The 57,671-nt window shown below is 42.6% G+C and carries 51 protein-coding genes (2 of these 51 running past the window's edge); 21 read left to right on the top strand and 30 right to left on the bottom strand.

What is annotated here, in order from left to right; translation table 11 throughout:
• From QWZ08_RS12945 to QWZ08_RS12925, 5 genes are all read left to right on the top strand, one after another.
• Positions 1 to 410: the end of a glycosyl hydrolase gene (locus QWZ08_RS12945; protein WP_290337844.1), read on the top strand. 2,524 nt of this gene lie to the left of the window's left edge; 410 of the gene's 2,934 nt are visible here — the last part of the coding sequence; its start codon lies beyond the left edge, outside the window; it ends in the stop codon at positions 408 to 410.
• A gap of 6 nt (positions 411 to 416) precedes the next feature.
• Entirely contained in the window at positions 417 to 1,259 is an 843-nt protein-coding gene (locus QWZ08_RS12940) for a sugar phosphate isomerase/epimerase family protein (RefSeq protein ID WP_290337843.1), read from the top strand.
• Positions 1,260 to 1,440: 181 nt separating this feature from the next.
• Positions 1,441 to 3,906: an alpha-L-rhamnosidase C-terminal domain-containing protein gene (locus QWZ08_RS12935; RefSeq protein WP_290337842.1), complete on the top strand. Its 2,466-nt coding sequence runs from the start codon at positions 1,441 to 1,443 to the stop codon at positions 3,904 to 3,906.
• Between the two features lie 66 nt (positions 3,907 to 3,972).
• Positions 3,973 to 7,035, top strand: a complete 3,063-nt coding sequence (locus QWZ08_RS12930; RefSeq protein ID WP_290337841.1) for a glycosyl hydrolase — start codon at positions 3,973 to 3,975, stop codon at positions 7,033 to 7,035.
• Between the two features lie 224 nt (positions 7,036 to 7,259).
• Positions 7,260 to 10,577 (top strand): glycosyl hydrolase, encoded by a 3,318-nt coding sequence (locus QWZ08_RS12925; RefSeq protein ID WP_290337840.1) that lies wholly within the window; start codon positions 7,260 to 7,262, stop codon positions 10,575 to 10,577.
• Between the two features lie 277 nt (positions 10,578 to 10,854).
• Here QWZ08_RS12925 and QWZ08_RS12920 read toward each other — a convergent pair whose 3' ends face one another.
• The 4 genes from QWZ08_RS12920 to QWZ08_RS12905 all read right to left on the bottom strand — a co-directional run bounded on the left by QWZ08_RS12920 (position 10,855) and on the right by QWZ08_RS12905 (position 16,942).
• A complete protein-coding gene (locus QWZ08_RS12920; protein WP_290337839.1) occupies positions 10,855 to 11,988 on the bottom strand; it encodes an efflux RND transporter periplasmic adaptor subunit in 1,134 nt (377 codons plus the stop codon).
• 10 nt (positions 11,989 to 11,998) lie between these two features.
• Positions 11,999 to 13,216 carry a TolC family protein gene (locus QWZ08_RS12915; RefSeq protein ID WP_290337838.1) on the bottom strand — a complete coding sequence of 406 codons (1,218 nt, stop codon included), beginning with the start codon at positions 13,214 to 13,216 and terminating at the stop codon, positions 11,999 to 12,001.
• A 98-nt stretch (positions 13,217 to 13,314) separates the two neighbouring features.
• Positions 13,315 to 16,455 (bottom strand): efflux RND transporter permease subunit, encoded by a 3,141-nt coding sequence (locus tag QWZ08_RS12910; protein WP_290337837.1) that lies wholly within the window; start codon positions 16,453 to 16,455, stop codon positions 13,315 to 13,317.
• A gap of 100 nt (positions 16,456 to 16,555) precedes the next feature.
• On the bottom strand, positions 16,556 to 16,942 hold the full coding sequence (locus QWZ08_RS12905) for a hypothetical protein (protein ID WP_290337836.1): 387 nt from the start codon (positions 16,940 to 16,942) through the stop codon (positions 16,556 to 16,558).
• Positions 16,943 to 17,127: 185 nt separating this feature from the next.
• Here QWZ08_RS12905 and hypF point away from each other — a divergent pair, with 185 nt between their 5' ends.
• From hypF to QWZ08_RS12880, 5 genes are all read left to right on the top strand, one after another.
• Positions 17,128 to 19,431: a carbamoyltransferase HypF gene (gene hypF, locus QWZ08_RS12900; protein WP_290337835.1), complete on the top strand. Its 2,304-nt coding sequence runs from the start codon at positions 17,128 to 17,130 to the stop codon at positions 19,429 to 19,431.
• Between the two features lie 48 nt (positions 19,432 to 19,479).
• On the top strand, positions 19,480 to 19,749 hold the full coding sequence (locus QWZ08_RS12895) for a HypC/HybG/HupF family hydrogenase formation chaperone (protein WP_290337834.1): 270 nt from the start codon (positions 19,480 to 19,482) through the stop codon (positions 19,747 to 19,749).
• Positions 19,750 to 19,840: 91 nt separating this feature from the next.
• Positions 19,841 to 20,941, top strand: a complete 1,101-nt coding sequence (hypD, locus tag QWZ08_RS12890; protein ID WP_290337833.1) for a hydrogenase formation protein HypD — start codon at positions 19,841 to 19,843, stop codon at positions 20,939 to 20,941.
• Between the two features lie 98 nt (positions 20,942 to 21,039).
• Positions 21,040 to 22,077, top strand: coding sequence for a hydrogenase expression/formation protein HypE (gene hypE / locus QWZ08_RS12885; protein WP_290337832.1), 1,038 nt, complete (start codon positions 21,040 to 21,042; stop codon positions 22,075 to 22,077).
• A gap of 238 nt (positions 22,078 to 22,315) precedes the next feature.
• Positions 22,316 to 23,701, top strand: coding sequence for a sugar porter family MFS transporter (locus tag QWZ08_RS12880; protein WP_290337831.1), 1,386 nt, complete (start codon positions 22,316 to 22,318; stop codon positions 23,699 to 23,701).
• Positions 23,702 to 23,858: 157 nt separating this feature from the next.
• On the opposite strand, the gene QWZ08_RS12875 is transcribed toward QWZ08_RS12880, so the two are convergent.
• Both QWZ08_RS12875 and QWZ08_RS12870 read right to left on the bottom strand, forming a co-directional pair.
• The gene (locus tag QWZ08_RS12875; protein WP_290337830.1) at positions 23,859 to 24,488 is read right to left on the bottom strand and encodes a Crp/Fnr family transcriptional regulator; all 630 of its coding nucleotides are present in this window, start codon (positions 24,486 to 24,488) and stop codon (positions 23,859 to 23,861) included.
• 41 nt (positions 24,489 to 24,529) lie between these two features.
• Complete coding sequence (locus tag QWZ08_RS12870) at positions 24,530 to 24,946, bottom strand: DsrE family protein (RefSeq protein WP_290337829.1); 417 nt, start codon at positions 24,944 to 24,946, stop codon at positions 24,530 to 24,532.
• A 274-nt stretch (positions 24,947 to 25,220) separates the two neighbouring features.
• On the opposite strand from QWZ08_RS12870, the gene QWZ08_RS12865 reads away from it, so the two are divergent.
• The 5 genes from QWZ08_RS12865 to QWZ08_RS12845 are packed head-to-tail and all read left to right on the top strand — an operon-like array spanning position 25,221 to position 31,416.
• Positions 25,221 to 26,555, top strand: coding sequence for a TolC family protein (locus QWZ08_RS12865; RefSeq protein WP_290337828.1), 1,335 nt, complete (start codon positions 25,221 to 25,223; stop codon positions 26,553 to 26,555).
• 23 nt (positions 26,556 to 26,578) lie between these two features.
• Positions 26,579 to 27,679 (top strand): efflux RND transporter periplasmic adaptor subunit, encoded by a 1,101-nt coding sequence (locus tag QWZ08_RS12860; RefSeq protein WP_290337827.1) that lies wholly within the window; start codon positions 26,579 to 26,581, stop codon positions 27,677 to 27,679.
• A gap of 5 nt (positions 27,680 to 27,684) precedes the next feature.
• On the top strand, positions 27,685 to 30,888 hold the full coding sequence (locus tag QWZ08_RS12855; RefSeq protein WP_290337826.1) for an efflux RND transporter permease subunit: 3,204 nt from the start codon (positions 27,685 to 27,687) through the stop codon (positions 30,886 to 30,888).
• Between the two features lie 11 nt (positions 30,889 to 30,899).
• Entirely contained in the window at positions 30,900 to 31,208 is a 309-nt protein-coding gene (locus QWZ08_RS12850; protein ID WP_290337825.1) for a hypothetical protein, read from the top strand.
• Positions 31,209 to 31,218: 10 nt separating this feature from the next.
• Positions 31,219 to 31,416 carry a YgaP family membrane protein gene (locus tag QWZ08_RS12845; RefSeq protein ID WP_290337824.1) on the top strand — a complete coding sequence of 66 codons (198 nt, stop codon included), beginning with the start codon at positions 31,219 to 31,221 and terminating at the stop codon, positions 31,414 to 31,416.
• 515 nt (positions 31,417 to 31,931) lie between these two features.
• Here the strand turns inward: QWZ08_RS12845 and QWZ08_RS12840 are convergent.
• The 6 genes from QWZ08_RS12840 to sqr all read right to left on the bottom strand — a co-directional run bounded on the left by QWZ08_RS12840 (position 31,932) and on the right by sqr (position 35,007).
• Positions 31,932 to 32,240 (bottom strand): rhodanese-like domain-containing protein, encoded by a 309-nt coding sequence (locus tag QWZ08_RS12840; RefSeq protein ID WP_290337823.1) that lies wholly within the window; start codon positions 32,238 to 32,240, stop codon positions 31,932 to 31,934.
• 68 nt (positions 32,241 to 32,308) lie between these two features.
• Positions 32,309 to 32,518, bottom strand: a complete 210-nt coding sequence (locus QWZ08_RS12835) for a DUF6132 family protein (protein ID WP_290337822.1) — start codon at positions 32,516 to 32,518, stop codon at positions 32,309 to 32,311.
• Positions 32,502 to 32,738, bottom strand: a complete 237-nt coding sequence (locus QWZ08_RS12830) for a hypothetical protein (protein ID WP_290337821.1) — start codon at positions 32,736 to 32,738, stop codon at positions 32,502 to 32,504. The genes QWZ08_RS12835 and QWZ08_RS12830 overlap by 17 nt, the downstream gene beginning before the upstream one ends.
• Positions 32,739 to 32,938: 200 nt before the next feature.
• On the bottom strand, positions 32,939 to 33,421 hold the full coding sequence (locus tag QWZ08_RS12825) for a DsrE/DsrF/DrsH-like family protein (RefSeq protein ID WP_290337820.1): 483 nt from the start codon (positions 33,419 to 33,421) through the stop codon (positions 32,939 to 32,941).
• A 24-nt stretch (positions 33,422 to 33,445) separates the two neighbouring features.
• Complete coding sequence (locus QWZ08_RS12820; RefSeq protein ID WP_290337819.1) at positions 33,446 to 33,754, bottom strand: TusE/DsrC/DsvC family sulfur relay protein; 309 nt, start codon at positions 33,752 to 33,754, stop codon at positions 33,446 to 33,448.
• Between the two features lie 11 nt (positions 33,755 to 33,765).
• Positions 33,766 to 35,007 (bottom strand): type III sulfide quinone reductase, selenoprotein subtype, encoded by a 1,242-nt coding sequence (sqr, locus tag QWZ08_RS12815; RefSeq protein WP_290337818.1) that lies wholly within the window; start codon positions 35,005 to 35,007, stop codon positions 33,766 to 33,768.
• Positions 35,008 to 36,070: 1,063 nt separating this feature from the next.
• Between sqr and QWZ08_RS12810 the strand changes: the two genes are divergently transcribed.
• A complete protein-coding gene (locus tag QWZ08_RS12810) occupies positions 36,071 to 37,753 on the top strand; it encodes an FAD-dependent oxidoreductase (RefSeq protein ID WP_290337817.1) in 1,683 nt (560 codons plus the stop codon).
• 11 nt (positions 37,754 to 37,764) lie between these two features.
• On the opposite strand, the gene QWZ08_RS12805 is transcribed toward QWZ08_RS12810, so the two are convergent.
• The 6 genes from QWZ08_RS12805 to QWZ08_RS12780 all read right to left on the bottom strand — a co-directional run bounded on the left by QWZ08_RS12805 (position 37,765) and on the right by QWZ08_RS12780 (position 42,798).
• Positions 37,765 to 38,358, bottom strand: a complete 594-nt coding sequence (locus tag QWZ08_RS12805; protein WP_290337816.1) for a class I SAM-dependent methyltransferase — start codon at positions 38,356 to 38,358, stop codon at positions 37,765 to 37,767.
• 45 nt (positions 38,359 to 38,403) lie between these two features.
• Positions 38,404 to 38,844, bottom strand: coding sequence for a rhodanese-like domain-containing protein (locus tag QWZ08_RS12800; RefSeq protein ID WP_290337815.1), 441 nt, complete (start codon positions 38,842 to 38,844; stop codon positions 38,404 to 38,406).
• A 187-nt stretch (positions 38,845 to 39,031) separates the two neighbouring features.
• Complete coding sequence (locus QWZ08_RS12795) at positions 39,032 to 39,466, bottom strand: DUF983 domain-containing protein (RefSeq protein ID WP_290337814.1); 435 nt, start codon at positions 39,464 to 39,466, stop codon at positions 39,032 to 39,034.
• A 163-nt stretch (positions 39,467 to 39,629) separates the two neighbouring features.
• The gene (locus tag QWZ08_RS12790) at positions 39,630 to 41,048 is read right to left on the bottom strand and encodes an MBL fold metallo-hydrolase (RefSeq protein WP_290337813.1); all 1,419 of its coding nucleotides are present in this window, start codon (positions 41,046 to 41,048) and stop codon (positions 39,630 to 39,632) included.
• A 121-nt stretch (positions 41,049 to 41,169) separates the two neighbouring features.
• Entirely contained in the window at positions 41,170 to 41,985 is an 816-nt protein-coding gene (locus QWZ08_RS12785; RefSeq protein WP_290337812.1) for a sulfite exporter TauE/SafE family protein, read from the bottom strand.
• Between the two features lie 189 nt (positions 41,986 to 42,174).
• The gene (locus QWZ08_RS12780; RefSeq protein ID WP_290337811.1) at positions 42,175 to 42,798 is read right to left on the bottom strand and encodes a DUF4294 domain-containing protein; all 624 of its coding nucleotides are present in this window, start codon (positions 42,796 to 42,798) and stop codon (positions 42,175 to 42,177) included.
• Between the two features lie 324 nt (positions 42,799 to 43,122).
• On the opposite strand from QWZ08_RS12780, the gene QWZ08_RS12775 reads away from it, so the two are divergent.
• Complete coding sequence (locus tag QWZ08_RS12775) at positions 43,123 to 43,932, top strand: alpha/beta fold hydrolase (RefSeq protein ID WP_290337810.1); 810 nt, start codon at positions 43,123 to 43,125, stop codon at positions 43,930 to 43,932.
• A gap of 33 nt (positions 43,933 to 43,965) precedes the next feature.
• Here the strand turns inward: QWZ08_RS12775 and QWZ08_RS28205 are convergent, their stop codons facing one another.
• Complete coding sequence (locus tag QWZ08_RS28205; RefSeq protein WP_353960487.1) at positions 43,966 to 44,031, bottom strand: hypothetical protein; 66 nt, start codon at positions 44,029 to 44,031, stop codon at positions 43,966 to 43,968.
• A 776-nt stretch (positions 44,032 to 44,807) separates the two neighbouring features.
• Here QWZ08_RS28205 and QWZ08_RS12770 point away from each other — a divergent pair.
• A complete protein-coding gene (locus QWZ08_RS12770) occupies positions 44,808 to 46,973 on the top strand; it encodes a T9SS type A sorting domain-containing protein (RefSeq protein WP_290337809.1) in 2,166 nt (721 codons plus the stop codon).
• 64 nt (positions 46,974 to 47,037) lie between these two features.
• On the opposite strand, the gene QWZ08_RS12765 is transcribed toward QWZ08_RS12770, so the two are convergent.
• The 4 genes from QWZ08_RS12765 to QWZ08_RS12750 all read right to left on the bottom strand — a co-directional run bounded on the left by QWZ08_RS12765 (position 47,038) and on the right by QWZ08_RS12750 (position 49,522).
• Positions 47,038 to 47,505 carry a YbhB/YbcL family Raf kinase inhibitor-like protein gene (locus QWZ08_RS12765; RefSeq protein ID WP_290337808.1) on the bottom strand — a complete coding sequence of 156 codons (468 nt, stop codon included), beginning with the start codon at positions 47,503 to 47,505 and terminating at the stop codon, positions 47,038 to 47,040.
• 290 nt (positions 47,506 to 47,795) lie between these two features.
• Complete coding sequence (locus QWZ08_RS12760) at positions 47,796 to 48,398, bottom strand: alpha-ketoglutarate-dependent dioxygenase AlkB family protein (RefSeq protein WP_290337807.1); 603 nt, start codon at positions 48,396 to 48,398, stop codon at positions 47,796 to 47,798.
• Complete coding sequence (locus tag QWZ08_RS12755; RefSeq protein ID WP_290337806.1) at positions 48,385 to 48,630, bottom strand: Ada metal-binding domain-containing protein; 246 nt, start codon at positions 48,628 to 48,630, stop codon at positions 48,385 to 48,387. The genes QWZ08_RS12760 and QWZ08_RS12755 overlap by 14 nt, the downstream gene beginning before the upstream one ends.
• A gap of 43 nt (positions 48,631 to 48,673) precedes the next feature.
• Positions 48,674 to 49,522 (bottom strand): methylated-DNA--[protein]-cysteine S-methyltransferase, encoded by an 849-nt coding sequence (locus tag QWZ08_RS12750; RefSeq protein ID WP_290337805.1) that lies wholly within the window; start codon positions 49,520 to 49,522, stop codon positions 48,674 to 48,676.
• A gap of 251 nt (positions 49,523 to 49,773) precedes the next feature.
• Between QWZ08_RS12750 and QWZ08_RS12745 the strand changes: the two genes are divergently transcribed.
• From QWZ08_RS12745 to QWZ08_RS12735, 3 genes are all read left to right on the top strand, one after another.
• The gene (locus QWZ08_RS12745; protein WP_290337804.1) at positions 49,774 to 50,799 is read left to right on the top strand and encodes a glycosylasparaginase; all 1,026 of its coding nucleotides are present in this window, start codon (positions 49,774 to 49,776) and stop codon (positions 50,797 to 50,799) included.
• Between the two features lie 27 nt (positions 50,800 to 50,826).
• Positions 50,827 to 51,552 (top strand): copper homeostasis protein CutC, encoded by a 726-nt coding sequence (locus QWZ08_RS12740; protein ID WP_290337803.1) that lies wholly within the window; start codon positions 50,827 to 50,829, stop codon positions 51,550 to 51,552.
• Positions 51,553 to 51,833: 281 nt separating this feature from the next.
• On the top strand, positions 51,834 to 52,400 hold the full coding sequence (locus QWZ08_RS12735; protein WP_290337802.1) for a fasciclin domain-containing protein: 567 nt from the start codon (positions 51,834 to 51,836) through the stop codon (positions 52,398 to 52,400).
• A gap of 156 nt (positions 52,401 to 52,556) precedes the next feature.
• Here the strand turns inward: QWZ08_RS12735 and QWZ08_RS12730 are convergent, their stop codons facing one another.
• The 7 genes from QWZ08_RS12730 to nosZ form a co-directional block, all read right to left on the bottom strand.
• Positions 52,557 to 52,955: a group III truncated hemoglobin gene (locus tag QWZ08_RS12730; protein WP_290337801.1), complete on the bottom strand. Its 399-nt coding sequence runs from the start codon at positions 52,953 to 52,955 to the stop codon at positions 52,557 to 52,559.
• 1 nt (position 52,956) lies between these two features.
• Positions 52,957 to 53,403: a hemerythrin domain-containing protein gene (locus QWZ08_RS12725; protein WP_290337800.1), complete on the bottom strand. Its 447-nt coding sequence runs from the start codon at positions 53,401 to 53,403 to the stop codon at positions 52,957 to 52,959.
• A 2-nt stretch (positions 53,404 to 53,405) separates the two neighbouring features.
• Positions 53,406 to 54,173, bottom strand: coding sequence for an ABC transporter permease subunit (locus QWZ08_RS12720; protein WP_290337799.1), 768 nt, complete (start codon positions 54,171 to 54,173; stop codon positions 53,406 to 53,408).
• A gap of 5 nt (positions 54,174 to 54,178) precedes the next feature.
• Complete coding sequence (locus QWZ08_RS12715; protein ID WP_290337798.1) at positions 54,179 to 54,880, bottom strand: ABC transporter ATP-binding protein; 702 nt, start codon at positions 54,878 to 54,880, stop codon at positions 54,179 to 54,181.
• Between the two features lie 207 nt (positions 54,881 to 55,087).
• Entirely contained in the window at positions 55,088 to 56,317 is a 1,230-nt protein-coding gene (gene nosD, locus QWZ08_RS12710; RefSeq protein ID WP_290337797.1) for a nitrous oxide reductase family maturation protein NosD, read from the bottom strand.
• A complete protein-coding gene (locus tag QWZ08_RS12705) occupies positions 56,317 to 57,336 on the bottom strand; it encodes a nitrous oxide reductase accessory protein NosL (RefSeq protein ID WP_290337796.1) in 1,020 nt (339 codons plus the stop codon). Before QWZ08_RS12705 ends, nosD begins: the two co-directional genes overlap by 1 nt.
• A gap of 86 nt (positions 57,337 to 57,422) precedes the next feature.
• A protein-coding gene (gene nosZ, locus QWZ08_RS12700) for a Sec-dependent nitrous-oxide reductase (protein ID WP_290337795.1) crosses the window boundary here: on the bottom strand, positions 57,423 to 57,671 show its end. Its footprint extends 1,752 nt past the window's final position; the window shows 249 of its 2,001 coding nt (coding positions 1,753-2,001); its start codon lies off the right edge, out of view; it ends in the stop codon at positions 57,423 to 57,425.

Below are 57,671 nucleotides of genomic sequence, written 5' to 3'. Positions count from 1 at the left end.
GCATCAAATATTATTCAGGCAAAGCTGTCTATCGCAAATCATTCGACTTAAGCAGGGAAACAAATGAAATTTTGAAAGCAGGAAATAAAAGCAGCAGGCTGTTGCTCGATTTAGGCAACGTTAAAAATGTAGCGGCTGTTCGTTTGAACGGAAGAAATCTGGGGATACTGTGGTGTGCACCCTGGAAGGTTGATATTACTGATTATGTAAAGCAAAGCAGCAATCGACTTGAAGTGGATGTAATTAATCTTTGGGCAAACCGGGTTATCGGAGATTTAAGACTGCCCAAAGAAAAGCGTTTTACCAAAACACATGAAAGGTTTCGGTTTGATATGATTCAACAAAACACGCCTCTACTGGATGCAGGGTTGCTGGGACCGGTAAATTTTTTGATAAGCTCTTTAGACTAAAAATGTATGCACTTAAAAATACTTTGTCCGCAATGGGGGCATGAACATTTACCGGCAGAAGATTTTCTCGCAAAAGTAAAAGCAGCGGGTTACGATGGCGTTGATACCTGGATGCCCGAAGATGAACAAGAACGCAAACAGTTTATCCGCTTGCTGCAACAGTACGGTTTAGAAATCGTAAGCCACCAACACCAGGCAAAAGGAAATAACATCGATGAGTATTGCCGGTCTTACGAATACTATCTGAACATGTCGATGGAATGTGAGCCGATATTGATCAACTCACATTCCGGTAGAGATTATTTTACATTGGAGGAGCAACTCCGGGTAGTAGATGTGGCAGAAAATTTTTCAGTAAAAAATAATATCAGGATAGCCCATGAAACCCACCGCGGTCGCATCGGTTATAGCCCGGGCAATGCAAGTGAATTATTTAAGCTTAAACCAAATATGAAGATAACGGCTGATCTTTCACATTGGGTTTGTGTTACAGAAAGTTATTTGGAAAACTTCCGGGAAGCATTGACAGCAGCCATTGTAAAAGCGGAGCATATTCATGCGAGGGTGGGGTTCACGGAAGGTCCGCAGGTACCCGATCCCCGGCAACAATTCTGGCAGGAGCCGCTGCAATTCTTTTTAAAAATATGGGAGCAGATATGGGTGCATCAAAAATCAATCGGTACAAAAATATTTACGATGACACCCGAGTTTGGGCCGCCACCTTACATGTGGACGGACACAGCAACCAATGAACCGGTCGCCAGCCAATGGGACATCAATGTATTTATGAAAGATTTGCTGAGGGAGAAATTTGGTGAAGATGGTATAAAGGAAACAGCGAAAGATTAAAGGAATCAATTGCCACGCCCTTCAGGGCGTCGACAAAATGAGTTATTTCTTAGTTGGGCTTTAGCCCGGTATTATCATGCGAAGGTGAATAGCATTAAATAGTCTGATTAGTAAAAAGATTGGCTAATTATTTATAATTCACAGATGAAAAAATGCAATGCTTACAGAAAATAGAAACCGCATGATGCGAATAGGTACAGTTTTACTTTGTTATTTATTTTTTTATAGTAAGGCCGATGCCCAGCTAAAAGAACCTTATAAGCCGCTGCATGGTGGAAGCTACTCCGGTACGGCTGTACAGGCTTCGCCAGATCCGTTGATCCGCTACCAATGGAAAAACCCAAGGGCAGCAGATTCATTGCAGGTATATTTTCTACCGCCCAAAAAAATATCGGGCGTTCCTGTTCAGTCTTTTGTTCAAAATAAAAATTTAATTACTGTAAACGGAAAGGGCGATCTGTTATTTGATTTTGGAACGGAAAGCGCAGGCTGGATTGAGTTTGAATCGGATGATCTTGCAGATAGTGTAGAGATGAGCATCAGCGAATACAATGAACCAGCCATTGTAAATGCTGGCGCACAAAACCCGGTAAAAACAAAGCGGCCTGTGAAGTATGGCAACCGTTACAGGCTTCAATTAAACGAAGAATTGTATGAAGGTGTTCGCTTTGCATGGATACATGTGAAGCAATTTTCAAAGCCTTGGCATATTAAAAACGTACAGTTGGTTTGCCAGGTTAAACCGGTCAATTATAAAGGTAGTTTTTATACCAATGATACCATGCTGAACCGCATTTGGTACACTGGTGCCTACGTGGTGAAACTGAATATGCTGCAGGATTATTTTGGTGCGATACTGATGGAAAGAAGCGACCGGCATTCCTGGACTGGGGATGCCTATCCTGCGCAAGCTACTGCCCTGGCTGCTTTCGGCAACTATGATGTGGTTAAAAAAAATATCGCGTTTACTTCCGGCCAGGATAATGGCATTGCAGCCTACTCTGTGTATTGGGTATTGAGTTTGATAGATTATTACAATTATACAGGCGACACAAAATTTTTAAAAGCCTATACAGCCAATGCAGACAGAAGATTGGAAAGAGCTTTTCGTGAATACGATACCTTGCCAAATCTCGGCTTTATGGGTTGGGATGAAAGACTCGGTGCAGGTTTTGAAAATACACAGATCAGGGAAGCACAAAATACATATCGCATGCTTTGCATCAACGGCTGGCGCCAGTTTGCCAAAGCCATGTCATCCGTCAATGAAAATAATCTTGCAAAAAAATACCAGCAATACGCAGCAGAAAAAATAAAGCAGCTGTTGGCAGATAAAAAGATAGCGGATCAATTTGGTATCCATGCTGTTTCCGAAGCAATCAATGCGGGGCTTATCAATGAGTCTATTATTCATCTTTTGTCAGCCTCTTTATTTGCCGACCGGTTGAACCGGCTTTCTTATTCACCCTTTAACCAATTTTTTATTATACAGGCGATGGCATTGGCTGGTCAAAATGCTGATGCGCTTACTACCATAAAAGATTGCTGGGGCGGGCAAATTGCTTATGGAGGCACCAGCTTTTTTGAAGTGTACAGACCTTCGTGGAATGGCATATTAAATGCGAACGATGCGCCGCCCAATAACCAGTGCGGTTACACAAGCCTGGCGCATCCATGGGGTGCAGGCGTTACCAAATGGCTCACAGAAAATGTGCTCGGTATACAACCGGTAAAGCCCGGTTTTAAAAGGTTTACCATCATCCCTTTTTTAAAAGACAGTTTAACGCAGGTGAAAGGCACAATGCCAACACCTTTCGGAAATATTGCTGCCAGTTTCAACATCCAATCCGGCGACTGCGAAATAACAATACCACCGGGAACTATTGCGGAGAGAGTGGGTTTGCCAAAAGGCGGCAGGCCGATTGATAAAATCACCCTTAGTAAAAAACTGCCAGGCAATTCCGTAGGATATCGGATAGAAACCATTAGTAATACTGATGAAGACAGCAATTATATTTATCTGAAAAATGTACAAGCGGGTAATTACAAAATTGCAATTACTTACAAGATCTTAAATGCGTCGCGTGTTTTGCCGCTTGAACCATTCAACTATATAATCCAATCATTTGCGCAGGACAGCACAACAGGCGGTAACTGGACAAGGAAGTTTGGAAAAGACGGGTATGTATTATTTGGCTATCCTGATTCAGCCGGTTCAAAAAAAATACCATCGTATATTGATAGTGTAACGCTTAAAAAAAATGCCATCGTAATTTGGGATTCAATTTCTCCTGATGAAGCGGTGCTTGAAAATCCGAATTCGAAAAAGCAATTGGCTGCAGCCATTATTACAAGAGATCCTGAAGCAACCAATCAAACGATGACGATTGATGTTGCGGTGAAAGGCAATCATCCCTACAAGTTAACCATGTATTTTTTAGATTGGGATAAGAAAGACAGGCGGAGCGCTATTGAAATTTTTGATGCTGAAACACTCAATATTATCTCACCAGTTCAATTGATCAATCATTACGAAAAGGGAAAGTATATCAGCTTTGCTTTTGACAGATCAGTAAGAATAAGGGTGAACCATGTGAGGGGACAAAATGCGGCTGTGAGCGGAATTTTTTTTGATAGTGCTGATTAAAAATAATTATTTAGGAAAGGAGCAATATCTGTTAAATCAAGACTGTAATCACTTCAAAATATTAAGATGACAATACATAACAAACATGGTTTTTTCTTTCGGCTGCTAAACTTTGTAATCATTGTGTTGCTGTATAGTTGCAGCAAGCATTTCAGCAGTTTACAAAAATCATCAGTTGCAACAAGCGATCCAATAAAAGCCGGTTTTCTGAACCCTCCTGAATCTGCAAGGCCGGGCGTGTACTGGTATTTTATGGATGGAAACCGTACCAAAGAATCCATGACCAAAGATCTTGAATCGATGAAAAAAGCAGGCATTGGAAACCTGGTTTTTTTAGAAGTAAATGTGGGTGTGCCGAGAGGCAAGGTTGATTTTTTAAGTGAGGAATGGCAGGAACTTTTTAAGCATGCCGTTCGGGAAGCTGAAAGATTGGGAATAGAAATTACGCTGAGTGTTGGTCCGGGGTGGACTGGCAGCGGTGGTCCGTGGGTACCTGCTGCACAATCTATGCAGCACCTCGTTAGCAGCACGCTATTGATCTCTGACACCAGCAAACAGCCAATTAAATTGCCCTTGCCCCTGCCAAAGAAACCTTATTTTGGTGAGGGCGGTTTTACGCCTGAGTTAAAAAAACAGTGGGATGATTTTTATAAAGACGTAGCCGTGCTCGCCTTTCCGACACCGGCTGTAAATAAAAAAATTACAGATGGAGAAGAGAAGGCATTGTATTACCGGGCACCTTATTCTTCTGCACCGGGTACAAAAGAATTTTTGCCTTCCCTGGCAAATTACGAAGCAGTACCAAAGGAGGCTGTAATCGCACCCAGCACTATTATTGATCTTACCAGTAAATTATTACCAGACGGAACGCTTGACTGGAAAGCGCCGCAGGGCAAATGGACCATCATGCGTTTTGGAAGCCGCAACAACGGGGCTGTTACAAGGCCGGCACCTATACCCGGGCTGGGTTTTGAAGCCGATAAATTTGATACCATTGCACTGGAGGCACATCTTAACCAATACATCGGAAAGCTGCTGAAAAAAATTGGTCAGCTGGATACTTTATCAGCAGGCGGTTTGAAGAAGATACACATGGACAGTTGGGAGATGGGCGCTCAAAACTGGACAGCACAATTCAGGCAGCAGTTCATTAAAAGAAGGGGCTACGATCCCTTGCCTTTTTACCCGGTGTATGATGGTAACATAGTAGAGAGCATAGAGATAAGTGAACGCTTTCTATGGGACCTGCGGCAAACTTCGCAGGAACTGGTACTGGAAAATCATGCGCAATATTTAAAGACCTACGCACACCGCAATGGCTGGAAATTATCCATCGAACCTTATGATATGAATCCTGCTGCAGACCTTGAACTCGGCGCTGTTGCTGATATTCCTATGTGCGAATTCTGGAGCAAGGACCTCGGCTTTAATTCTTCTTTTAGTTGCGCAGAAGCTACTTCCATTGCGCATGTAAATGGCATACCGCTGGTGCCTGCGGAAGCCTTTACGGCAGATGACCGGGAAGGTTGGAAGCAATACCCGGGCTCGATGAAAGAGCAGGGTGACTGGGCTTTTGCAGCTGGCATCAACCGGTTTGTGTATCATACATTTCAAAGCCAAACCTTGCCGGACAATTTAAAACCCGGCATGACGATGGGGCCGTATGGCGTTCACTGGAACAGGAGTCAAACCTGGTGGCCGATGGTAGGCGGCTATCACAACTATATTTCCCGTTGCCAGTTTGTGCTTCAGCAAGGCCGGTCCGTTGCAGATATTTTATACCTCACACCTGAAGGCGCACCGCATGTGTTTCGTCCGCCCCACTCGGCACTTATTGGTGAAGAGCCAATCCGTGATCGCCGGGGCTTTAATTTTGACGGATGTTCTCCGGGTCAATTATTGACTGCAAGTGTAAAGGATAACCAGGTAGTTTTTCCGGGAGGCGCTGCTTATAAAATACTCGTGTTGCCGGCTGTACAAACCATGACGCCAGCTTTACTTGAAAAAATAAAAACATTGGTTTATGAAGGTGCAATAGTGGTTGGTTCACCACCAATGAAATCACCGGGTTTATCAGGTTATCCTGCATGTGATGAACAGGTAAAGCAACTGGCGCAAACCATCTGGGGTACAACACTAGTTCCGGATAATCAATCCATCCATACTTACGGAAAAGGCAAAGTGGTATGGGGAAAGGCTGTAGCAGCTCAACTCGAAGGATTCTATCCCAATTATGATTTTACCGCAGCTTTATTAAAAGACATGCAGGTGGTCAATGATTTTGAATCAGCTGCCTCATTGCGTTATACGCACCGTATTACTGCTGACCAGGATATTTATTTTGTATCCAATAAAGCCAGCCAGTTAGTTAATACAACTTGTCTTTTCAGATCACAAAAAGGCAAACCAGAGTTGTGGGATCCATTGACTGGCGAAATAAAAATATTGCCTGAGTTTTCGAAGGCTAATGGTCAAACAAGTATACCATTGCATTTTGATGCCTTTCAAAGTTTTTTCATTGTTTTTAAAAATGATACCACTCAATTAGTAGTTCCTGAAAAAGCCAATTTTCCTTCCGCTAAAAACATCGCCACTTTAAATGCAGCATGGACAGTCTCTTTTGATCCTGTTTGGGGAGGCCCAAAAAAAATCACATTCGATTCACTCATCGACTGGACCAAACATCCGGAACAGGGAATTAAATATTATTCTGGCATTGCTACCTACAAGCAAACATTTGATGTGGATGGTGTTGTTAAAACAAAAAACAACCGACTTTACCTGGACCTTGGAGAAGTAAAAAATATTGCCCGGGTAAAGTTGAATGGCAAAGATCTTGGCGTGGTTTGGACCGCTCCCTGGAAGGTAGAGATTACGTCAGCAGTAAAAGAAAAAAATAATCATTTGGAAATTGAAGTCGCTAACTTATGGCCCAACAGGCTGATAGGCGATGAGCAGTTTCCGGATGACGGCATAAAGGATGAGCAATGGCCTGATTGGTTATTGAAAGGCCAGCCAAGAACGAGTGGAAGATTTACATTTACCACTTTTAAACATTATGAAAAAGGGGCACCGTTATTTAAATCGGGATTGATTGGGCCGGTTACGATTCAGCAGACTGAGTTCTAAGAATAAGAAGTCTCAACCTACCCCGACGGCGGCTTTCAGCCCCGTCGGCGGTTAGATAATGCGCTTGCTTATGGAAGTTTTATTCAACCGCCGTCAGGGTTTATAACCGCTGACGGTGTTGCTTGAAAAGTAAAATGATAGACGCATATTGATTTTACGATTGCAGAAAGCTAACATACTTTTAAAAATGATTTAAATATTTCTAAATAATAAGATAACAATTTATGTTCAACACCTCGTTTTTTTTCCTGAATTATACAAAAAAGGTATTACTCGGCGCAAGCATTGTGCTTTCTTCTGCATACACTTTTGCACAGCAGAAACCTGTTACAAACAACAATGCATTTGCCGGGTATGCCAATATGGAGAAAATATTTCTTCATCCAAAAGACGCCGTGCAAACGGGGGTCTATTGGTACTGGATGTCGGGCAATATTTCTAAAGAAGGTGTTGTAAAAGATTTGGAGGCAATGAAAAAAGTGGGCATTAACCGGGCATTTATAGGAAATATAGAGCAGCCAGACGTGGCACAGGGAAAGGTGAAATTTTTATCACCCGAATGGTGGGATGTTATGCATACTGCATTGAAGACCGCCACCAAATTAAATATTGAAATAGGTATTTTTAACAGTCCCGGCTGGAGCCAGTCTGGCGGCCCGTGGATAAAGCCGGAGCAATCGATGCGTTACCTGGCCAGTTCGGAAACCAATGTAAAAGGGGGCAGTCACGTTACCATCAAACTTAAAAAGCCCACGAATCAATTCCAGGATGTAAGGTTGATTGCTTTTCCTAAGCCAAAAGATTACGATGCAAACATAGCAGACAATTCGCCCAGGCTTACAAGCCCGTCTCTAAAAAATGTGCAGGCTGTGATGGATAAGGATACGGCTACAGAAGTAGCGATACCGTTGGATAGCGTTGCAACAATTAACATTCAAACTAACAAAGATTTTGAAGCAAGAAGCATTGTATTATATCCTTCCCATCGTCCTATCATCGCTAAAATACAACTACAGGTAAGTGCTGGAGACAGTTTTAAAACCGTTAAGGAATTTACCATTGACCGGAGCAATAGTGCTTTGAATGTTGGCTTTGATCCTTACGGGCGCATAGCCGTAGCGTTGCCTGCGACCAGTGCAAAATCATTCCGGTTAGTTATTAGCAATCTTAAAACCAACTATGCCACGTCATGGGGACCTGCACCCGATTCGACTTCCGGCATCCAGGAACTGCAGATTTTATCTTCACCAAAAGTGGAGAACTATATTGAAAAAACGCTCGCTAAAATGAGTCAAACTCCGTTCCCTTTATGGGGACAATATTTATGGCCTGATCAAAATAATACAACAGATAAGCCACTGGCGATTGATCCTGCAGCAGTAAAAGATATTTCCAACTTGATGTCGGCTGATGGTGAACTGAATTGGGATGCACCAGCAGGGGAGTGGATCATTGTTCGCTCTGGCATGGCGCCAACCGGTGTTACCAATTCGCCTGCACCACCCAATGGCACCGGGCTGGAAGTAGATAAGATGAACAAGGATTACCTGGCCTGGCATTTTGATGCGTTTCTTGGCGAGATAATAAAACGTATTCCCGCTGAAGACCGCAAAACTTTTAAAATAGTTGTTCAGGATAGTTATGAAACCGGCGGCCAAAACTGGACCGACAACATGATCGGAAAATTTAAAAAAGTGTATGGGTATGACCCTGCGCCTTACATTCCCGTGTTATATGGTAGCGTGGTGGGTAGTGAAGAAATGTCGAACCGTTTTCTTTGGGACCTGCGGCGTTTTATAGCCGACAAAGTTTCGTTTGAGTATGTGGGAGGGTTAAGAGAAATTAGCCATAAACACGGGTTAACCACATGGCTTGAAAACTACGGCCACTGGGGCTTTCCGGGCGAATTTTTACAGTATGGCGGGCAGTCGGATGAGATAGGGGGTGAGTTTTGGAGCGAGGGAGATTTGGGTAATATTGAAAACAGGGCAGCTTCTTCTTCGGCACATATTTATGGTAAAACAAAAGTTTCCGCAGAATCGTTTACCTGTGGAGGTGCCGCCTATTCAAGATATCCTGCGAAGATGAAACAGCGGGGTGACCGCTTTTTTACAGAAGGCATTAATAACACCGTGATGCACGTGTATATTGAACAACCTTATAACGATAAGTTGCCAGGGGTGAATGCCGGTTTCAGCAACGAGTTTAACCGCAATAATACCTGGTTTAATCAAATGCCTTTGTTTACTGATTATTTGAAGCGCTGCAATTTTATGTTGCAGCAGGGCAGGTATGTGGCAGATGTGGCCTATTTTATTGGAGAAGATGCCCCCAAAATGACCGGTGTGTGCGACCCGGCTTTACCCAAGGGATATTCATTTGACTACATCAACGCTGATGTGCTGAAAGAACGCCTTAGAGTAAAAAATGGCCGGCTGGTTTTACCCAACGGTATTACTTACCGCATGTTGGTATTACCTAAACTAACAACTATGCGGCCTGAGTTGCTGGCAACAATTCAACAGCTGGTAAAACTTGGTGCAGTGGTATTTGGACCTGCACCCAAAAGTTCGCCAAGTCTGCAAGATTTTGCAACGGCAGACGAACAGGTATCAAAAATTGCAAAAGAAATGTGGGGTAATATTGACAGCACATCTGTAAAAGCAAATCATTATGGAAAGGGGATGGTGATCAGTGGCATGGATTTGCAGGAGGCGCTGACGATGATCAATGCTGCGCCGGATTGCAAAATAAATGGGGATGATTCAGTTCTTTTTATTCACAGAAAAATCAACAATGACGATGTGTATTTTCTTTCCAATCAAAAAGATAAACCCATCAGTTTTGATGCCGCATTGCAGGTAAAAGGCAAACAGCCTGAGTTGTGGAACCCGGTAACAGGAGCGCATCGTTTGCTGCCGGCTTATACCATTGATAAAAATGAAACAACCATCTCATTAAAGCTGCATGAAAACGAGAGTGCTTTTATTGTTTTCAGAACACCGGTTGTAAAAACCAATAATAAAAATTTGAAAACCAATTTCCCTGAACAAAATGTAATTACAGAAATAAAAAAAGCGTGGCAGGTGAGCTTTGATGCAAGCCACTGGGGGCCTGAAAAACCGGTTACTTTTGACACACTTATTGACTGGACAAAAAGTGACAACGATAAAATAAAATATTACTCCGGTACTGCCATCTACCAAAATAATTTTACGATTGCTAACCTGAAAGCCAATCGGCGTATGCTGCTTGACCTGGGCACCATCACCGCGATGGCTGCTGTAAAAATAAATGGTGTGAAAGCAGGAGGCGTATGGACAGCACCATACCAGCTTGATATTACAAGGTACATTCACCAGGGTTTGAACACATTGGAAATTGCAGTCGTAAATACCTGGGTTAACCGTCTGATTGGCGATTTGCATTTACCCGAAAAAGAGCGTACAACATGGACGAATGTAAACCCATACGCAGTGGATTCTCCGCTGGAGCCATCAGGCTTGCTGGGGCCGGTTTTAATAAAAGCGGAAAGTAAATAGCAGAATAGCAGGGGGTATTAATAAACAAGGCCACTCATTTTAATGTTTTGGTGGCCTTGTTTTATTTCTATGTAAAGGGTATTGGTAACCAGGATTCTGTAAACAGGCAAGCTGGAATGTATTGCGGAGGAACTGGTAAGCCAAATATTTCTGTGCCGTCACCGCCTGCAAGCAGCGCCGGTAAATTTTATACCGCCAATGTCTAATTTATACTACTTTATCTCATCAGTATTTTGCGCTATCGATTACAATTTATAAATAGTATGTCAAGCCTGTTTTACTCCGCCTTATTTTTCATCATCATCAATAATGAATAGGCACCTTTGGTTACAAATTCGGCCGTGGCCAAATCGCTGTTTGCAGGTATGGTAATCTCGGTGAATCCATTTTCACTTTCGCCCGTAGTTATTTCTGTCATTTCAAACTGATTATTGCCTTTCACTTTATACACATATTGTTTGCTTTCAAAGCGCACAATGGCATCTGTCGGCAGCGCAAAAGCCTGGTTATTTTTTACTTCAATTTCTGCATTCATGTAGGTCCCCGGAACCAGCGTCTTATCGTATTGTTCAAAATGACAATGCACTTCTGTATTGCCTTCCATGGAAAGATCTTTGCCGATCAATAAGATTTCGCAGGCGTATTTTTTTTCAGGATTATTGTTGGTATATGCGATCAATTTTTGACCGATGTATAATTTGTTGACATTTTTTTCAAACACTTTTAATGCCAGGTGAATATCAGATACATTGATCAGCTCAAACAGCACTTCGGTTGAAGAAACATACTTGCCAATGTTTACATTCACTTTGGAAACGTAGCCATTGATGGGAGAATAAATGTTGATACTTGGTGAAATGGTTGTTTCATTTATTTTGTTGATGTTAATACCTGCCAGTTGTAATTTCGCCGCCAGCGAGGTCATCAATACCTGTTGACTTTTATAATCCGCTTCTGCCTGCTGGTACACTTTGTCGCTGCTGGACTGGCTTTGGTTTAATTCTTTCTGCCGCTTGTATTCATTTTCTAAAAAGCCGATTTTTGCTTTGGCGGTTAAATAATCCTGCTGCAGCTGAATGTACTGCTGGTCCTGCATCACTGCTATTACCTGGCCTTTATTTACATGCATACCAGGGAGCAATTGCGTAGTTTTTAAATATCCTCCCAAAGGAACGCTGATGGATACCATGTTTTGTGGAGGTACATCTATTTTACCGTTTAATTTCAGCACAGATGAAATTTCACGTTGTTCCATTTTGCCCGTTGCGATGCCGGCATTTTTGAGTTGCTGCGATGTTAATGCAACGCCTTTTTCTTCTCCGGCGGCCGCTGTTTTTTCTTCGCTGTCATTCTTTGCGCCGCAGGCTGAAAGGACGATGATTATCGATGCAAAAACTATGATGTGTTTCATTATTAAATGATTATTGGTTGTTAAAATAATTGAGCTGAATAATGGATTCGTTCAGATTTTTAATGGCTTCCGTGTAGTCGCTTTTTACAACCACCGATTGGTTGATGAGCTGCACCCACTCAAGGTAATTGATGCTGCCATTTGCCAGTTGCAAGTTGGCAGTACTGGTAATAAGCGAAGCATTTTTTAAGGCAGCTGTTTCGAAATACTGCACTGTTTGTTTGTATTTATTATACTGCGCAACAGCAGCCTCATACTCCGACTGGATATTTTGCATGCCGGCAGTATAATTGTGTGCTGCTATTTGCCTGCTGAATTTGGCGCTGTTTATTTTTTCTTTTTGCGCTTTGGCAAACAGGGGAATACCAATGCCAATTTGTATGGCATTAAAGCGTTTGCCACTTCCATAAATTTTGTTATCAGCACCTGTGCCCTTTATACTTGTGTTACTGTAACCGGCAAGCAAATCAGGCAACAGTTTGCTTTTTTCGACGGCAATAGATGCGAGGGCTATTTGCTCCTGTTGTTGTATCAGTTGCATGGTGGCGTGTTCTTTCAACTTCGTGGTGTCTGCAGTAGCGGCCAGCTCCATTTTTACAGGTTGTGGCTCCGGAACAAACAGGGTAGTGGTGTTCAGAAGCAATTGAAACTGTAATTGCAATACGGCAACATCCTGTTGTAATTGTTGCTGCTGTATATGGATTTGTCCCAATTGTGTTTCAGCGCTGACTTTTTCAAGCAAATTACTTTCGCCTTTTTCCAAACGTAAAGCTGCCTTTTTGTAAAACGATGTGTACAGACTGTCTAAATATTGAAGCAGCTGTTTTTTTTGCTCAACATACACCATTGTATAAAATAGCTGTTCTACTTGTTTTTTAAGTAACGCTTTTTTTACAGCAACGTTGAGCAGGCTGCTTTTCCATTCCTGCTGCAACAATTCTTTTTGGCTGGAATAAACTTTTGGAAGACTAAAATTTTGTGTGATGCCAAATTTTGTATCGGTGTAAATACTGTTGATCTGCCCCGCGTCGGCCAAAATATTTGTCTTTGGTAAAGCCGTAGCTGTATTGATCAGTAGCTGCTGGTACTGGGCTTTCAACTGTTCATTTTTTACCAGCAGATTATTCTTCAGCGCAGTATCAACAGCGGCTTTCAGACTAACCGGCACCTGGGCTGCGGATATCCCGCAGATGGCGCAGATGACCGCAGATATTATTAGTTGTTTCATGAATGGTTTGCTTTTTATAAAAATTGTTGGTGATAATGTGTACATACTTATCTGTAAAAGCCGGCGAGATCAGGGAATACTTTTCTCCCGCAGATAGTCTATTTCGGTTGCTTCTTTTTTTTCATTCCTCCCTTCTCAAAAATCATGTACAAAACCGGCAATACGAACAGGGTTAGAAATGTTGCAATCAATAAGCCGCCAATTACCACTGTGGCAAGTGGCCGCTGTACTTCTGCACCTGCACCGTTGCTTATGGCCATCGGCAAAAAACCCAATGACGCCACACAGGCCGTCATCAATACAGGTCGTAATCTAACCTTTGTGCCCATCAGCACGATTCGTTTTAGATCAGTCAATCCTTCTTTTTTCAGCCGGTTGAATTCAGCAATTAATACAATACCATTTAACACGGCCACACCAAATAATGCAATAAATCCAACCCCTGCACTGATACTGAAAGGCATGCCTCTGAAGGCCAAAAACAAAATACCCCCGATTGCAGATAACGGAATAGCTGAATAGATAAGCAGGCCTTGCCTCACAGAGGTAAAGGCAAAATACAACAACAGGAATATCAATAAAAGGGATACCGGAACGGCAACCATCAAACGTTGTTTGGCGGCATTGAGGTTTTCAAAAGCTCCACCATAGGTTATGTAGTACCCTGCCGGGAATTTTAATTGTTTTTCTACCTTTTGCTGCAGTTCAGTAACAATGCTTTGTACATCTCTGCCCCGCACATTAAAACCCACTACAATTCTTCTTTTGGCATCCTCCCGCTGTATCTGGTTAGGGCCTTCCTTAATCTGTACATCAGCCAACTGGTACAATGGTATCTGGGTGCCTTGTGGTGTTGGTATCAGCAGGTTCTGTACGTCTTTCAAATCTTTTTTTAAATCACCTTTTAAACGTACCACTACGTCAAAACGCTTTTCGCCTTCAAACAACATCCCCGTGCTTTGGCCTGCGAATGCGGTATTTACAACCCGGTTAATATCAGCGATATTGAGATTGTATTGCGCAATGATGTTGCGATTGTAATTGATGATGATTTGGGGCATGCCAGACACAGCTTCCACATATAAATTTTTTGCTCCTTTCACGCTGCTTACAATGCCTCCGAGTTTGGCAGCATACGCAGCCAGCGTATCCAGGTCTTCTCCAAAAATTTTGCATACCACATCCTGCCTTGCACCCGTCATCAGCTCATTAAAACGCATTTGTACGGGGAACTGAAAACCAGCCGTAACGCCGGGTACAGCTTCCAAAGCTTTGCCCATTTTTTCGGCCAGTTCATTGAATGTTTTAGCGCTGGTCCATTTGTCTTTCGGTTTTAATATCACCATCATGTCACTCGCCTCCATCGGCATCGGGTCGGTAGGTACCTCACCACTGCCAATTTTGGTGACTACTTTTTCTACTTCCGGAAACTGTGTTTTTAATATATGCGCCGCCTGTTGGGTATTGGTGATGGTAGTGTTTAAAGAACTACCTGTCAGCACCCGCGTGTCTACTGCGAAATCACCTTCTTCCAGCGAGGGAATAAACTCGCCGCCAAGCGAGAGTAACACCATTACGGACACGATGAAAAGTGCAATTACTGAAGTCAGCACCGTTTTGGGAAAACTCACTACTTTGTTTAAGGTGGCCTGGTAAAGCCTTTCCACCTTCAGCATTAATTTATCAGAAAAGTTAGGCGTATGTTTTACTTTTTTACTCAGGAACAAGGCACTCATCATGGGTACATATGTGAGTGATAAAATAAATGCACCAAGCAAGGCAAAAGCTACAGTTTGCGCCATGGGTTTAAACATCTTCCCTTCAATGCCCTGCAAGGTGAAGATGGGCAGGTAAACAACCAGGATAATGATTTGACCAAATACGGCGCTGTTCATCATTTTACTGGCAGAGTAGTTCACCTCTTCATCCATTTGCGGTTGCGATAGCTTTTGAATACCGGTAAATTTTTTGCTGTGCGTAAGCTGGTGCATAACGGCTTCCACAATAATTACCGCTCCGTCTACAATCAACCCAAAATCCAAAGCGCCCAGACTCATCAGGTTGCCGCTTACTCCAAAGAGATTCATCATAATAACAGCAAACAACATGGCGAGTGGTATCACCGATGCCACCAGAAAACCGGCCCGGAAATTACCAAGAAAAAATACCAGTACAAATATTACGATCAGGGCGCCTTCCGCCAGGTTTCTTTCCACCGTACTGATGGCATTGTCTACCATTTTAGTGCGGTCGAGAAAGGGCTCTATCACCACGCCTTCGGGCAATGATTTTTGCACCTGTGCAATGCGCTCCTTTACATTTTTAATTACGTCGCTGCTGTTAGCGCCCTTCAGCATCATCACTACCGCACCAGCCACTTCGCCTTTGTCATTGTAACACATAGCGCCATACCTGGTTGCATGGCCAATTTTTATATCTGCTACATCCCGGATAAATAAAGGCGCTCCGCCACTGGTTCTTTTGATGGAAATATTTTTTATGTCATCCATGCTTCCGATCAAACCTTCACTGCGTATAAACAACACAGTTGGACCTTTCTCGATGTAAGCGCCACCAGTATTTTGATTGTTGTTTTCAAGGGCATGAAATACATCGGTAATGGTGATATTGTATGATAATAATTTATTCGGATCGACTTCAATGGAATATTGCTTTAGTTTGCCGCCAAAACTGCTCACTTCCGCCACGCCTTTCACACCAAGTAACTGGCGGCGAACGATCCAGTCCTGTATGGTGCGTAAATCTGTCTCATTAAACTTACTTTCATAGCCATCTTTTGGCCGTACAACATACTGATAGATCTCTCCAAGGCCTGTACTCACTGGTCCCAACTCGGGTACACCAATGCCTGCAGGTATTTGCGACTGTACTTTTTGCAGTCGTTCCGCTACCTGCTGCCGGGCCCAGTACACATCCGTGGCGTCATCAAAAACAATGGTAACAAGTGATAATCCAAAGCGGGAAAAACTCCTGATTTCTTTTAAGCCGGAAATATTATTATTGGCCTGTTCAATCGGAAAGGTAACCAGGCGTTCTATATCGGTTGCACCAAAAGAAGGTGCAATGGTAATTACCTGCACCTGGTTATTTGTAATGTCGGGTACCGCATCAATGGGCAGCCTGGTAAACTCGTAGCTGCCATATCCTATCAGGGCTATCATAAAAAGCCCCACAATGAGTTTGTTTTTAATGGCAAACCCAATTATCGCATTTAGCATAATTGACGTATTTAATAAAATGAAAGCATCAGCCAATGATGTTTGTCAATAGCCGGATCACGCAAAGAGATGTTCTTTGGCGTAAGTACAAAATAAGAAACTAACAGCTTTTGGGCGGTTGCCAGATGCTGGCGAGGTAAGATGAACTGATGACCTGGTTTAAAACAATATAATTTTTCTTCTCCAGGATTTCTGCTGGTTTGCTAATCGTTATCGGTGTTATAAGAGATACAAATGCAATAGCGATACAGGATATGCAATCACCCGATGTTTTAAACGGAAGCTGCTGGTCTCTATCGTAGTCTTTGTCTTTCGGGCTGCTGTGTAAATAGTGTGTCGCTAAAAAACTTGCAAAGGAAACAGGATTGTTTGTTTGCTGGTGTTCACTGAAATGCTGAAACATTACCGGCAGCTTCATCAATTGCTTTGCTGCCGTGGTAGAGAGCAGGTAAATGCTAAGAAATAGTATGGCGGATGCTTTTTTCAATGCACAAATATAAAAAAAATGTTTCAATCCGTTGCCAGGAATGTGCTACTGCATTTGTCTGCCAGCAATTCAAGCCCCATCTTTCAATTTGAAATGGTTGCCGCCAGTTTGCTGAAAGCGGTTAATTTTGTACCTCAGCTGAAACCTGTCAGGAACGATATTGTCCATCTTTACTAAATAACCAGTTGCAAACTTATCATATTCATATCACAGGGCTCGTACAGGGAGTAGGTTTCCGGCCCTTTGTGTGGCAGCTGGCAACAGCAATGAATTTAAATGGCTGGGTAAATAACAGCTCAGATGGCGTGCACATTGAAATCAACGGATCTTCAGCAACAGCGGCTGAATTTTACAATCAGGTCATTGCTGCGCCACCTCCGTTGTCGGTTATTCAGCAACACAGCATGTATCCGGTTGTATGGCAGCAATTTGACAACTTTCAAATACAGGACAGTAAAATAACCGGCCCAGCCAAATTGGCTATTACACCAGATTATGCAATGTGCAATGATTGCAGAGATGAGTTGCACAACGCCACGGATTACCGCTATCAATATCCTTTTATCACCTGTACGCAATGCGGGCCCAGGTATTCCGTCATAAAAGCCCTGCCTTACGACAGGATCAATACGAGCATGGAATCTTTCGGCATGTGTGCCGTATGTAAGCAGGAATACAATAATCCTGCAGACAGAAGATATTATTCACAAACCAACTCCTGCGCAGCCTGCGGTGTTGGAATCAAATTATTTAATAATGAAAATAAAGAGCTGAGCAGCACCACGGAATATATTATTCGCCGGGTGGTTGAAAGCCTTGATGATGGGAAAATTGTTGCGGTTAAAGGCATCGGTGGTTATTTATTTTTGTGCGATGCGGGCAATAAAAATACCATCGCCTTACTCCGGCAAAGAAAACACCGTCCTTCAAAACCATTTGCGCTGATGTATCCTTCAATCAACATGGTGGCGGAAGATTTTATTTTGGATGAGGCAAGAACGCAATTGCTTCAATCAGCCTCAGCACCCATTGTGCTGCTAAAAACAAGTCAGCAAGCTGCTCAAAGAGTATGCATGGAAGAGATTGCACCTGGATTGTCAAAGCTGGGTGTGATGCTGCCCTATGCACCTTTATTTGAACTGATATTAACTGATTTTAAAAAGCCTGTTATTGCCACGAGCGGTAACATCAGCGAAGCTGCAATTGTATTTGATGATGACATTGCATTAAAAGAATTTTCCGCCATTGCAGATTTGATTGTAACACACAATCGTGAAATTGTTATATCCCAGGATGATTCGGTTATGCAGTTAACCGAAAAGACAAATACGAAAATTATTCACCGGCGTTCAAGAGGACTTGCGCCATCCTTTTTTGATTATGCCTCGAATAAAAACAGCGTGATATTGTCAACAGGAGCCTTGCTAAAAAGCAGTTTCTGCCTGGCGCAACAGGGCAACGTGTACATCAGCCAATACCTGGGTAATACAGATACTTATGAGGCGCAGCAAAGTTTTGAAAAAGCGGTTCAGCACTATTTTTCGTTGTTTAGTACATCGGCTGGTGTGGTAATTGCAGACAAGCATCCCGGCTATTTTTCACACCATTTTGCCAGGCAGTTATCTGAAGAAAAACAGTTACCTTTTGTAACGGTGCAACACCACAAAGCACATTTTGCGGCCGTGCTGGCGGAAAACAATTTACTCAAAACTGAAACGCCGGTAATGGGTGTAATATGGGATGGTGTGGGATTGGGAGATGATGGACAGGTATGGGGAGGAGAATTTTTTAAATATCATAATGAAAGTATCCAACGGTGCTATTACTTCGGTTATTTTCCGGTGATTGCGGGTGATAAAATGGCAAGAGAACCGAGGCTTTCCGCACTGGCCGTATGTCATGAATCGTGGGTGGCAGAAGACCTGCTGAAAAATAAATTTACAGAACAGGAATGGAGTATTTATCAAAAAATATTACAGCAGGATAAACTGCTCAATTGCTCGAGTGCTGGCCGCCTGTTTGATGCGGTGGCTTCTTTACTTAACCTTGCAGACAAGCAAACTTATGAGGGAGAGGCAGCTATGTTACTGGAAGAAAAAGCAGCATCCTATTTTGAACAGAACGGTTGGGATCTTAACCAGAGTTATTTTATGGATGGCGCTCATTATAACCACATACCCACCGGAATACTTATCAGCAATATCGTGATGGATATAAAAAAAGGATTGACGGTTGATTTTATTGCAGCAAAATTTCATTATTCGTTGGCGCACCTGGTGCGCATTATCGCCGGATACCTGGATGTAAAAATGATTGCCTGCAGTGGTGGCGTTTTTCAAAATGCAGTGTTGGTAGATTTGTGCAAGATTCGTCTCGCTAATGATTACCAGTTATTTTTTCATAAAAACCTCTCACCCAATGATGAAAATATTTCCTTTGGCCAGCTGGTGTATTATGAAAACAACATAGACAACAATCAACTTGCTTAACAATAAAATGCGGTTAAGAAAATATTTTAAACTGATAACACTTCAATTATGTGCTTAGCAATTCCAAAAATTAAGGCGATAGAATTACAATATAACGATACCGTGCGTATGGCCAAAGTTGTATTTGGAACTATTGTAAAAGAGGCAAGTCTTGAAATGGTACCCGCCGTAAAAGTGGGCGACTATGTACTGGTACACGTAGGTGTAGCCAGAGGCATTGTAAACGAAGCAGAGGCGGCCAAAACATTTCAATACCTGAAAGAGAACGGCGAAATTGATGAACTGATTGAGCACACGCAGGTAGACAGAAGCAACTAACTACGAATCTTTTTATACATGCAATTCAGAGCCCGCATTACTTTATTTCGCTTCCACAACTTATAACACGAACAACTCATAATAGCACGCCATGAAATATTTAGAAGAATACAGGGACGCCGGGGTAGCGGAACAATACCTGGCCGAAATCAAAAAGATCGTCACAAAGAAATGGACCATTATGGAAATTTGTGGCGGGCAAACACACAGCCTGGTGAAGAATGGTTTGTTAACCTTGTTGCCTGAAAACATACAAATGGTACATGGCCCCGGCTGCCCGGTGTGCGTAACACCATTGAACCTGATTGACAAAGCGGTGTACCTGGCGGAGGAAAAAAAAGTGATCCTCTGTTCTTTTGGTGATATGATACGGGTGCCCGGAAGCAAACAAAGTTTGCTGGAAGCAAAAGCCAATGGCGCCGATGTCCGCATCTTGTACTCCCCCCTGGAAGCTGTTAAAATTGCAGAACAAAATCCTGACAAAGAAGTCGTTTTTTTTGCAGTGGGATTTGAAACCACGGCGCCTGCTAATGCATTGTCGGTACTTCATGCACAAAGAGCGGGGATTACTAACTATTCCATACTCACATCGCATGTATTGGTACCGCCTGCTATGGAGGCCATCATCAGCGATGAAGACAATGTAGTGCAGGGATTTTTAGCCGCAGGGCATGTATGTGCCATTATGGGACTGGAAGAATATTATCCTTTGGTAGAAAAATATACTTTGCCTATGGTAGTCACCGGCTTTGAGCCGGTGGATTTATTGCAGGGTATTTTAATGCTGGTAAAGCAACTGGAAAATGGGGTGGCAAAATTAGAAAATCAATATGCAAGGGTGGTACCGGAAAATGGTAATCCTTCCGCAAGGAAAATAATAGCCGATGTATTTGAAGTGAGCAACCGGGAGTGGCGGGGCATTGGTGAGATATCGCTCAGCGGGTATGAATTGCGCAAAGAGTTTGCGGCGTATGATGCCAATAAAAAATTCAACGTTCAGATTGAGGCGGCAACAGAAAGTAAGGAATGTATTGCCGGCGATATATTGCGGGGAATTAAAAAGCCACATCAGTGCCCGCAGTTCGGCAAAAAGTGTAACCCATTGCATCCGCTGGGCGCACCGATGGTAAGCAGCGAAGGAGCCTGCGCCGCCTACTTCCATTTTTCACAAGCGGAGTATGCTGAGGCATAAAACAGAAAAAAGAAGTAAGCTTCACCAGGCGCAAAGCAACTCATAACTCATCACTTATAACTCATAACTAAGAAAGCGTGTCCGAAAAAAAAATAAAAATGGAATTGCAATGCCCGATGCCCAAATTTGATTTTGATGTAATCACACTGGGGCATGGCAGCGGTGGTATATTAACCCACCAGTTATTAAACAGCGGTGTATTTGCTTTACTGGCCAATCCCTTGCTGGATGAAAAGCACGATGGAGCAGTGTTTGAAGCCAATGGAAAAATTGCCTTTTCAGCGGACAGTTATGTAGTATCGCCCATTTTTTTTCCGGGTGGAAATATCGGCGAGCTGGCCATTAACGGAACAGTCAATGATTTAGCCATGTGTGGTGCCGCAGCAAAATATTTATCTCTTTCTTTTATCATTGAAGAAGGGCTACCCATGACCGATTTCTGGAAAATTCTCAACAGCATTCAACAGGCCGCCAGCGATGCCAATGTGCATATTGTTACCGGCGATACAAAAGTGGTGGAGAAAGGAAAAGGCGATGGCATTTTTATCAATACCAGCGGCATCGGTTTTTTACATCCTGAAGCCAGCATCCATGTCAGCAATATTAAAAAGGGCGATAAAATAATTATCAGCGGCAATATTGCTTCGCATGGTGTAGCCATTATGAGCCTGCGCCAGGGACTTGAATTTGAAAGTGATATCATCAGTGACACGGCCAACCTCAATCATACCGTAATTGCATTGCTTGATAAGTTCGGCCAACAAATACATTTTTTAAGAGACCCGACAAGGGGTGGCGTTGCAACTGTGTTGAACGAAATCGCAAAGGATAGCAATACCGGGGTAAATATCCTGCAAAATAAATTACCGGTAGACGAAGGAGTAAGCAGCGCCTGCGAAATTTTAGGCCTTGACCCGCTGTATGTGGCCAATGAGGGTATTTTTATAGCGATAGTTGCAGTTGATGTTGCGGATGATTTTGTAACAGCATTAAAGCAATTACCTTTCGGAGCAAATGCAACTACAATCGGAGAAATAACTGATCAGCATCCAAAACAAGTCATTTTAAAAAGCAGTATCGGCGGTAGTCGTGTGGTAAGCATGCTGCCGGGAGAACAGTTACCGAGAATATGTTAGGGGAGTTATAAATTGTAAGTGATAAGGTATAAGTTGTTCGAAGGTAGTGCTAGATTTATTCATATCTTTTTACAAATCAATACTGTTGTCACAATAAATATGACTGCAAAAATTGCAGCACCACTCCAGCAGTCGTAACTACAGCCATCACTTATCTCTCAAAAAATAAAATACGGAAAATGTAAAATTTTTCATCAACTTCAACAAATAAACCATTGCTTAATTTAACCATAAAAAAATGCAAGCCATCGATACTACTAACGGCCAGCCGGTAAAAGGCGGCTACAATCTTTTTGTTATTTCTTTAATTGCGGCACTTGCCGGTTTTATTTTTGGGTTTGACACCGTCGTAATTTCTGGTGCCAACCTGCCTATTAAAGAGCTCTGGCACACTTCTCCCTGGTTTCATGGTTTCTTTATTATGTCGATGGCTTTATGGGGCACGGTTGTTGGCTCCGTGTTTGGCGGCATTCCCACCCAATTGTATGGCAGAAAAAAAGTATTGTTATGGATCGGTATTTTGTTTAGTGTGTCTGCTATTGGCTCTGCGTTGGCACAGGGCCCTTATATGTTTTCTTTTTTTCGTTTCATTGGCGGACTGGGCATTGGCATTTCATCCGTTGCCGCACCAACGTATATTTCAGAAATCTCTACACCAAAAACAAGAGGCCGTTTGGGGGCCATGTACCAGTTTAATATCGTGTTCGGTATATTGATCGCCTTCTTATCCAATTATTTTTTTAAAGGCATGGGCGGCGCCAACGACTGGCGCTGGATGCTGGGCATCATGGCTGTACCTGCATTGATTTACACGGTAATGGTTTTTCGCATTCCTGAAAGTCCCCGCTGGCTGCTCTCTATAAAAAAAGATTTACCTGCAGCAAAAGATGTGATGTTGCGCCTTGGTATCAGCAACGTGGATGAAGCAATGGCTGCCATCCAGGCCGCTGACCTGCATGAAACGAAGTCGGGTATCTCTTCTCAGTTTTTCAGTTCAAAATATTCAGTCGTAATATGGCTGGCATTTATGGTGGCATTTTTCAACCAGTGGTCTGGCATCAATTTTATTTTATATTATGCCCCGGAGATCCTTGAAAGGGCAGGGCTGGCGGCAAAAGATTCTTTGTTCAATTCCATTTCAATCGGTGCGGTGAACCTGCTGTTTACGTTTGTTGGTTTATATTTAATTGATCGTGTCGGCAGAAAAACCTTACTGCTGATTGGCTCCTTTGGTTATATCATCAGCCTGTCGTTGGTGGCATGGGCCTTTTATGCAGGTGCTGGTGCAGGTTTCCTGTTGTCGTTTTTATTGTTGTTTATCGCATCGCACGCAGTAGGGCAGGGCGCTGTAATCTGGGTTTTCATTTCTGAAATATTTCCCAACAAAGTACGGGCAAGCGGACAATCGTTCGGGGCCAGTGTACACTGGGTTTTTGCGGCTATCATCACATTAATTACGCCTTTATTCCTGGACAAGGACAATGGGATTTTCAAAGACAACCCCTGGCCCATCTTTGCGTTCTTTGCATTCATGATGGCACTCCAACTGGTTTGGGTTTTGACTAAAGTACCCGAAACAAAGGGCGTATCGCTGGAAGAACTGGAGCAGCGTTTGGTAAAATAATAATTGATTATGAACCCGGCTAAAGTACTGCTATCGGCTGCATTGGCGTCGCACTCTTGTACATTAAATATTCATGGCAACAGGTAACCGCTCCGTAGTTTGCTGTAATTAATTTATGTACTCAAAATATCACAATCCAATTTGCCTTGATGCAGCCTCAACCAAAAGCCGGCAACAACTTTATCTCATTCCTGTACAAAATAATTTTTTTACTGTTTTCCAGTTGCTTCAACAAACGGGATATAACTACTCGTGAAGTAGCCAGCTCATCCGCAATTAAATAATGCGAAGCCTTGATTACACTGGATCCGGTGAGGCGCTGCTTGTCTTTTAAATAAGCCACCAGCCGGTCGTCCAGTTTATGAAACGCAATGCTTTCAATTGATTTTAGCAATTCAATAAAACGTTCATTAAAACCCCGCATAATATAATTTCGCCAGGACGTATATTGGCAAAGCCAGTCATCTAATTTTACATGAGGGATGGCAATCAGTTCCACATCATCTTCTGCGATGGCCCTTACTTCACTTTTTTTTGCTTCCACACAACAACTGTAGGCCATCGAACAACTTTCATTGCTGGATAAATAATAGAGTAAAATTTCATTGCCGTTCTCATCCATACGAAGCACTTTAACGGTGCCCTTTAATATCACCGGCATCATACGGATATACTTGCCGTAATCCATTATCAGATCACCCTCTTTAAAACTTTGCCAGGTGCCAAACTGCTGCATTTCTGTTACCAGCTTTGGCTCAAACACATGCTGTAAATTATCTAAGTTCATACAGTAGTTTAAAAGTAAAATGCCAATACCGTTCAGTAAATCTAAAATCCGGTTTTTAAATAACTCCAGCCTTCTTCCTGTTTTGTTACCACTTCCACCACGCCCGAGGGCACAAAGCCCGCATCAGCAATAATATCGTCTTTGGTTAAATTTTTTGCCTTCATGGTATTCATACAGGCGTCAAATACTATCCCGGTATTTTTAAGGGTTGTTATTCCCTGTTGCTGTGTTGTTTTGCCTTTCATCAGCATCTCTATTCCGGGGCCATGCGCCACCACTTCTATCTGTACAGTGTTACCCCAGGTTTCGTGCAAATGTTTAATGTTATTCATTAAGCCATGCCATACGGCCGTGTCGTTGCTGGTGAGTTGAATGATTACATGGTGTTTAACCTGTGCGGTACTGTAAATACAAAGGCTGATGGCAATGATAAAAAGGGCGATCGTTTTTTTGTACATGTGTGGTTTAAATTTAAATGGTGTGCAGATTGTTGTTTGATGATTTTCGCCGAAATGTTTTTATCAAACATGGCTAAACGATGATTTAAAGATAAGTGTAATCCATGTTTTTACAGAACCATTTTTTTAATGGGCAATTCATCAACGATAAATGATGCGCAATCTAAGATTGGTATCAGGATCATTTTGTAACAAAGGTTACAAAACAAAGTGTTACAAATGTTACCGTACAATGGCGGTAGCGGAGATAGTTTTGCCGTTACAAATTATTAGCATGATGAATCAATATTGGGTAACGGTGCAATTTAAAATAAGCGCCGTCATTTTTTTTGCGATATGCTCCTTCACGGCGCGGGCACAGGACAGCGTGCGCCAATTGGTGTTGGCCGACGCAGTAAAAATGGCCATGGAACAAAACAGGCAAATAGGACTTGCCAAAAAAGATGAGCAAATAGCACAGTCGCAGTTTAAACAAACAGACGCTATATTTCTGCCGCAGGTAAATTTGTCCTATACCGGTTTTACCACCAACCAGCCGCTGAGCGCTTTTGGTTTTAAGCTGCAACAAGCTAAGGTGCAGCAGGCAGATTTTAATCCCGCAATACTTAACAAACCTGGTGCAACCGGCAATGTGCTTACGCAACTAAGTGTGCAACAGCCTTTGTATAACCCAGACCAGGCCTACATGCGTAAGGCTGCCGCAAAGCAAACAGCCGTATATGCCTTTACCACGCAACGAACCGCAGAAGCCGTCGAATTGCAGGTGACCAATGCTTACCTGCAACTGGAATTTAGTTATGAAGTAGTGGGCGTACTGGAAGAGGCATTAAAAACAGTAAAAGATATCTATAGGTTTACCAATGACCGTTACCAGCAGGGATTGTTACAGAAATCAGATGTATTAAATGTGGCCGTACAGGTTAAGGCAGCTGAAACGGGTTTGGCAGAAGCGAAGTCCCAGGTCGTTACCCTATCCGACCAGCTTGGATTATTGATGAATGCACCCAAAGGACTGGTGTATAAAACAGTACCCGTTGCCATGGATACCGTAGTTGCAGTAACTGATTCAGCGCCTGTTGACAGGGCGGATTTTAAAGCCATGAAAACCGCGGTGGATGCGTATGATCTCTCTATAAAAAGCACCAAAATGTCCATGTTGCCAAAGATCAATGGCTTCGCCAATTACCAGTTCAACGATAAAAAATTATTTGGCTTTGGTGCCAATGCCTACATGGCAGGGGTGCAGCTTTCATGGGATATTTTTAAAGGCAACGAGGCAAAAAATAAAATGGCTACGCAGATGCTGGAGAAAAATAAACTGCAGCAACAGTTGCAGGATAATATAGAGCAAACGGCCACGGAAATCCGCAAGGTCAACCGCCAGATAGCAGATAATATTTACCGCGTTACACAACAATCGCTGGCAGTGGAATCAGCCTCAGAAGCACTGCGCATTGTGCAGAACAGGTACACGCAGGGATTGATTAATACCACCGATGTGTTACAGGCACAAACGCAGTTATCGCAGCAGAAAATGGGCTATGCGCAGGCTGTATTTATGAAAAAATCAGCCATCAGTTATTTACATTTTTTAACTATCACAAAATGATATTCACTATAAAAAAAGATCGTATGTTATTTTCAAAGCAGTTTAAAACGGGAGCTGTATTATTTTCTGTATCGCTTGCGGCGTGTTCCGGTAACGAAACAAAGCAGCCCATTCAACAGGAAGCGCCGGTAGTAGTGCAGATAAGCAACGCAGGTGGCACGGCAGCAGCGGGTATGATTGAAGCCAGCGGCCAGGTAGAGGCCATCCGTTCTGCCAATATCAGTACCAGGGTAATGGGCTATATCACGTCCATACAGGTAAAAGCAGGTGACAAAGTAAGGGCTGGCCAGGTATTGTTTAGTGTTAACAGCAGTGATGTGCAGGCGAAAAAAGCACAAACAGACGCTATGATTGCACAGGCAGATGCAGCCTTGCAAAGTGCGCAAAAAGACTATGACCGGTACACTGCGTTATTTAAACAGCAGAGCGCTTCGGCAAAAGAACTGGACGCCATGACGTTGCAATACCAATCGGCTAAAGCAAACGTAGCCGCCGCCCGTGCCATGCGCAGCGAGGTAACGTCTCAGCTTGCCTATACTACGGTGGTGGCGCCTTTTTCAGGAACCGTTACACAAAAATTGGCAGAAGCAGGCAGCATGGCCACACCCGGGATGCCGGTATTAACCATTGAGCAGGAGGGCAGTTTACAGGTAAGCGCATCCATACCGGAAAGCCAGATTGCATCCGTTAAAACAGGTGATGACGCCACGATGACTATTGAATCAGCCAATAAAAAGATAACAGGAAAAGTAACCCAGGTAAACCCGTCATCACAATTTACCGGCGGACAATACATCGTTAAAATAGCCGTGCCTTCAGCAGATAGCAAGCAATTGTATGCGGGCATGTATGTACACATTCAGCTGGTAGCCAAAAACAACGCCGGTGCCAAAGCAAGTGATTCAGCCAATGTGATGATCCCGGTTAAAGCCCTCATCAACAGGGATCAGTTAACCGGCGTATATACGGTTAGTTCACAAAACACCGCTGTAATGCGCTGGCTGCGCTTAGGCCCTGTATCTGGCGACCAGGTAGAAGTATTGTCGGGCCTGGCAAAAAACGAACCCTTTATTGTATCGGCCGAAGGTAAATTATATAACGGCGTACCGGTAAAAATAAAATAACCAACATGGAAAAAGGATTATCAGGCAATATAGCAAAAGCATTTTTACAGTCGAAGCTCACCATACTTTTAATGATTGCCTTTTTGGTGATTGGTGGCTATAGTACATTTTTAATACCAAGAGAAGAAGAGCCACAGATACAGGTTCCGATGGCGGATGTATTTATTGGTTATCCCGGTGCTTCGCCAAAGGAAGTAGAAACAAAACTGGCTGCGCCGATGGAGAAAATTATTTCCAACATTAAAGGTGTGGAATATGTGTACTCAACTTCCATGAACGGCCAGGCCATGCTGATTGTACAGTTTTATGTGGGGGAAGATGTAGAGCGTTCGCTCGTAAAATTATACACCGAATTAATGAAGCACATGGATGTGATGCCGCAGGGTGTTACCATGCCACTGATTAAAACCAGGTCAATTGACGATGTCCCGGTGCTGGCCTTTACTTTGTGGGGCGAGCACTATGACGATTATCGTTTAAAATTAATCAGCCAGGAGCTGGCCAATGAAATAAAAAAGGTGCCGGATGTGGCAGAAGTAACGCTTACCGGTGGCAGAAGCAGGGAAGTAAAAGTAGTGCTGAATAAATCTTTGATGGCACTAAATGGAGTCGATCTGCTCAGCATCAGCAAGATCATACAGGCGGGCAATGTGCAAATGGATGCGGGAGAATTACTGCAAAAAGACTCCGCCTTCACGATACAAGCCGGCGACTTTTTAAATACCGCGGAAGATGTAGCAAACCTGGTCGTGGGCATGAAGGCCAACCAGCCCGTGTATTTAAAACAGGTGGCTACGGTAGAAGAAGCTCCTTCAACACCTTCTCAATACGTATTGTATGGCTATGGCAAAGCAGATAGCGGATACAAAAAATTTGCTGCTTCTTATCCTGCGGTAACCATCTCTGTTGGTAAGAAAAAAGGAGCGGATGCAATGAAACTGGCTACCATATTATCTGCGAAGGTAGTCAACCTTAAAAAAGATTTGATACCTCCGGATGTGCATGTTTCGGAAACAAGAAATTACGGTGAATCCGCTTCTCATAAAGTGTCGGAGTTATTACTGCATCTTTTCATCGCCATTGTAGTAGTTACGTTGTTTGTAATGCTGGCCATGGGCTGGCGGGGCGGACTTGTAGTATTTCTTTCCGTACCGGTAACCTTTGCGCTTACATTGTTTGCCTATTACTTTATGAATTATACCCTGAACAGGATTACGCTGTTTGCACTGGTATTTATAACGGGTATTGTGGTAGATGATTCTATTATCATTGCAGAAAATATGCACCGGCATTTTAAAATGCGCAAACTGCCACCGTTGCAGGCGGCTATTTATGCCATCAATGAAGTAGGTAACCCCACCATACTGGCGACTTTTACTGTAATAGCAGCGGTACTGCCCATGGCGTTTGTATCCGGCCTGATGGGGCCCTACATGAGCCCGATGCCGATCGGCGCATCTATTGCAATGATGTTGTCGCTGATTGTAGCGTTAACGTTAACGCCTTATCTCGGCTATATTTTTCTTAGAGAAAAAGAACAACACGGTGCCAAACATGCAGCGCATAGTGAACATGAAATGGAGAGAAGCAGGATTTATAAGATCTACAAATCTTTTATTCACCCGATGCTGGAGACAAGATGGAAACGCTGGGCATTTATTTTAAGCACCATTGTGGTGTTGCTTGGCTCGATGCTGTTATTCTATACCAAATCAGTAGCGGTTAAAATGTTACCCTTTGATAATAAAAACGAGTTCCAGGTAGTGATAGATATGCCGGAAGGAACCACGCTGGAAAAGACACAGGCCGTGGCAGCAGACCTGGCGAGTTACGTAGCGGTACAGCCACTGGTGAAAAATTACCAGCAATACATTGGTACTGCCGGCCCCATTAGTTTTAACGGGCTGGTGCGTCACTACGATTTGCGCCGGGGAAACAATGTGGCAGATATCCAGGTTAACCTGGTTGATAAAGGCGAACGCAGCAAACAAAGTCACGATATAGCAAAAGAAATGCGTGGCCCCTTGCAGCAAATTGCCGCTAAGTATAACGCCAATGTTAAACTAGTGGAAGTACCACCAGGTCCGCCGGTATTGTCAACCCTGGTTGCGGAAGTATATGGGCCAGACTACGGGCAGCAGCAGGCGATTGCAAAACAGCTAAAACAGTTGTTAATTAATACGGCTGATGTAGTTGATGCCGACTGGATGGTGGAGGATGATGAACGTGAGTACCGTATTTCAGCGGATAAAGAGAAGGCTATGCGCAATGGAGTTGCAACGGCACAGATTGCCGCAACTATCAAGGCTGCCATGTCGGGTATGGATGCCGGTAATCTCAATCTGCCTGCTGCTTACAACCAGGTGCCTATCAGGTTACAATTGAAGGATGCCGACAAAAGCAATATCAGCCAGGTGCTCGACCTGCAGGTAAAAGGCATGCAGGGCAACATGGTGCCATTGAGAGATCTGGTAACCATTCAGTCTGTTACCAAAGACAAAAGCATCTATCGTAAAAATCAAAAAGAGGTAGTATATGTATTGGCAGATATGGCAGGCAAACTGGAAAGCCCTTTTTATGCTATTTCAAAAATGAGCGATAGCCTGAAGAATATAAAACTCCCTGCAGGATATAGCAAGATCAATGAGGAGTACACCAAGCAACCAGACAGCCAGGATGAATATACCGTAAAATGGGATGGTGAATGGCAGATTACTTATGAAGTATTTCGTGATTTGGGTATTGCCTTTGCGGCGGTTATCCTGATCATCTATATGCTAATTGTAGGATGGTTTCAAAACTTTACAGTGCCGCTGGTAATGCTGGCCGCCATACCGCTTTCATTGATTGGTATATTGCTGGGGCACTGGGCGTTGGGCGCCTATTTTACGGCCACTTCCATGATTGGGTTTATTGCCCTGGCGGGGGTAATGGTACGCAATTCCATTTTGCTGATCGACTTCATCAACATACGTATCCGCGAAGGCATTCCGTTAAAACAAGCGATCATAGAAGCTGGTGCGGTAAGAACAACCCCCATCTTATTAACAGCAGGTGCGGTGGCATTGGGCGCCGTGATCATACTGTCTGATCCGATATTCCAGGGACTTGCAATTTCCCTGATTGGCGGAACGATTACATCAACCTTTTTAACCTTGCTGGTAGTACCGCTGCTGTATTATAAAATGATGCGGCGTACCACCAAATAAAATTGATACACATGAAACTATTAATGGTAACATCCTTAAAGGAATACAGCGAACAGGTAGCCGCCATCTTTAAAAGCGCAGGCATCAGCGTATACAGCGCCACCGATACCGTCGGGTTTAAAGATGATTCAACCCATAGCCTGATGGATAGCTGGTTTGGCATGAGCGAAGCCCGCTTCGATTCTATCTGTATATTCTCTTTTACCGAAGATGCACGGGCACAGAAAGGTTTGCAACTGGTAAAGGATTTCAACAACCAACATCCGGGCGACTTCCCGATCAGGGCATTTGTATTGCCGGTAGAAGACTCATCTCATTAAAAGAAAAAAAATGAAAGAAAGAATTGTAAGAGCCGTAGCAGGCAGTTTTGTACTGATCAGTATTTTACTGGCTCATTATGTTGACATGCGCTGGATTTGGCTATCCGTGTTTGTAGGTGTTAACTTGCTGCAATCGTCGTTTACCAGGTTTTGCCCGTTGGAAATCATCCTGGATAAACTGGGAGTGAAGGAAAAAAAATGTTGCTGATTGTTTGGTCGAGCTCTGATAGCGAAGTGAATTGCCCTGCCTCCAACGGCAGGGCAATCATTCAACCGATATAGGCTTCAAACGGCAGTATGTTAAGATATAGTTGTACGGTTGGTGCAAAAAGTTACTGATGTCAGCCAAGATTTAAAACAACAGGCGACTTGGTAAAATAAACAGTCGGCGGCCTTAATATCTTTCTTATTAAGACCTGTGTTGGTTGCGTATATACTATCGCCAGTTGTTATTATTAGGTCTATACAGTCCCAATGCCCCTTCCTTCTGTTATGAAATTGACTTACCCTGTTTTCAGGTTGGGCAAATGATGATAAAAGTCTTCAGTGGGAATTTCAACAGTTAAATAAATTGGCCCTGTCATTTAGGGCTGGCTAATCGTTCGAACAAAAAAATCCGGGCTTTAGCCCGGATTTTTTTTGGGTTAATGCCCGGAAGCATATTATATTCTTCTGCCAATCCGTTGTCCTGAATAATTTCGCGAGCTATTGTTTGAAAGCCTGCTATACAAACTGGTTAATATAATCCAAGGTACCACCGTTGATTACATTGTTGAAACCGTGTTGATTTAGAATGGCTTTGGCCTGGCTGCTTCTTGCGCCGCTGCGGCAAAATACAATGATATTTTTTTTGTGTTGAAATGTTGCCAGTTCAGCTGCAATCCTGTCAAGCGGAACATTAACGGAACCCTTTACATAGCCTTCTGCAAATTCTGCAGGTGTTCGTACGTCTGCTAAAAAGGCGCCTTCTTCGATCATTGTTTTTAAATCAGCGGTTGCGCCGCTGCCGGAAGTGTTGGATAAAATTTCCATGGTATTGATTTTTATTTTTATGATGTTGTTGACTTTTGAATATTGACAATTGACTATGTCAACGGCAATTATTTTCTCCCAACTGGCTCAGATTTTTTAAAAAGACTTAACAGCAATGCGCCCATCATCGCGCCATACAATGTGCTGTTGAGCGGTTTGGAAGTAATAGGGCAGGTTCCTGAAGAACAGCCTACGAATTTCCAGTACATAAATCCACCAACGGCACCAATTGCCGCACCGATAATATAAAGCAAATTGTTGCTACACCACTTCTTCATAGCTGATTTCTTTTTCAGGTTCGGTAATTTTTTTTGTACGTGTATAGCAGTTTCCTGTGGCGCAGCACCCTATATTGAATAGAGGCATTGCCGTAAACCAAAGGCCCGCTATTCCAAAAAGAATGTCCCTGGCAATAATGGCCTGAACCAATATGGCAATACCGGCTACCAGCCGCAATACGCGGAAAATGTTCCAGTTTTGTAAGCTTAATTTTTTCATACTAATTTTTTATGCATGTTGCTCTGACAATGCAATATTACGAAGGGATAACAGGCCATTTGGTAACAAAGGTTACAAATGCAAAACATCCGCACGGGGCGGATGTTATACTAAAGCCTGTGGATACAGCGGCCTGCTATCGTTTTTAACAGGAAGGTAAAATCTACTGCTTAGCAACGGTAAATCAGGGCCTTTTGATTTTAAACGAAAAGCATGTGTGTACCAAGGCCACTACCTTGTTTATAGAAATCGCCAACGGTAATTACACCATCCAGGTCATCAATCATGTCTTCTTTTTTGTAATGGAACATTTCCATAGCCAGTTTACAGGCCCACAATTTTACACCGGAAGCTTTCAGGATCTCCAAAAATTCATGTACATCGGGCATATCAACTTTTTCCATTTCTTTTTTCATCATGTTGGTAGCAAGCGCTTCCATTCCGGGCAGACCGCCCAGCATGGTTGGCATGTGCATGGCAGGGTTACCAACGGTAGCCACATGCAGGTGTTCCAGTTTCTTTTTATGAACTGCTTCCAGTCCAAAGAAGGTGAAGAACATCTCTGCTTCTATGCCTTCCATTCTTGCGCCATTGGCCAGTACAAATGCGGCGTATACATTTTCCAGTGTGGCCTTGCTCAAAATGATCATCATCTTTTTTATCTCGCCATTAAATTCATTCATGGTAGCTTTTTTATCAGTTTATAATTAAATGCAGCTGGCAGGCTTGGGTATACCGGCAATTTTAGTGGCCGTTTTTAGAGGAGCATTGGGAAACAAGGCGTAAAATTCCTTGATGTCTACCACGCCGCTTTTACCAATTTTGCGAATGCTAAGCGGAGATTCCTTTTTAAATTCGTCCTGCAGGTAACTGATCACTTGCCAGTGACGGGGTGTCAGTGTAATATTGACTTCTTTAGAGATGGCTTCTCCAATATTTTTATCCCATTGAGTGAAGTTGGTGAGATATCCTTCTTCATTTACACTGATTGTTTTTCCTTCGATAATCTTTTCCATATAATTGTTTTTTAAGTAGCGCTAAAATGTTTTCCGGATTCCTGCATAGTGGCGGATACAAAAGGGATATGTGTTCCCCTAAGCAACACATTCCAGTAAATCCATTTAAAAGCCAGCTTGCCCATATGGTTCATCCTGCTTTCTTTTAATAATCTTAAAGGGCCGATACCAGCGAAGGGAAACTCGCCTTCAACCGGCTCGTGGGTGTAATTAAAATCTATCAGCAAGGCCTTACCGTTGCCTGTTTCTATAAAACAATTGGCATGGCCGTCAAATTCTTCTTTCAGTGGTTCGCCTTTAATAAAGTGTTTTATATTCTCTGTAAGAATCTCTGCTTCAAAATGCGCTACCGAGCCGGCTTTGGAAGCGGGTATATTGCTTGCATCGCCCAGCACAAAAATATTCGGATATGCCTGCGATTGCAGGGTGGCCTTGTTGGTGGGTATATAGTTCAGGTCGTCCCCCAGACCGCTTCTTTCCATCAGCTCATCTCCTTTATTGGTCGGTACGGTTACCAGCAGGTCGAATGGAATTTCGCGTCCGCCATAATCTATAATTTTTTTATTCTCATTGTCAACTTCAGCAATAGCGAAATCACTTTCGATGGTGATATTTTTTTCGTGCAGCAGGTGGTCGAGCGCAGCGGTGGCTTTAGGTTTGGTAAAGGCGCCGCTTAACGGCGTTACATAGGTAATGTCCACTTTTGAACGCATATCTTTATGTTTAAAGAACGAGTCGGCTAAAAAAGCGAATTCAAGAGGTGCGACGGGGCATTTAATCGGCATTTCGGTGATGTGTACCACCAGGCGGCCACCTTCCCATTGCCGTAATTTATCCCGCAATGCCAGGGCGCCTTCAAAAGTGTAAAAATCAAACACCGACTGTTGCCATTCTTTTCCTTTCATTCCTTCTGTCTCTTCAGGGGCTATTTTTGCGCCGGTGGCTACAATCAGTAGCTCGTAGGGTAACTGGTCGCCATTTTCCATTTGTACCAGGTTGCCTGCCGCGTTGATCTTTTCAATTTTACCGCTGAGGAGTTGTACGCCTTTTGGGATAAAATCTTTTATTTCTTTTACTATTTCTTCCGGCTCGTACATATCAAATGGTAAAAACAAATACCCTGGCTGGTAATAATGTTTTTCCCGTTCGTCGATAATGGTAATATCCCATTCTTTTTTATCCAGTTCGTGATGCAGGTGGTTAGCCATCATGGTTCCGGCGGTACCTGCTCCTAATATGACTATTTTTTTCATGGCTGTTGTATAAATGGTGTTCGGTTATAGATTGTAGTGATGAAGTGTATTTGTGATGAATTGCTGTATCATAATGGTAGCATAAAATTAGTGGGTGGCAAATGGGGGGAGTGTAACTTTTATTACATAAACCTGCATAATGATGAAGCTCATGCAACGGTATGACGGCAGTTAGTACGCTTTTACCAACGATGAAAAAGCAAGGTTAGATTATGCCCGAGCAAAAATATCAAGCACGGGAATGATTGTTAGATGGTAAATATTAACTGCTTACTGCTGTACTGGTTTTACTTTGCAAAACAACGATACCGGTACGACCACTCTCACAAAAGCCTTTTATTTTTTTCTTGAAAATTGGTTTAACTGCGGACAAGGGGGAAGCTAAAAAAGAGTTTTGCAGATTATACAAAGCCATGCTGAAAGACGACCTGCAAAAGCGAATCAAAATATAAAAGGAATAATCCGTTTGGCGTGTTGCCGTAATTTGTATAGGCTTGGAATTTGCTGGTTAGCATCGCTTCTTCCCAAAAAATTTTACTATCAGCACAATCGCTAGTGTCAAGACTATGGCTAATCTTGCCCAGGTGAAGTTTAACAACAGCAAGCCCGTTGCTGTTGTTATAACAGCGGTGTACATGGGATGCCGGAGGTATTTGTCTGAGGCGTTATCAACCAAAACTGCATCGGCCACAGGTACAGCACAGCGGGTAATTTACTTTTTTGCATGGTTACAATGGCCATAGCGCCAATGATATTCAACAACAAGAAAGAAGGCAGCTGTGAAAGCGAAAGCGGGTTTAACAATAGTTAGCAGCAGCCAACCGATCAGTATAAATCGCAGCGAAATAAGTTCGGCTGATTTTATATGGTCTTTTAAGATGCCCGTTTTTTTAATGTTGAAAATTACGCAGATTAGCCTGGGTTTAAAAATAACCCGAAGTTTTGTTTGTAATCATATGCCGGATAAAATCATTGCCTGCTGCAACCCGAAACGGTAACTTATGTTACAGTATAAATTGTGCCATTGAACTTCCTTTGCTACAGAGTAACTAAAATTACAACAATGCAATACATTATTATTGGCGGAGTAGCCGGAGGTGCCAGTACCGCAGCCCGTCTCAGGCGGTTGGATGAACATGCTTCCATTATTTTATTTGAGAAAGGTGCCTATATTTCCTACGCCAATTGCGGACTGCCTTACTATATTGGCGATGTAATTACAGAGCGCAATAAATTATTTGTGCAAACTGCCACTTCTTTTAAGCAACGTTTTAATATTGATGCCCGGGTATTGAGCGAAGTAATTGCGATTAACGCGGAAATGAAATTTGTTACAGTAAAAAATTTGATAACTGGGCAAGTTTATAATGAAAAATATGATAAACTCGTGCTTTCACCTGGAGCATCACCTGTTCGTCCGCCATTGCCGGGTATTAACAGCAAAGGCATTTTTACTTTACGCAATGTAACCGATACAGACGCCATTAAAGCTTACGTTGAGCAATTTCCAAACGGTAAGGCACTCATCATCGGTGCCGGTTTTATTGGCCTGGAGATGGCCGAAAACCTGCACCGGCTGGGCATGCAGGTGACCATTGTTGAAATGGGCGACCAGGTACTGGCACCGACAGATTTTACTATTGCGGCCATTGCCCAGCAACATATCCGTAGCAAAGGGGTAGGGCTTAAATTAAAAACGGCTGTTACAGGGTTTGAACAACATGACAATGGGTTAACAGTTTTATTAAAAAACCAGGAACCCATTGAGGCAGATGTGGTGATACTTTCTATTGGTGTAAAGGCGGACACAAAACTGGCAACTGATGCAGGTCTGCAATTAGGATCCGCCAAAGGAATTCTGGTGAATGATTATTTACAAACTTCTGATAAAGACATTTATGCCGTGGGCGACGCAATTGAATTTATCAATCCTATCACCAGACAAACCATGCCCACCTATCTTGCAGGCCCGGCCAATAAACAGGGCAGAATTTGCGCCAATAACCTGGTGGAAGGAAATCACCAGCGGTACCATGGTTCTGTAAATACAGCCATCGTGCAATTGTTTGATGTAACGGTAGGGGTTGCCGGAGTAGCGGCTAAACACCTGGCGGCCGCGGGCATTCCGCACCTGGTGTCGGTAACGCACAGTGGTGCTCATGCCGGCTATTATCCCGATGCGGAACAAATGAGTATTCAAATTGCTTTTTCGCCAACCGATGGCAGGTTGCTGGGCGCACAGGTAATTGGCAAAGATGGGGTAGACAAAAGAATTGACATCCTGTCGTCTGTAATACAAAGAGGAAGTACAATTTATGAACTTGCCGAGTTTGAGCATGCGTACGCACCGCCCTATTCATCTGCAAAAGACCCCGTAAACATGGCAGGTTTTGTTGCCGAAAATATACTGCAGAAAAAGCTGTTTGTTGTGCCGTGGACGGCTGCCAATTCCTTAAGTGAAAAGGATGTGTTAATTGATGTCCGGGATGCCAATGAATTTGCCGAAACACATATACCCGGCGCCATTAATATTCCTGTTGATGATTTGCGGGGCAGACTGGATGAACTGGATACGGATAAAGCGATTTATATCTATTGTCATATTGGATTAAGAGGATACCTTGCGCAGCGCATTTTGTTGCAGAATGGATTTAAAAAACTGTTTAATATTTCCGGCGGATTTAAACTGTGGAGTGCCTGTAATGAGGAGTATGCCTTATTGGATGATCAGCTGGCAGCTGTTTGAAATGGGCAATTCTATTTGCCTGCAACCAGGCGTATGATGTCGCCCATGCCGCTGTGGTGTCCACCTTCCTGCAAATGAGTCTTTAATGTTTCAAGCAGTTCAATTTTTGTGTTATTGAAATCCTGCTGCAGCATTTTGATGGTATACAACATGGTTTCATCTTTAGGTCCGCCGCTTGTATTGTTTAGCTGCAGGGGATTAAAGGCTTCCAGCATAATAATACCGCCCGGCTTTACGGCCGTTATACAACGTTGATGAATGTGTGTTCTTATGGCAGCTGGAAAATGAGCATATATCAACGCAATGGCATCATATTGGTTTTCACCAAAATTATATTCCATCGCATCAGCCACCTGGTAGTTAACCTGCACGTGTTTTGATGCAGCCAGTTGCGCACATTTTTCTCTTCCTTTCTCACTTTGATCAAAAGCAAATACCTGCCAGTTCAGGGTTGCAGCATATACTGCATTGCGGCCTTCTCCTTCGCAGGGTAGCAGTAATGTACCAGGTGGCAATATGTCTATGCGGGCTTTGAAAAATTCGTTTGGCGATGTGCCATATACAAATTCATCAGCCGAATAACGTTCATCCCAAAATGATTTCATTTGGCAAAATTAACAACGTAGTGCAATAGGAAAAAAAAGTGGGTGTTAATGTTTTGCAGATGAGCAGGAACACGCATGTGCCTGTAACTTGCCCGTGCCGGAACTGCAGCAACTGATCGATGCCGGTGCAGCCCCAGCTACGGAACGATCGCCTTTGGCAGGGAAACCTTTATGCACCCAGCGTATAATACCGTGCTTCATGTTCACCACTTTTTCAGGATCGTAACCATTGTGTATCAAAAATCCTGCGGCCTGCAAACTTCTGGCTCCGCTACGGCATACCATCACCAGCGGTTGGTCAATTGGTAATTCGGTATAGCGCATGCCCAACTCGCTCATGGGAATATGTACAATGTTGGTTACGTCATACGCCAGTTGTGCTATTTCATCCGCTTCCCGTACATCTACTAAAATGGCGCCTCTTTTCATCCACACCTGTGCCGTGGATGGGCAAATTTCATTTACAAATATCTCTTCGTTTTCCATCGTGTTGAAATAAATATCAGTGATTTTTTATGAAGGCAAACTTAACAGCGATTCATTTTTTGGAAGGTGACCAATATCACAAATAAAAAAGACTGATATCAGGTTTTTAAAGCCTGCATATCAGTCAGTCAAACACTCAAAAACCATCTATAAAACACAACAAAGTAAGCTATTGTGTAAGTCGGTGTCAGCCTGTAATTTCCATCTGTTCTTCAATTACGCGGTCAGTTTCTGTTGGAGGAATGGTACGCCAGTTGGGATTGTATTTTACAAAAAAAGAGAGCCAGATAATCCTGGATAACCGCATGAGCCAACGCTGCAATAGTACCAGGAAAACAGCATTGCAACCCAGCCACCAGAATACCCGGTTATCATCAACCGAAAAACCGATCAGAACCCACCAGGCAACAAATGTTGATACAGAAATGGCTACAGTTAAGGCATAACTAACATAGCCGGAACCGATGTAAAACCCAACTTCAATTTCAGAGCGCTGCCTGCACTCCGGACAGCGTTTGTTCATTTTCATAAAGCCTTTTTTCCAGGCAGAGGATGTACAAAATAGTTCGCCGGTTCTGCAACGGGGACATTTATTTTTAAAAATGGCAGTAAGATAATTCATGTAAAATGGTATTGTATTGTTGGTTACAAAGATATTTTTGAGCGATCTTTTGTTTGGGTACTTTTGTTACATTCTATGAACACGAAAAAACAAAAGGCAACCGTTCGGCTACCTTTTGTTTTTATTGTATAGTTGACATAATTAAAGCTATCAACATATTATATTATTCAGCTTTCATTACTTTACTCTGGCAGACAAAATTTGTTTTGGGAACCGCCGTATTGCTGATTGCTTTAAACCCGCCGGCTACCTCGGTAAAGTTGCGGTAACCCCTGGCTTCTAAAATGCTGGCTGCAATCATGCTTCTGTATCCACTGCCGCAATACATAAAAAAGTGTTCCTTTGGATCAATGTCCTTTATCCAATGGTTGATATATGCCAGCGGCCTGTTGTAAGCATCCTGTACATGTTCAGCAGCATATTCAGCTTCTGTCCGTATGTCTATTACTTTGTCCTGGCTAAGGTTTACTTCCCTGGCAAAATCAGCAGTCGCAATTTGATCCACTACATCAGCTTCTTTACCGGCCTGCAACCATGCAGTAAATCCACCTTTTAAATAGCCCAGTATATTATCAAAACCAACCCTGCTTAAACGGGTTACAGTTTCTGCTTCTTTGCCTTCTTCTGTCACCAGTAACAAGGGATGTTTTACATCTGCCATCAGGGCACCTGCCCATGGCGCAAAGTCGCCATTTAAGCCAATATTTACAGACTGCGGAACAAAGCCTTTATAAAAAGCAGCGCTGTCTCTGGTATCTAAAATAAAGGCTCCGCTGCCATCAGCTGCAGCTTCAAATTCATCGGGGGTAAGTGCCTGCAGCCCCCTCTTCAATACACTGTCAAAACTTTCGTACCCTTTTTTATTCATCGCTACATTCAATCCAAAATAAGCAGGAGGTGGCAACAATCCATCAGTAACTGCTTTTACAAAAGCCGCTTTATTTGGTTGGTTCAATGCGTAATTAATTCTTTTTTGATTGCCTAAACTGTCTACCGTTTCTTTCATCATATTTTTACCACAGGCACTGCCCGCGCCATGAGCAGGGTACACAATTACATCATCTGCCAGCGGCATTATCTTTTTCATCAGGCTATCGTACAACATGCCGGCCAGCTCTTCTTTCGTCATGTTGGCTGCTTTTTGCGCCAGGTCGGGCCGGCCCACATCACCTAAAAAAAGTGTGTCGCCACTAAAAATGCAATAGTCTTTCCCGGTTTCATCTTTTAATAAAAAAGTGGAGCTTTCCAGTGTGTGCCCCGGAGTGTGCAATACCTTTATTATAATATCGCCCAGTTTAAAAAGTTCACCATCCTTTGCAGAAATACAATCAAACCCACAGGCAGCATTGGGTCCGTATACAATGGGGGCGCCGGTGGCCTTCGACAAATCAACATGACCGCTTACAAAATCTGCATGGAAATGTGTTTCGAAAATGTATTTCAGTTTCACGCCGTCCTTCTGCAGGCGGTTAATATAGGGCGCCGTTTCACGCAGTGGATCAATTATAGCAGCTTCTCCATTGCTGGTAATATAGTATGCGCCCTGTGCCAGGCAACCGGTATAAATTTGTTCAATTTTCATTCCTTCAATTTTTTATGATACAATGCAAATATGCTTTTTGTTTTACTAATTTTCAGTAACATTTGTTGCTTTCAAATAAGGGCAGGCAATCAGCCTTTAGACAAATCGCACCTCTGTTCAGTTAATGCACCGGGCTGGTAAAAAAGAGCTCTTTCATTAAAATATAAATTCCCATGAGTAACACAAACCAGCCAAATGCTTTTTTAAGCTTTACACCGTCTATTTTTTTAGCTAAAATGCCACCGGTAAAAATGCCTGCCACAGCAATTAAAGTTAGTGTAATTAAAAAATGCCAGTCAATATTGAAATGGCCTATATCGCCGGTAAAACCAATTAAGGAGTTCAGCGCAATAATTAAAAGCGACGTGCCGACGGCCTTTTTCATAGGCATTCTTAACAGCAGCACCAACGCTGGTATCAGTAAAAATCCACCACCCGCGCCGAGCAAACCGGTGGTTAGGCCTACCGCAACACCAAACAATAGCAATTTTATTAATGGAACCGGTTCTGCTGCATCAGCTGTAACAAGTCGTGTTTCATTAGCCTTATTTTTTATCATCGCAATGCTGGCTGATAGCATTAATACAGCAAACAATACCATGATAGCCATAGATTGAGTAAAGTGTATTTGCTGATTGGAAAAAAGCACTTCAGGTATTGCCGGCAATATTATTTTTCTTGTTACAAAAACCGTTGTAATTGATGAAAGGCCGAACAACAGGGCTGTTTTTACATCAACAAAACCACGCCGGTAATTATTAGCAGCCCCGGCTATGGAGGTAGTGCCCACGATAAAAAGCGAGTAGGATGTGGCCAGCAAAGGGTTTACGCCCATGGCATATACCAGTATTGGTACCGTTAAGATAGAGCCTCCTCCGCCAATTAATCCCAGGGAAATGCCCACTAATGCCATTAAAAAATATCCAGCTATAATCATGTGAAATATATAGCTGCAAAGTTGGTGTGTGTAAAAGTATATATCTGTAACAAAGGTTACACTAAAGGCAATTGCCCCGGCAGAAGCGAAAGGAACGATGTGCTGAAAGATGAATTACGGCGAGAAATAGATGCCGCACTGTTACGGGAGCAGTTGCTATTGTTAATTGAGATTTTTCAGCGAGCGGGATTAGCCTCTGAAGCCATACATTCTTTCTACTTCCTGCACAATTTTTTCCATATCAGCATCGTCTCCGGATCGGTCATACGCCTGCTTGAGGCTGCTGCCAAAAAAGAAGGCAATGGTTTGATAAAAGCGGGCGTCGAATGCGCCTTTATATTCCTTTATAATCTCGTAACAGTTGTTACCGGTTTCCCGGTTAATCAATTTCATCAGCACTTTTCCCTGGTAAACCGATAAATTGGTAAGCGGGTCAGTAAACTCTTTTTTTAATTCCTTTTCCCGTGAGCGGATACATTTTTTTCGCTCTCCCTTATCGGTAATATTTACGAGGCGGGCATTTAATTCATTCATTATTTTACCCGCCCTCCTGGCATAAGGATAAGTAACATACACTGCATTACGTAACCTGGTCCATTTAGCAATAGCCTTCATATGCGCTTCATCATACCATGATCTGATCAGCAAATCCTGGAATGTTTTGGCTTCGATGGTATCACCGTTATAAATAACTGCAGCCGAAACGATCGTATCATTTATGCTACTCTGCGCATATGCCTGATTGTTATCAGCGGAAAAAAATGCGGCTACAATAAGCAGCAGAATGATTTTATATGTAACTGTACGGCTCATTAAGAAAGTAAATTTACATGTTTGCACTGATGCAGCCATTTTTTTGATGCCGGTTGATTAGGTTTGTGTGCAGCTGAAAACAGTACCGCCTGTATTGCTGGTTTCTTTTGAATGGTTTATTTAAACAACCCGCCTGCAGACCCGGCGCAGTTAAGTTGATGTGTTGATAAATTTAACTCAAAAACAGTTGGCAGATTGCAACACAATGGTTAAAAAATGGCCAATTGTTAACAACATTTCGTAATTCGTATAATAAAGCTACGCAGCAAACCGGCTCCGGGTTTTTGGTATAGTTTTTTTACATGTATCCCAAATGTTACGATTATGAAAGAAACAAAAAGAAACAATCCTGCCGTTAACTGGCAGATAAGTGGAACCGGCGATGTGGTACTGTTCTTTGTACACGGCGCTTTTACTGATCAGTCGTACTGGACAAAGCAAGTTGCGTATTTTGACCGCAAGTATACGGTGGTGACGATGGATTTACCCGGACACGGGAAATCAGGGAAGGAACGTACCCAGTGGGATGTAGAGAATTTTGCGGAAGATGTGAGTTTTGTAATACAGCAACTGAATTTGAAAAATGTGGTTTTAATTGGTCACGGCTTTGGCGCCAACATTAACTTAATGGTGGCTATTCAACATCCGGCACATATCATAGGCTTCATAGCAATTGATAGCTTTAAAAATGCAGGAACGCCGTTATCACCTAACTACCAGCAGCAGGCCGATGCCATTATCGAAAACAGTATAAAGGACTTTCCCGGTACTATGGAACAATATGCACGCGTGGCCTTGCTAAGACCCAGCACACCTTCCCGTATAAGCGAGCGTGTTATAAAAGACTACCGGCATGCCTGGCAACAAATGGGTGCAGCGGTGATAAAGGCAGAATTTGAAAAAGATCAATTGGAAAAAAGGTTATTGCCCGGGCTGCAGCCGAACCTGCACCTTATCAACGCAGACTATACGCCTACTAACGAAGCTGCTTTAAAAAACCTGGTAAAAAGTGGATACGATTTGGCAGTGATAAAAGGAACCAGCCATTTTCCTATGATTGAAAATCCTGCCGAATTGAACAGGTTGTTAGAGTTGGCTATATATAAAATTGAGCATGCCGATGCGGTGTACTGAGCAGCGATTGATGGTAAGAGCTGATTGATAATATTATTTTCCGATTTTTTTTCGGTGCTGTAATCCCCAAAGCCTGAATTCATCAATTACTTTTTCCAGCGATTTGCCGTGCGGTGTAATGGAATACTCAGCTGTGGGTAGAAAGCTGTCGTCAAAGGTTCATTTAACGAGTTTGGTTAACTTAAGGTCTTTTAATTTTTTTGCTTAGCATTTTATCAGTGATGCCTTTTACCTCTTTTGATATCTGGCCAAACCTTTAGTGCCAAATGAAAGAGCAGTGTAATTTGCTATATGCATTTATGATTTCCAAACGCATTTCTTGTGCCCGCCATTCCACGGGTAATGAAAGAGTGGGGCTATGCCGGCGTGGCATTTTATTTATCTTCGCAACAATAGTACATTATAAGATCCGCTACAAGTGGTGGTAACACCATTGGTTATTTAAGCGTATTGTTTTTATCGCACCTGTATTTTAATAAAATAATACAGCTAAGTACAACTGGTTGATCACCCACGGCTGGGCAGAGCCTTAACAACCCTCCTTGTTACAATCCGCTCAGTTGTTGCCTTATCCCAGCAATAATTTAATGGAGCTGGCCGAATCTTCAGCTTAAACAGGTTTTATTCTTCCACCTTCCCGGAACTTTTTCATAAACGATTTTTGCCATTTCGTGATAACCTCACCTCTAATCATATAAACTTTTATGGCCTATTTTAAACCATGCCTTTTTTAATTGTCGCGGCAAGTTTTAAGAAAAAGCATCCCCGGCTCGATGGAATTCGCTTCTGCATGGCTTTATTATTATAATAATGTAATAAAACAACTACAATATGCGTTAGTTATCCACAATCCATAATTGTAAAATTCTCTATCTATGTGTAAACCCTTAAAATATTGGTGCATTGCCATGTTTGCAACGCTGCAAATTAGTGCTGCTGATGCGCAAACACAATTGGAATTCGATGCAGCCAGTTATCCTTCGCCTCCATTGGGACCGTCCGTTGCCAGTCAATCGGCGCAATTGTTGAAAAATACTACAGGCGCCACCTTTGTTGCCTATGCACCAGCCATTACTGTCAGCGCTGCGTGGTCCGATCAGCAATACACCTCCGTTACAGGTATCACAACCGGAACCGGATCATGCTTCGGTGCTCAACTAAATGCTTCAGCAAAAACAGCATTGGCTGCGGATATTTTCGACAATCTTGGAAGTAAGTCTGCACCTGCTGCAGCCTTATTTACGTCCAGCCCTTTTGGTACTGCAGGTACAGGTATAGATACTGCTAACAATTATGGGTTTACCTGTTTTACCACAATTGAACCTTTGTATGCATCATCGAGTGTTACCAATGCCCGGTACTATTACAGCACACTTACCTTAACCTTCAGCCGTGCTGTTGATAACCCGGTGCTCCACCTTGCCGGTTTAGGAGGTACAGAAGGAACGCTTGGTTTCTCAACAGAATTTGAATTGCAAACAACTGGTGTAACGCTAAATAAATTATCCGGAACAGGTGTCTTTAATGTAACAGCAAATAAAATCCTGAACAGTGCTACGTCTATTTCCGCTGTTTCAGGAAGCAGCGCTGCTACAACCGGCGCCGCAAGTGGCAGTGTGAGGGTAACCGGAACAGGTATAACAACACTGGCTTTTAAAGTTTATCTGCGGGGTGATGGAAACGGAAGTACCTGGAGCAAGGCAACTGAATGGGGCGGCGACAGGTGGTTACTGGGTGTTTCAATGAGTACACCGGTTATTACGGGGACTATATTTCATGACGCTAACGGTTTATTGGGTACCCCGGTAAATACAATTGACGGTACAGGAACCAATATCTCCGGACAATTATTTGCCAACCTGGTAGATGGCGGAGGAAATGTTGTCTTAAGCAGTCCGGTCGCATCCGATGGAATCTACACCTTTCAGGATTTACTGCCATCAGCTTATCCGGCCCAATATAGTATCATCCTGAGCGATGCGGAAGGTACCCCGGGCACGGCAGCACCTGCACCCTCTTTACCTTCCGGCTGGATTAATACCGGTGAATTTTTAGGAACCGGAGCCGGAAACGACGGAACTGAAAACGGGATATTGTCAGGCATTACAATAGCCAATGCATCTGCCGTAAAATCGAACGCCAATTTTGGAATTGAACAACTGCCAAACACAACTCCTAAATTAAAGACATACGCATCCAATACGCCTGGTACCAGTTATACCGTACCAAGCCTTACCGGTACCGATCCTGAAGAAGGGGTGCTTGGAACAGGCAGTACATTTATGATCAATACACTGCCTGCCGGGGCCACGCTTTCCTATAACGCTGTTGCAGTTACAACTGGACAAACTATCAGCAATTTTACTCCGGCGTTGTTAACGATAGATCCGCTGGATGGAATACTGAGTACTTCTTTTACCTATGGCGCAATAGATGCCGCAGGGCAGGGAGATCAAAGCCCGGCAACTTTTACGTTAAACTGGAGTATCACGTTACCAATTACTTTGTTGGACTTTACGGCAAGTAAAAATCAAAAAACAACCTCATTAAAATGGGTTACCGGTGAGCAGGTAAATACAGGTTATATGGAGGTAGAGCGTTCTTCCGATGGTGTGCATTTTGAGCTGCTGCAAAGAATAAATGTAACACCAAACAGCAGCATGGTTAACAATTACAGTTTTACTGATGCACTTCCCGCAGCGGGCAAAAATTACTACCGGCTTAAATTGGTTAGCATAAATGAGAGTGTGCAATACAGCCAGGTGAAGCAGGTTTCGTTTGAGGCAACCGGTACAGTGTTAACCTATCCAAACCCGGTACAATCCCAACTGAAAATTACTTTATCAGACAGCTGGATTCACCAGACCGTAAAAATTGAATTATTTAATCAATTAGGCGAACGGGTGTTAAGCAAGCAGGTTAGTGATGCACCGCAAACACAAATTCTTGATTTGAATCGGCTGTCAGCAGGTTCGTATATCTTAAAATTAACCCAGCAGGATAATACCCCTGTAATAAGAAATATACAGGTAAAAAGATAGTTTGTTGTAGTGTATAATAACAGCAGTTGACTTGCTTAAATGCAAATGCAGCTGCTGTTTTTTTTTAGTATGCAGGCGGTTGCTCCCGTTTGGTATACCTGCCCATCAGGGTTCCCTGCGCCAGTATATACGGGCGCATGGCTTCCTGCAGTTTTCTTTTATCAGCGCCTATAGACAGGTCAAGACTGCGGTCCAGAGCGAACACATAAAAGAAGTACCGGTGTGTGCCGGATGGCGGACAAGGGCCATGGTAGCCCGTTTTGCCTGCACCATTTCTTCCGCTGATGCCGGGTATCCTGTCTTCTTCCACGATTCTTTCCGGCGGTATATTCCATACTATCCAATGATCAAATACGCCGTTGGGTGCATCCGGATCTTCTACTATAATGGCCAGCGATTGAGTGCCGAATGGAATGTTTTCTATGATTAAAGGCGGGTTCACTTCTTCACCATCGCATGTATACATAGCGGGAATATCGCCGCCATCCCTGAATGCATTACTGGTGATTTTTAAAGGTTTAGTATTTGTCATATTGCCAGTTAAGTTTGATGCTATTTGGTTTGTTTCAATCGATCCGGCTTAACCTGAACCAGTATAAAAATTATTCCGCTTTTGAAAACTGTTAATAAAAAGTAAGGATTGAAGCGATAATTACGTGAAAGGCCGATATGGCTGGTGAAACGAAAATTGTACGATGATTTAAATACTACAGATGTAGAACATTTTACTCTTTCAGCTTTACTGAAATTTCGTAAAGGGTATATTATTTCCATACAGCAGGAAAAAGATTGTGGATAGTGCCAGTGGAATTGGTAATAGGATTACAACACGATTGTTCTGAATGTCAGATTGATTCTCGCTTTCTTAATTATGCTTGTTTTTGGTAAGGCATGCAGCCAGTGGCTTTGCGTAGCCCCCTTCATTAAAAGCAGGCTGCCGGTCTCAAGCATTACGGAAAAAGTCTGCTTGCTTTTTTTATGTTTAAAAGAAAATTTTCTTTCGGCACCAAAGCTTATGGATGCAATAGCTGTATTTATTCCGAGCGATGTTTCATCGTCACTGTGCCAGCTCATGCCTTCGTTGCCATCATGGTACAAATTCAGCAGACAACTGTTAAAGGTTTCGCCGGTATGCTGTTGAGTGATTTTTTTTAATTCGAGTAATTCCTTTGTCCATACCAGCGCTTGCTTTGTGGTACCGGAATAAGTATAAGCATAATTGCTATCTCCATACCAGGCAGCTTTTCTTTTTGTGACGATGTGTTTGCCAAAAATAATCGCCTCATCATTTTTCCATTCGATGGTTTGCAGCAGGCAATCGTAGAAATGTTTTGCTTCTGAAAGCTTCAGCACTTTTCCATAATAATTTACTATGCCATCATAAGGCAAAATATTGCTGATCTTTTCTGTATTAAATAAGTCCATCTTTCCATTTTTTATAAGCAGCTTTCATACAATGCCCGCAAGGCCTGTACTGTTGCTGAATCGCTTCCTCTTCCGAACTGAAAAAAACACGGTTTATTTTGGTTAATCTTTTACCGGACAGGCACTGTAGTGTTCTATAAATTTTAAGTCGATTATTTCCACCAAAACAAATTGCCTTGTTTTTTATTCTTTGATGCAATTCCTTCGTGCTGATAGTTGCATGATAAAACATGAATAATGGCCGTTTTGTTGAATTATTTGTTGAAATGTGCACATTAATTTTCCTGTAGTGTCCTTGCAGCCTCCCAGCCAATGATGGCGGTCTTCCTCGTGCTTCCCCACATGTAACCACCGGTAAGCCCAGTTGATTGAATAACCCGGTGACAAGGAATCAAAAAGGCAACCGGGTTACTGCCAATGGCCGTGCCTACTGCTCTTGACGCCTTTGGCTTATCGATAATGGCCGCCACATTTCCATACGTGGATAACTGTCCTGCGGGAATTTTTAGCAACGCTTCCCAAACTTTTAATTGAAAATTAGTTCCCTTTAAATGTAGTTTTATATGGCTTAATTTACTCCAGTCGTGCTTAAAAATATACAGCGCATTTTGTTGTATCAAATCCGTCATTTGCCGGAGTTGCGCATTGGGAAACTGCGATTTTAAAAGAGTCAATGCTGCTTGTTCATCCTCAGCAAAAGCCATGTGGCAAATACCTTTTCCGGTAGATGCTACCAAAATATTACCGAACGGACTTTCAGCATAACTATAATTGATGGCAATGTTTTCACCGCCATTTTTATATTCGCCGGGAGTCATGCCTTCTATTTTTATAAAAAGATCATGCAGTCTGCCGGTGCCCGAAAGCCCTGTTTCAAATGCAGCATCCATCAGCGTTGATCCATTATTTTTTAATACCTGCCTGGCATGTTTAACACTGATATATTGTAAAAATTTTTTCGGACTAACACCTGCCCAATCTGTAAACAGGCGTTGAAAATGAAAAGGGCTTACATGTACATGAGCCGCTACCTCGTCCAGGTCTGGCTGCTCTTTAAAATACGTGTTGATGTATTCAATCGCTTCAGCAATGCGATTATAATTTATATTTTCCTGTGTTGACATTAGTTTTAATTTAGGTTACAAAACTAACCGGCTTTTATACACCCTGAAACCCGATACTTGCGGAATATTATGTATTACATATGCCGGCTAATTATGCTGATTAGTATGTGCTGCACATACATATCCATTTTTGCAAAACGTATAATGTTGTAATAATTAAATCCAGTTCAAAAGTAAAATAATCCATTGTACAAAAAGGTCAGTAACGTTGTTAATCCTTAATTTAGCACTTCAAGCAACAAAAGTTTTATATGTCTACACGCAGAAAATTTTTACAGAGTTCATTGATGGGGTCCGCCGCAGTTTTAACCGGCGAAAAATTAATGGCAGCGAAGCCGGTGCTGCATCAGCCGGTTTTAAATGAACCCATAGTTATCTCCACCTGGGATTTTGGCAAAGCCGCCAATGCAGGTGCATGGGAAGTATTGAAAAAAGGCGGAAGGGCAGTAGATGCGGTGGAAGCGGGTGTCCGTATACCAGAGGCCGATGAAAGTAATCAAAGCATTGGTTATGGTGGGTTGCCCGACAGGGATGGGAAAGTTACATTGGATGCCTGCATTATGGATGAATTTTATAATTGTGGATCGGTAATGGCGTTGGAACACATCATGCATCCCATTTCTGTAGCGAGGATGGTGATGGAAAAAACACCGCACATTATTTTAGCAGGAGATGGTGCATTGCAGTTTGCACTGGCCAACGGTTTTAAAAAAGAAAACCTGTTAACAGCAAAAAGTGAACATGATTGGAAGGAGTGGTTGAAGACAGCCAAATACGAACCGGTTAAAAATATCGAGAATCAGTTATACGATAAAAGCAAAGACCCCATGCCTGGCGGAATTAAAAATCATGATACCATTGGTATGCTGGCAATAGATGCAGCAGGTAATTTAGGCGGCGCATGCACAACCAGTGGCATGGCTTATAAAATTCATGGCAGGGTAGGAGATTCTCCCGTAATTGGTGCAGGTTTGTATGTGGACAATGAAGTAGGCGGCGCCACTGCTACTGGTGTGGGAGAAGAAGTAATACGCATTGTAGGCGGCCATTTAATAGTAGAATTAATGCGGCAGGGGTTAAGCCCCGAAGCTGCCTGTAAAGAAGGCTGCGAGCGCATTATAAAACGCAATCCTAAAAAGGCTAAAGATGTACAGGTAGGTTTTTTAGCCATGAATAAAAAGGGCGAATTCGGTGCATATTGTTTACAGAAGGGATTTACTTACGCCGTAAAAAGCAACAAGGAAGAAAAAATTTATACGGCCCCCAGCATTTATTAATATAACATTTTAATACCTCAACATATTATGACTCCAAAAGCTATTTTTGAAGTTTGTGCTTTTAATATTCAATCGGCTATCATTGCAGAAAATGCAGGCGCAGCAAGGGTTGAATTGTGTGATAACCCGGTAGAAGGGGGCACCACGCCAAGTTACGGTGCCATCAAACAAACGAGAGAAAAGATATCTATATTATTATATCCGATCATCCGTCCAAGGTCAGGTAACTATCTGTATGATGAAGATGAGTTTGAAATTATTCACCAGGATATATTGATGTGTAAGGAACTGGGTTGTGATGGCATCTCTGTTGGTGTGCAAAAAATTGATGGAGAAATTGATACCGACAGATTGAAGCAAATAGTTGAATGGGCACACCCCATGGGGGTTACCTGTAACCGTGCATTTGATGCAACGCCAGATCCGTTCAGGGCACTGGAAGATATCATCAGCACGGGTTGCGAAAGAATACTGACATCCGGCCAGCAATCAGGCGCACCCGAAGCTGGCGCTATTTTAAGCAAACTGGTACAACAGGCGGGCAACAGAATTATCATCATGCCCGGGGCCGGAATAAAATCTTCCAACATCACTCAATTAATGCAAGAATGCGGCGCCAGGGAATTTCACGGTTCTGCAAGAAAAGCAACCACCAACCCCATGCAGTTCGCCAATCCGCTGGTAACAGATTTTGGAAACGTGTACATAGCCGATGAAGAAGAAGTAAGAAAAATTATCGCCTGCCTGCAGTGATTTTTTTTGCGGCCAGGTGGTAACCCGTTTTTTATTCAAACTTATTCAGCAATAATCTGATTGAGGGCAAACTATATTCCTGAAATTTTAATACTATAAACGCTTTATCTCTAAAGGTACAAGTACAGGTATGCCCTATCATGCGCTTATCCACCAAAAGGCACATAAAAATGCTCCGGGGTAAAAAAGTAAGGACAATTTTTGCATTGTGATTGTAATCATAAAAGCACCATTTTTTGCAGGCTATTTTGTGTAAATTTTATCACTCAAAATATCATTTTATGCAAAGGATTTTATCAGCAATTATCGCCTGTTGTTTTTTTATAAGCTGTAACAACGGTACCGAACAAAAGCCAGCAGACACCGCCGCAGCTACACCAGCAGAAACAAAAGCAGGTCAGTCAGGTGTAAAGGATGAGCAGTCACAAAAAAATGTGGTACAGATAGCCATTGGCAGCAAAGACCATACAACACTGGTAACTGCCATACAGGCTGCAAGCTTAGTGGACGCATTGAGTAATGCTGGTCCATTCACTGTATTCGCACCCACCAACGAGGCTTTTAATAAACTACCCGCAGGCACTGTTGAGGGATTATTAAAACCAGAAAAGAAAGATGACCTGACCGACATTTTGCAATACCATGTTTCTGTCGGCGTATTTAAACCAGAAAGTTTTACAGAAGGCGAGGTAATAGGACAGGTGAATGGCGGCAACGTCACTCTTACAAAAAAAGATGGCAAATGGATGGTGAACGGCACGGCAACAATCATTGCCTCTATACCAGCATCTAACGGAATCATCCATGTGATTGATGGAGTTTTATTACCGCCACCGGCAGCAAAATAGCAAGGTCTGAAGATTTAAGAAATAATACAAAGCATACTGCAATCAAAAAGGCACTTCCAAAATGGAGTGCCTTTTTTGTGGCTGGCAAATGAAAAAGATTGATAAAATAAATAGATGAAAAACTGTTGAAATATTCAGTGATCTACGAAGATGGAATTAATAACTGCGCTCATTATCCCTGCGGCTGAATGAAATTTTTTCTTTGATGATGGTGGAAATGCTCAAGGCTTTTTGTTTAGCCAGCTCTGCATTTTTTCCTTTAAACAGTTCGTTCACAGTTGCGATAAATAATTTGTTCCACTGTTCAAAATGCGATGCATCTAACGGTGCGATATGGTGCAGGTGCTGGTGCAGGTTCATAGGGTTGCCCTGGTAGCTGCCGGTAAATAAAATAATGTTTTCCCAAAAGTCGTACATCACCGGTAAATGCCGTTGCCAGTTCACTTTGGCTACATCATTAAAAATATATCCGAGCTGCTGATCGGCTGCTATTTTTTCGTAAAAAGTATTTACTAATAATTCAATATCCGGTCTGCCCGCAATATCTTTTTTCATACTAGTTTTCTTGTGGTGATAAATAGCTGTTGATCTTATCCATTGTAGCTTCATTACACCATTCCTGCATCAGCGGAAAAAGCTCCCGTTCTTCTTTTCGGATATGAATCTCCAACGCTTTCCCGGTTGTATCCAAATGGTTTTCCAATGCTGGCTCAGCTGGAAAATTGCTGAACAACTGGTGCAGTTCCTGGTGTTCCCTGTAGATGGTTTGCACCAGCAAATCCAGCTGACCGTTGATGCCCGTTACCCATTGTAAAATATGTTCCTCGGCAGCAAAATGTGGTGCCAGTTCTTCTTTGTATACTTCTAATGCATAAGCCGCTTTGCCCGCAACGTCAGCTGGCAGGCCATTGTAGACCGGTGCATTTTTTTGCAACAGCCTTGCCAGTAAAAGGGCTCCATGGTGATCCCTCGATAAATGCGCTAATGATGGATGCCTTTTCATAATTATAAATCTTTAGTGTTGAATTTTCTTGTAGCATACCAAACAGGTAATGCAATCCATAAAAACAAGGCGGAAAATGAAAAAGCAATACCAATGTAGGTGCCAAAAAAATCTTTGAACACGGCGCCGGTATAGCCCATCATGGCAGATACATCCAGTTGCAGCAATATCAGTATCCGGCTCAGATCAATCGGGTTAAAAGCACTTACTGCAATCATTGGTTTTTCCATTGGGTAGTCTGCAAACTGAAACAGCAGGAACAATACAAAGCCATCAAACAATAAAGAAAAATACAGCCACAGCATAATTGCGGCTCCAATTCCTTTTGCCTTGTCCCTGGTTTTTACGGTGGCCAGCATGGCAATGGCAACAAAAATAATGCTCAGCAAAACACCGGTCAGTATCATGGTTAAACCAACCATATTGGCCTGGTAAATTAAAACAGGTATGCCTGCACCAATAAAAAATGCAATGGAAAGTGAAGTTGCCAAACCTGTAAATAAACTCAGCCAGATCGTTTTTCTTTTGAGAGGTTGACTTACCAGCAACTCAATAAACTCCGCACTGTTGTACACATAAATGGTAGCGAAAATAATACTCACCAACGGCACCACAATCAGTATAATATTAAGCAGGCTCAGCAAACCCTTGCTGCTGTTGTCTTCCAGGCTGAACACACTAAAAGAAGCAGCCAGCAAAAACAACGTATACACCAGCACAATTTTATTGCGCAGTATATCCGTGATTACATATTTTACAATTTTTTTCATAACGATTATTTTGTCATTACCCTTGCAATGGCTTTTGAAAGTTTGTCTTCACCGGTATCTGCTCTTAAATCATCAATACTTTTATGAAACAATAATTTTCCATCCTGCATGTATATAATTCTTGTCACCAAGTCATCCAGTTCACTTAAAATATGAGAGGTAATTAAAACCAATTTTCCTTTTTCTTTTTCTGCAATGATTTTATCTTTTAGTATTTCAGATGATACAGGATCAAGGCCCGCCGTAGGTTCGTCTAAAATAAGTACCGCGGGGTCAAACAAAAATGCGAGTGCAGCACTTACCTTCTGCCTGGTACCGCCCGACAAAGTGCGCATTCTTTTATTCAATAAACCCTGCAATGAAAATGATTTAATCAGGTCTTCATCCAGCGATGTTTTCTTATTCCGGATATCCTTCATCATGTTCAGCACGTGGCCAATGGTCATGTTATCGGGGTATCGTCCAATCTGCGGCATATAACCAATCTCATCGCGGTACTGCCAGTGATGCAAAATATTTTTATCCTTAAAAGTGATGAAGCCGCTATCCGGCACCACCATACCCAGGATGGATTTTATCAGCGTTGTTTTACCGCTGCCATTGGGGCCAATCAACGCAATGCATTCCCCTTTGTTACAAATGGTAGATACATTGTCCAGTGCTTTTAATTTGCCAAACTGTTTGGTAACATTGCTTGCAATAATCATAATCTTTTTTTTATTGGCCCGACTTGAGTGCTGCTATTAAACTTCATTGGCGTCGCACTCTTGTACTTTTTAATCTTTATTGAGCGACGTTTGTGAGTGGTGAGTAGTGAGCGTTGAGTAGTTGATGGGCTCTTTACTCACTATTGACCACTTACTACTCACCATTGACTATTGCCGATTGACGATTCACCACTCACCATTCACAACCTAAAACGCTTTCTTCATCAAAGGAGCAGTGTCCTTTAAATTTTCCGGCGTCAGGCTTGGTAAAATCTTTTCCGTTTTATCCAGCAGTGACGTGATAAAACTTCTGAACAAAATCATGGCCGGCGGATATTTTTCAACAATCATTGAGTACATGCTTACGGGCCGGTAAGGTACGTCACCAATCTTGTCTTTGTTCAAATCATAGCCTTCATATTTATCCCAGTAATTGTTATTGAATTTATTCAACACCAGCGAGCCGTTGGTGCCCACATCAAAAGTATTACCGGTAAAATTGTTTTTTTCCAGCACCACATCCACACAACTTGCCTGGATTTTTAACGCCCAGCCGTTGTTTTCAAAACTGTTATAAGTCATGTAAATACGGTTGGCGCCTTCCATAAAAATGGCACTTGTATTTCTGTTAAAATGGTTGCCCTGCATATAACCGTCGGATATCTCTTTCAACAAAATACCATGTGATGCATCGCCCCAATTTTCTTCAAAATAGTTGCTGAACATTTTAATGCGGTTGCTGAACATCACCGATACGCCGGAACCGTTGTTGGCAAATACATTGCTCACATAAGTGTCGTCGTTACTGAACATAAAGTGTAAACCATAGCGCATATTGTTGGTTGAAACATTGCGCCAGATGATGGAATTTTTTACAAACTCAAAATAGATGCCGTCCCGGTGACCGGTTACTTTATTGTTGATAATGCGCATGCTGTCGCACTTCCAGCAATGGATGCCGTTGGCACTTTGTTGCTCTTCTTTGTTGTTGGCAGTAAGCTGGTTATTTTCAATGCTACAATTAAAACCATTCTGAATATAAATGCCGAAAAAAGTGTCTTCCAGTATGTTGTTACGGATAGCTATATTCCTGCTGTCGTATACTTTTATACCACTGATATCTTCCAGGCTTGAAACCCCTGAATGTATTATTTTGAAGCCATCCACGACGACCCCGTCTGCCTTGATGGAAATAAGTTCATATTTTTTTTCACCATTCAGTACCGGGTAATTGATTCCTTTTAAGACAATAGTTGTCCTGATCACCAGGTTATGCTCTTTATAATTTCCTGCTGCTACCAAAACGGTATCTCCGGTAACTGCGGCGTTTATAGCCGATGCGATTGTTGTATATTTTTCGTTCGCACCAGCCTTAATGGTTTTTGATGAAGCAGGCGCACAAACCACCACAAATAATATGAGCAGGTATAATTTCATTATTGCATTTCCTCACGGGATATTTTAACGCCATTAAATTGTGGTAATACTTTATTCAAATTTTCTTCTGTATCAAAGGAAGCTACATTGCCATTCATAGGACTTTTTAAATCGGGACTTTTAAAAAAGTATGCTTTTGAGGCATTGATCAGCTGGTGTGGTTCAGCAAAGTTGGCGTAATAAATGCCTGCAATATCCATCTTCGCAACTGTGTTGGCTTTCAAAAAAGAAAGGATACAATGTGGATCATCAAATGTATAGATCTTACTTTTTTTAGTAATTATTTCTGCGCCAAAACGATTGTCGCTAATGGGCATTTTACAAAATGCGCAATTATCTTTACCAATGCGAAGCGCCTGTGGCTGTGTACTGCAGCTGCTTAAGCTTACAGAAAGCAGTGTCAGCAGAACCATCATGGAAGGAGCTAGTTGTACAGCAGATTTGGGATGCCATTTCCATTCATATACTACCAGGCCCAGGAGGATAACGCCGACTGCGACAAATATCCAGCCGCCAACATCGGGCATTGAGTAAGCTCCAAAATTTAATAATTGTTTAAAGCCAATCAGCGGAGGCTGGTAAGCCATGCCCGGTACAATAATGGCTGCATCTGGATTTAAATTATGCCCGTAATCGTATTCCCAGCGCCAGAAATCAACCATCGCAACAATCCCAAAAAGAACAAATAATATTGCTGATAAATTCAGCCATTTCTTTTTGGCGATGACGGCGGTAGCTATAAAAAGCAACGCGTAAAATATGATGAGGCCAGGTAAAATTTTAAATTCTGCAAAGTCATTTGCATGTAAAGTTTTCATGCCGATGTAATGATTCAAGCCGTTGATGATATCAACATTGCCACCTAATTTGTTTGCATAAATAAACATCATTAAACCTTCAGGATATTGTGGCGCTGCTAATTCTATGCGCCACATCGGCACAAATAAAACGATTAATAAACCAAGACCGCATACAGCAAGTAGTATCCTTGTGATGCCTGAAACCCTGTTATTTTTCATATCAAAAAATTGAAATAAAGAAAGAAGTAATTTAAAAGTTTACACCTTTTTACCAGTGTAAACTTTTAAACAACTCGTCTCCAATATTATTTAGTGCCAGCGGCAGTACTGTCGGCTTTAGGCTGATTGGTTCCTGTGCTGAATGTTAATGGAACTGTGCTTCCGGCAGGAGATACCCTTGCATAACCTGACATTTCCTGGTGCAATGCACTACAGAAATCGGTGCAATAGAAAGGGAATATGCCTACTCTGTCCGGTGTCCATTTTAAAGTGGCAGTTTCGCCTGGCATAATCAGCAATTCTCCCGTGGTGGCGCCTTTTATGGCAAAGCCATG

This window comes from Ferruginibacter paludis (assembly GCF_030409685.1).
Lineage (GTDB): Bacteria > Bacteroidota > Bacteroidia > Chitinophagales > Chitinophagaceae > Ferruginibacter > Ferruginibacter paludis.
Note: the sequence above shows the minus strand (reverse complement) of the source record. Positions and strands in the feature narration are given on the sequence as shown.

Excerpts from the sequence above, each read along its gene's own strand:
- QWZ08_RS12705 (WP_290337796.1), bottom strand. The coding sequence starts at position 57,336 with ATGAAAAATAACAGGGTTTCAGGCATCACAAGGATACTACTTGCTGTA.
- QWZ08_RS12875 (WP_290337830.1), bottom strand. The coding sequence starts at position 24,488 with ATGAACTTAGATAATTTACAGCATGTGTTTGAGCCAAAGCTGGTAACA.
- QWZ08_RS12855 (WP_290337826.1), top strand. The coding sequence starts at position 27,685 with ATGGAAAAAGGATTATCAGGCAATATAGCAAAAGCATTTTTACAGTCG.
- QWZ08_RS12925 (WP_290337840.1), top strand. The coding sequence starts at position 7,260 with ATGTTCAACACCTCGTTTTTTTTCCTGAATTATACAAAAAAGGTATTA.
- QWZ08_RS12895 (WP_290337834.1), top strand. The coding sequence starts at position 19,480 with ATGTGCTTAGCAATTCCAAAAATTAAGGCGATAGAATTACAATATAAC.
- QWZ08_RS12715 (WP_290337798.1), bottom strand. The coding sequence starts at position 54,880 with ATGATTATTGCAAGCAATGTTACCAAACAGTTTGGCAAATTAAAAGCA.
- QWZ08_RS12805 (WP_290337816.1), bottom strand. The coding sequence starts at position 38,358 with ATGAAATCATTTTGGGATGAACGTTATTCGGCTGATGAATTTGTATAT.
- QWZ08_RS12865 (WP_290337828.1), top strand. The coding sequence starts at position 25,221 with ATGATGAATCAATATTGGGTAACGGTGCAATTTAAAATAAGCGCCGTC.
- QWZ08_RS12755 (WP_290337806.1), bottom strand. The coding sequence starts at position 48,630 with ATGTTTTATCATGCAACTATCAGCACGAAGGAATTGCATCAAAGAATA.
- QWZ08_RS12870 (WP_290337829.1), bottom strand. The coding sequence starts at position 24,946 with ATGTACAAAAAAACGATCGCCCTTTTTATCATTGCCATCAGCCTTTGT.
- QWZ08_RS12820 (WP_290337819.1), bottom strand. The coding sequence starts at position 33,754 with ATGGAAAAGATTATCGAAGGAAAAACAATCAGTGTAAATGAAGAAGGA.
- QWZ08_RS12765 (WP_290337808.1), bottom strand. The coding sequence starts at position 47,505 with ATGACAAATACTAAACCTTTAAAAATCACCAGTAATGCATTCAGGGAT.
- nosD (WP_290337797.1), bottom strand. The coding sequence starts at position 56,317 with ATGAAATTATACCTGCTCATATTATTTGTGGTGGTTTGTGCGCCTGCT.
- QWZ08_RS12790 (WP_290337813.1), bottom strand. The coding sequence starts at position 41,048 with ATGAAAATTGAACAAATTTATACCGGTTGCCTGGCACAGGGCGCATAC.
- QWZ08_RS12940 (WP_290337843.1), top strand. The coding sequence starts at position 417 with ATGCACTTAAAAATACTTTGTCCGCAATGGGGGCATGAACATTTACCG.
- sqr (WP_290337818.1), bottom strand. The coding sequence starts at position 35,007 with ATGAAAAAAATAGTCATATTAGGAGCAGGTACCGCCGGAACCATGATG.
- QWZ08_RS12850 (WP_290337825.1), top strand. The coding sequence starts at position 30,900 with ATGAAACTATTAATGGTAACATCCTTAAAGGAATACAGCGAACAGGTA.
- hypD (WP_290337833.1), top strand. The coding sequence starts at position 19,841 with ATGAAATATTTAGAAGAATACAGGGACGCCGGGGTAGCGGAACAATAC.
- QWZ08_RS12930 (WP_290337841.1), top strand. The coding sequence starts at position 3,973 with ATGACAATACATAACAAACATGGTTTTTTCTTTCGGCTGCTAAACTTT.
- hypE (WP_290337832.1), top strand. The coding sequence starts at position 21,040 with ATGGAATTGCAATGCCCGATGCCCAAATTTGATTTTGATGTAATCACA.
- QWZ08_RS12810 (WP_290337817.1), top strand. The coding sequence starts at position 36,071 with ATGCAATACATTATTATTGGCGGAGTAGCCGGAGGTGCCAGTACCGCA.
- QWZ08_RS12915 (WP_290337838.1), bottom strand. The coding sequence starts at position 13,216 with ATGAAACAACTAATAATATCTGCGGTCATCTGCGCCATCTGCGGGATA.
- QWZ08_RS12780 (WP_290337811.1), bottom strand. The coding sequence starts at position 42,798 with ATGAGCCGTACAGTTACATATAAAATCATTCTGCTGCTTATTGTAGCC.
- QWZ08_RS12920 (WP_290337839.1), bottom strand. The coding sequence starts at position 11,988 with ATGAAACACATCATAGTTTTTGCATCGATAATCATCGTCCTTTCAGCC.
- QWZ08_RS12745 (WP_290337804.1), top strand. The coding sequence starts at position 49,774 with ATGTCTACACGCAGAAAATTTTTACAGAGTTCATTGATGGGGTCCGCC.
- QWZ08_RS12750 (WP_290337805.1), bottom strand. The coding sequence starts at position 49,522 with ATGTCAACACAGGAAAATATAAATTATAATCGCATTGCTGAAGCGATT.
- QWZ08_RS12770 (WP_290337809.1), top strand. The coding sequence starts at position 44,808 with ATGTGTAAACCCTTAAAATATTGGTGCATTGCCATGTTTGCAACGCTG.
- QWZ08_RS12935 (WP_290337842.1), top strand. The coding sequence starts at position 1,441 with ATGATGCGAATAGGTACAGTTTTACTTTGTTATTTATTTTTTTATAGT.
- QWZ08_RS12730 (WP_290337801.1), bottom strand. The coding sequence starts at position 52,955 with ATGAAAAAAGATATTGCGGGCAGACCGGATATTGAATTATTAGTAAAT.
- QWZ08_RS12720 (WP_290337799.1), bottom strand. The coding sequence starts at position 54,173 with ATGAAAAAAATTGTAAAATATGTAATCACGGATATACTGCGCAATAAA.
- QWZ08_RS12740 (WP_290337803.1), top strand. The coding sequence starts at position 50,827 with ATGACTCCAAAAGCTATTTTTGAAGTTTGTGCTTTTAATATTCAATCG.
- QWZ08_RS12845 (WP_290337824.1), top strand. The coding sequence starts at position 31,219 with ATGAAAGAAAGAATTGTAAGAGCCGTAGCAGGCAGTTTTGTACTGATC.
- QWZ08_RS12910 (WP_290337837.1), bottom strand. The coding sequence starts at position 16,455 with ATGCTAAATGCGATAATTGGGTTTGCCATTAAAAACAAACTCATTGTG.
- QWZ08_RS12840 (WP_290337823.1), bottom strand. The coding sequence starts at position 32,240 with ATGGAAATTTTATCCAACACTTCCGGCAGCGGCGCAACCGCTGATTTA.
- QWZ08_RS12880 (WP_290337831.1), top strand. The coding sequence starts at position 22,316 with ATGCAAGCCATCGATACTACTAACGGCCAGCCGGTAAAAGGCGGCTAC.
- QWZ08_RS12760 (WP_290337807.1), bottom strand. The coding sequence starts at position 48,398 with ATGGACTTATTTAATACAGAAAAGATCAGCAATATTTTGCCTTATGAT.
- QWZ08_RS12725 (WP_290337800.1), bottom strand. The coding sequence starts at position 53,403 with ATGAAAAGGCATCCATCATTAGCGCATTTATCGAGGGATCACCATGGA.
- QWZ08_RS12825 (WP_290337820.1), bottom strand. The coding sequence starts at position 33,421 with ATGAATGAATTTAATGGCGAGATAAAAAAGATGATGATCATTTTGAGC.
- QWZ08_RS12800 (WP_290337815.1), bottom strand. The coding sequence starts at position 38,844 with ATGGAAAACGAAGAGATATTTGTAAATGAAATTTGCCCATCCACGGCA.
- QWZ08_RS12860 (WP_290337827.1), top strand. The coding sequence starts at position 26,579 with ATGTTATTTTCAAAGCAGTTTAAAACGGGAGCTGTATTATTTTCTGTA.
- QWZ08_RS12735 (WP_290337802.1), top strand. The coding sequence starts at position 51,834 with ATGCAAAGGATTTTATCAGCAATTATCGCCTGTTGTTTTTTTATAAGC.
- QWZ08_RS12835 (WP_290337822.1), bottom strand. The coding sequence starts at position 32,518 with ATGAAGAAGTGGTGTAGCAACAATTTGCTTTATATTATCGGTGCGGCA.
- QWZ08_RS12785 (WP_290337812.1), bottom strand. The coding sequence starts at position 41,985 with ATGATTATAGCTGGATATTTTTTAATGGCATTAGTGGGCATTTCCCTG.
- QWZ08_RS12830 (WP_290337821.1), bottom strand. The coding sequence starts at position 32,738 with ATGAAAAAATTAAGCTTACAAAACTGGAACATTTTCCGCGTATTGCGG.
- QWZ08_RS12775 (WP_290337810.1), top strand. The coding sequence starts at position 43,123 with ATGAAAGAAACAAAAAGAAACAATCCTGCCGTTAACTGGCAGATAAGT.
- QWZ08_RS12795 (WP_290337814.1), bottom strand. The coding sequence starts at position 39,466 with ATGAATTATCTTACTGCCATTTTTAAAAATAAATGTCCCCGTTGCAGA.